The sequence below is a fragment of the Carnimonas bestiolae genome, assembly GCF_051251145.1.
Taxonomy (GTDB): domain Bacteria; phylum Pseudomonadota; class Gammaproteobacteria; order Pseudomonadales; family Halomonadaceae; genus Carnimonas; species Carnimonas bestiolae.
In genome coordinates, this window is sequence record NZ_JBPCZK010000005.1 from 1 (window position 1) to 57671 (window position 57671).

A 57671-nucleotide genomic window follows, 5' to 3' on the forward strand; every position below is an offset into this window, starting at 1 on the left:
ATCCCATGCCGAACTCAGAAGTGAAACCGTTTAGCGCCGATGGTAGTGTGGGGATTCCCCATGTGAGAGTAGGTCATCGTCAGGCATTTATTCCAAACCCTCGATTGGTTAGCACCGGTCGAGGGTTTTTCTTTGGCTGGAGGAAAAGCCGGAGAGCGTAGAAGCCGGCTGGCGAGCGGCCACCACCTGATCCCATGCCGAACTCAGAAGTGAAACCGCTTAGCGCCGATGGTAGTGTGGGGATTCCCCGTGTGAGAGTAGGTCATCGTCAGGCATTTATTCCAACCCCTCGATTGGTTAACACCGGTCGAGGGTTTTTCTTTGGTTGGAGGAAAGGCCGGAGAGCGCAGAAGCCGGCTGGCGAGCGGCCACCACCGACCGGGGCCATTGGCCATTTTTCCTCCATTAAAACGATAAGATCGCTACCAACTGGTAGATTAGCGCATCGGCTTGCTTAGGCGTGAAGGCGGGCTGAGTTTGGTACGTTAGCGCGTTGTTAAGGTAAAAACCGCGGAAGACATTGGCAGCGTAAGACGCTGTAATCCCCGTGCTCGAGTGTTCAGCACCAATGTCGTTGTCTTCCAATAAATGACGCCCGTCCTTGTTGAAGAACGAGCGCGATGCGCCCAGCGATGCCATGTCGTAAGGACGCGATGCAAATGGCCCGATGTAAAAGGTGGTGAGCTGAATATCACCGCCATAGATATTGCGATCCTGCGGGATATAGGTCGACTTTGCATCTACGTACCACCCCCTACGGCTGATGTGATCTGGCTGAGTAAGCTGCGCCGTATAGCCGGCGTAAATGCCGTAGTTATTGCTCGACTCGCCTCCTTTCCATTTGCGGTAATGGCTAGTGTTATAAATGCCACCAACACGAGCCCATAAGCCACGCTGATGAGGAGCGGAGGGGCGTTTGAAGCCAGCTTCATCGACGAACATTGCACGCGCACCGCTTACCTTTAGCTTGAAGCCGGTAGGGTTATCATCCAACCCCTGAATGTATCCCTTCGGACTGCCGCTACGCGCCATGGTGAATTCGTTGTACCAATGTTTACTGGGATCTCTTCCGGTAATTGTTACTGCTGGCACCGCTTCGAATTGCGTCAGGCCTACCTGGGTGGGAAGCGTTGCACTCGGGCCTTGCGCCGCAGTAGCACTATTGCCGCCCAGTACGCTGCCGTAATATTCGTTCAGCAACGTGTAGTAGCCGTACTGCAAGGAAAGCTGCCCATCGAAGAAACGTTGATTCACTGCGAAGGTGCTCATCGCGGCATAGTTAGGCCGCACTTCCTTGTATTGCCCGCCTTGCCACACTCCTCCCACAATAAATTGCGCATCTCCTCCCCAGCCCAAGCGCGTTAGGTCGTAGGTCAGGTTCCAGGCGGTGCGTGGCTTATAGGTGGGCGACTGCCCGTTATAGGTACGTGGGTGGCGATTGTGCCCGCGTATATCGTAGGAGTAGTCGCCTGATATAAGCCCCTCTATGCCCCAGCCGTGCTCTGCCAGCACTTGTCTAAAGCCCCCCATAGAGGGGAACAACGTTTGGCAAGGGCGTTGCATCATTGAATTGATACTATGACGCGGCGCCAGTTTATCCCATGCATGGCAGTTTTCGGCTGGCGTCTCTGCTTCTCCACTCTGTGATTGTGTCTTACCAGGTTGATTGTCGGTCTCGGCAACTGCCATCGAACTGCATGCGATTAAGGTGGTTCCCAGCAGCAGTCTTCCCCATAACGTCATAAGCGTTCCCATCTTTATACTGATAATTCGTGTTTTTTAATTTGATACTGTTGCAGAAATCGAATGTACTTTGCTTTTTATCAGTGCAACTTAGTCAATGGCTCGATGAGAGTGTAAGAATCGATCATGGGGTATTTATTACTTCACGTGTAATAACGATATTATTAGCTGCCGCGATGGAGACGTCGATAAGTGCTGCCGAAGGTAGAATCGTCGTAAAGGCACGACGGTATGCGCTCTCTCGCACCCGCAATCGACTGCTAAGTGTTGCGTCACGGCATCTCTCTGCTGGTCGCCGTATGCGAGAGCTGCTCCCGAATAGTCTGTGATAGCGCTTAATTTTCCACATCCGCACGATCGAGCCGCACTGGGGTACCGGTCTGGCACGCCATTTTCGTTAGCGTTATATCGAATACTTGTTTGTTATTTAATTTCGTTATTTATCGTTGGCGGAAATTTATAAGAGCGTATAAGTAAAGAATAGTGTTCACACCACCGCCATGGATTTATATCGCTCAAGGAGTTGCAGGTGTCACCTTCCCAAAACGCGTTAGATGATGTGATAGAGAACGAACAGAGCTGGCGATTGTCTGCTTCGCAGTTAGCGGTGCTGGTGAATAGCGGCAGGCTAAGTGCCTATTCGGTGGCTCGCCAGGCGCTGGCACGCTTAGAAGCGGTTAATCCCGCCATCAATGCAGTAGTGGACTATCGGAGCGATGATGTATTAGCGCAGGCGAAGCGTATCGATGAACGGTTAGCAGCGGGTGAAGAAGTAGGGCCATTGGCGGGGGTGCCCGTTACCATCAAGATCAACACGGATCAGAAAGGCTATGCCAATACCAACGGACTAATGTTGCAGAAGGATTTGATCGCAGACGCTAACAATCCTGTTGTGCAGCGCCTGATCGATGCTGGGGCCATTCTGCTTGGGCGTACGAACACGCCAGCCTTCAGCGCGCGTCTGTTCACCAACAATCGTCTGCATGGGCATACCTACAACCCACGAAACAAGGCGCTTACCCCGGGCGGCTCTTCGGGCGGAGCGGCTTCAGCACTCGCCAGCGGCATCGGTGCGCTTGCACATGGCACCGATATCGCGGGCTCTATTCGCTATCCCGCATTCGCTTGTGGTGTACATGGTTTACGCCCAACGCTTGGTCGCGTGGCCAATTTCAACCCAAGTGGCGCCGAGCGCAGTATTGGGCCTCAGTTGATGTCGGTAGCCGGCCCGCTTGCCCGCAGCGTTGCCGATCTTCGGCTAGCGCTTGGGGTGATGGCCCAACCCGATCCGCGCGATGTGTGGTACCAGCCTGCACCGCTACACGGCACACCAAAGCCGAAACGAGCGGCGGTGTGCTTGCGTCCCGAGGGGCTGGAGACTGCGCCGGAAATTCAGCATGAGCTTCACAAGGCCGCTGATGCGTTGCGCGCGAGTGGTTGGGTGGTGGATGAGGTAGAAGAGCTACCATCGCTAAAAGAACCTGCTTCCTTGCAGTTATCGTTGTGGCTGGCGGATGGTTTCGAGCAGTGGGCTGAAGTTGCGGAACAGGAAGGCGACGTTGCTATCCTGAAAATGATCGACAAAGCGCGTGGTTTTGTTGATCGGTTGCCCGCCGACGCGCTCTCATCGACCCTTACTAAACGTGCCACAGTGATTCGTCAGTGGAAGCGCTTCCTGGCCCAGTATTCGCTGGTATTGCTGCCTCCTGCCGCTGAGCTGGCGTTACCTGATCAACTCGATCTGACCGACCCGGAGCGCATGTCGCGGGGGCTGTTCCCAATGATGGCGATACCGGTGCTGGGGATACCCGCAATGACGCTTACCACCGCCCTAACCGACGACAACACGCCCGTGGGTATTCAGCTGCTTGGCGATTCGTTCCGGGAAGATATCTTGCTGGAGGCCGGAGGCGTTATCGAGGCGCGCGCAGCGCCCGTCACCATTGCTCAACCTGAGTTCTGATAGCGGGCGGCTCGAAGACATATATCAATGCCCACCGACGCAGGCCTTAAGTCACTTCGTAAAATTCGATGGGCGTGCCATCCGGATCTTTCACGAAGGTAAATCGCTTATCGGTGAGGGCGTCAACGCGCACCGGTTCTGCGGGCACGCCGTGTTCCCCCAGCCTTTCGATGATTGCCTCAATATCAGTGCAGCCGAAGGCGAGGTGACGAAGGCCGCACGCCTCTGGGCTATCTACGCGCGGCGGGGGAGAAGGAAACGAGAAAAGTTCCAACTGAGCGCCGCCGGGTAAACGCATATCCAGCTTATGGCTTTCGCGCTCAGCCCGCCAAGTTTCGCTGATCACCTGTGCGCCTAGGATATCAACGTAGAACCTGCGTGATGCAGCATAGTCAGAGGTAATCAGTGCAACATGATGAATACCGGTCAGCTCAGGTAATGCTTTACTCATGGCTGGAGTTGATCGATAGCGTCGATAAGTTGCTGCATTTCGTTATCGGTACCGATCGAGATGCGCAAGAAAGGCGCCAGTTTCTCCGCCGTAAAATGGCGTACCACGATGCCTTTGTCGCGCAAACCATCAAATAACGCAGCACCGCTTACCTTCGTCGGACGTGCAAAAACGAAATTGCTGTGCGAAGGCAGTACCTCGAAACCACGCGTTTCGAGCTCTTGGGTCGTCCAGGTACGGGTGGCGATCACGGCGTTAACGTTGCGCTCAAAGTACGCCTGGTCGGCGAGCGAGGCCACGGCGCAGGCGGACGCTAATCGATCGATGGGGTAGGAGTTGAAGGAGTTTTTAACTCGCTCAAGGCCCTCAATCAATTCACGGGATCCGATCGCGAAGCCAAGCCGAAGCCCCGCCAGGCTGCGCGACTTCGAGAAGGTGCCGCACACCAGCAGGTTGGGATAACGATCAATGAGCGGCACGCTGCTTTCGGCGCCGAAATCCACGTAGGCTTCGTCCACCAGTACCACCGAATGCTGCTGTCGTTCGAGCAGCTGCTGAATGGCTGATCTGGGGTGGGCGTGGCCGGTAGGAGCATTTGGATTGGCGAAAATGATACCGCCGTTGTGCTGGGGAAAAGCATCGAGATCGACGCGCCATTGTTCGTCGAGGGGCAGTGCTCGCCGCTCAATGCCGTACAGCTCGCAGTACACGGGATAGAAACTGTAGCTAATGTCGGGCATATACAAAGGCGCTTGCTGGCGGAAAAACGCCATAAAGGCGAGTGCTAGCACTTCATCGGAACCGTTGCCGACGAACACTTGCTCGGGCGCGACGTCGTACTGTTGCGCCAACGCGGCGCGCAGTTCGTCCGAGCTCGGATCGGGGTACAGCCGTAAACTCTCACTATCGAAATTGCGCAGCACGTCGGTAACAGCGGGCGCCGGAGGATAGGGATTTTCGTTGGTATTCAGTTTCACCAACCGCTGGCGTGGCTGTTCTCCGGGAACATAAGGGGTCAACTCGTGTACCGCTGGGCTCCAGAACGTGCTCATGGGAAAAGATAGGCTCCGCAAGTTCGCATCAAAACCCTCATATTCGCGCGTGGGGATAGTCCACGCAAGACATTCCCGGTGACAACTCGCTACACTCTGTTGATAGATGAGCGGTATGCTATGGTGACGTTATCGCCCGCTTAGGCGATGCCCAGTAAAAATGTGCTAACGGATGCATCGCATATAGCCACACGACCGGGAGCAAGGAGCACCTCATGAAGTTAAGGACCCTATCGGCAACGGCCGCTGCTGCATTGCTGTTGGCAGGCTGCGCAAGCCATCAGGAAGAAAGCGGTTCGGACCAGCAGGCAATTGAAAAAAGCGAGGCCAGCGCCCCGCAAACAGAAACCTTCAAAGGTACCTTTCCTTGCCGTAGCTGCACCGGCATCGACACTACCCTAACGATTGAAGGTGACAACAGCACCGCGTCTGCGGGCGATCATACCTTCACGCTGGATGCGAACTACAAGAACCATCCCAAGACCCCGGCCGCTGAGCACTATCAAGGCTCGTGGGGAGCGCTTTCGGGTACTCCCGATGACAAAAGCGCCAAGGTGATTCAGCTAACGCCGTCCGAGGGCAACGACAAGCGTGATTACTACTTCCTGCGCGTAGACGACAACACGCTGGAACTGATCAAGCCAGACCTTCACCGTTTCGAAAACGGCAACGCGCTGCGCCTGAAACGCCAGTAGCGGTGAGTCCTCAGTAAAAATTCCCCTTCACCGCGAAGCTATCAACGCCCCCTGCTCCCGCCCGCTGCAAAGGTTGGAGTGGGGCGGCGTTACGTCGGGTGTTTATCAAGAGAGTTGTTATGGCCAAACCCAAGTCCGCGTTCGTCTGCACTGAGTGTGGCGCTGAGTACTCCAAGTGGCAGGGGCAATGCAGTAGCTGCCGCGAATGGAACACGCTCAGCGAAGTGCGGCTCTCTTCGCCGTCACGCTCAGGCGGTGGGCAAGCGGTACGTCAGGGATACGCAGGCAGCGCGTCCAGCGACGTGGTCGATCTATCCAGTGTCGATTTGGCCGAGGTGCCGCGTTTCTCCTCGACCTTCAGCGAGTTTGACCGCGTATTGGGCGGCGGTCTGGTGCCGGGGTCGGCGGTATTGTTGGGTGGTAACCCTGGTGCCGGTAAATCGACGCTGCTTCTGCAAACTGCCTGCAAGCTCGCGCAGCAGAAGAAGGTGCTCTATGTGACGGGCGAAGAATCGCTGTCACAGGTGGCCATGCGTGCTCATCGCCTGCACCTGCCCACTCAAGGGCTGCATATGCTGGCGGAAACCAGCATTGAGACCATTCTGGCAACCTGCGAGCGCGAGCGCCCCGATATTCTGATTATCGACTCCATTCAGACCATGCACCTTGAAGACATCTCTTCAGCACCGGGCGGTGTAGCGCAAGTGCGTGAGTCTTCTGCGGCACTCACGCGTTTTGCCAAGCAAAGCAGCACCGTGCTGCTGCTGGTAGGGCACGTGACCAAGGATGGCACCCTTGCTGGGCCCAAGGTGCTCGAGCATATGATCGATGCTTCCTTGCTGCTGGAAGGCAGCGCTGACTCGCGTTTTCGCACCTTGCGGGGACAGAAGAACCGCTTTGGCGCTGTTAACGAACTTGGCGTATTCGCGATGCTTGAGCACGGTCTCAAGGAGGTCAAGAATCCCAGCGCGATCTTCCTTACCCGCGGTGAAGAACAGGCGGCAGGCAGCGTGGTGATGGTGGTATGGGAAGGCACCCGACCGTTGCTGGTCGAAGTGCAGGCGCTGCTGGACGAATCGCAGATGAGCAACCCACGGCGTGTTGCTGTGGGTATGGACGGTCAGCGACTAGCGATGCTGCTGGCGGTGCTGCACAAGCACGGTGGGTTGTTTAGCGGCGATCAGGACGTGTTTATCAACGTTGTAGGTGGCGTAAAAGTGCTGGAAACCAGTGCTGACCTGGCAGTGCTGCTCGCGATTGTATCGAGCTTGCGCAATCAGCCACTGCCGCGCGAACTGGTGGTGTTCGGCGAAGTTGGGCTGTCGGGTGAAATCCGTCCGGTGCCTAGCGGGCAAAGCCGTATTGTTGAAGCGGCCAAGCACGGCTTCACCAAGGCCATTGTGCCTAGCGCGAATGCGCCTAAGCAGGCTCCGGAAGGCATGCAGATTATCGGTGTCGACAAGCTAACGGATGCATTGGCTGCGCTCTAACGCGCCATAGACGTGCGGGGTGGTGCTTCAGCGAAAGAATTAGCGCTGGTTGTCGCCGCTTGGTACGCATCAATCGAGCACCACGGTCGTAAAAACGACCGTGGTGTTTTTTTATTGTGGCGGAAGGGGGGCTCACAGACGCAGCCATTGCAGCATGATGCGATCGAGAAGCGGGGCAAGCCGATCAAAGCGGCGATCTGACTCGACACAGGCATCCAGCGCCGCAGGATTCACGGCATCGTCGTCGGCACCCACGCAGGCCATGGTGCTTTCCGTGATCGCAAGGGCCGTAGTGGCGGTAACCTCGGTGTGAAACAACAGGCTGATAACGCGCTCGGAATCCCAGCAAAACCCTTGCAGCGGGGCAATGCGCGTACTGCCGATGGGCAATGCGCCTTGCGGTAGCCCAAAGATTTCCTGGTGCCAGTGAAAAACATCAAAGGTGTCAGGCACATTCAACGGGCAGTCGGGCGCCTTTCGAACGCTGCTCCAACCAAATTCCGGATAGCTGCCCGCAGACACCAGAGCGCCCATTTCCTGTGCAATCAGGCAACCGCCATAGCCGACGCCTAACAGAGGTTTAGCGCTGTTGAGCACGCGATGGATGAGCTTGCGCTCGCGTTTGATATGCAGATAAGGAGTGTCATCAAGCGCACTGTCGGGGCTATCCAGTACAATCAGTGCATCGAAATCGCTGGGTTTGGGCGGGATCTCATCCTCGTAAAGGTGGCAGGTATTGAAGCTGTGGCCCATTCCGGTCAGCCAGTCTGAAAAGCGCCCCGGGCCGTGGTCTGGATGATGCTGCAAGAAATAAACATGCATGGTGCGAACTCCCGCCGTAGCAATAGGTGGGGTATCCTTGTCGGACTCGCGTTGGATCAGCGCGACAAGGTGTGCTGGTCTTGCCCATACGGTGTTAAGGATAGCTGCCTTTTTGTTTTATCAAATGTTTTCGTGCAGCGATAGCGCCATTGCGTTAACAGAGAGCAAAAATTGTCTCCTGAACTGAAAGCACAGATCTATACCATTGTGGCGCGTGTGCCTGAAGGCCGAGTCACCAGCTACGGGCGTATCGCGGCAATGACAGAAGGTGCCACAGCACGCATGGTGGGTAGCGCGATGCGGCAACTGCCTAGCGGCCATGGCTTACCCTGGCACCGCGTTATTAACGCATCAGGCAAGCTGGCCGACCATGCGGGGGCTGTAGAACAACAGCGTTTGCTAAAGGCTGAAGGTATTAACCTCGAAGGAAAATCCCGGGTTCCCACTAGCTTCTTCTGGCCCTGAAAGCGGCTGTTTTCCTTGTTTACCGAACTTGCGCGGAAAATTTATGCACGAGAATCAATTCGATGCGCTGGAAGCAGCGTTCGAGTCCCTGGACGAACGCGGCAGTGTAGCCGCCGCAGCGACGCTGTGTGAGCGGATGCTGCATAACTACCGCCTATACTGCGAGATGAGCGGAGGCGGTCATCGGCGTCAGGCAGACAGCAGCATGGCGCTGGTGTGGGAGAAGCTGCTGGCTCCTGCGGCGAAAATAAATTTCGAGCTTCAGGCCGAAAAACTGCTTCCGCTGGAAACCGAGCTGGAGAAATCACTCGAAGACGGCGATAGCAGCTTTGGTGCGCAGATGGCGCGTGACGCCATTATGGCATTAGGCATTTGTTTGGAGGCCGCCGTAGGCAAACGTCCTGGGGCGGTGGTCGAACTGTCTCGGCTCTCACGTGGAGAAGTCGACCAGATGGCTGCGCTACGCGGGGAGCAGAGCGAGGACGCGGAAGCACTGCGGCAAGACGAGCAGGAATTCCAGAGCGAAATCATCGAGCTGCTAAGCGAGCAGGGGGCGGTGAAGCAGACAGTCCAAGCGCTCAAGCGTTTGGGCAATAACGACGGCGTAAGTAATCTCGGCCTCGCGCTGGAGGATTGAGCAATCGCAGGGGCGGGGCTTCTTCCTATCGCTTAGGCGCACAGGGATATGCTGTTATACCGAGCCCCGAGCCCGAAATAGCCTCTCACTGCTGGTGCGCTAGCGGCGTACTTCAATCCCCGCATCTGCTAAACGTTGCTTGGCCTGATCGATCGTATATTCACCGAAATGGAAGATGCTGGCGGCAAGCACCGCATCGGCATGCCCCTGCGTAATGCCATCGACAAGGTGGTCAAGATTGCCCACACCACCCGAGGCAATCACCGGTACATCGACGGCATCGCTGATGGCGCGCGTTACGCCGATATCGAAGCCTATCTTGGTGCCGTCACGATCCATGCTGGTGACCAGCAGTTCGCCCGCGCCTAGCTCAACCATTTTCTGCGCCCACTTCACCGCATCGAGTCCGGTAGGTTTGCGGCCGCCGTGGGTAAAGATTTCCCAACGCGGCGCTTCGCCTTCGCTCGACACGCGTTTGGCGTCGATTGCCACCACGATGCACTGATTGCCGAAGCGTTCAGCGGCTTCGCGCACAAATTCTGGATGAGTAACCGCGGCGGTATTGATCGATACCTTGTCGGCGCCGGCATTCAGCAGCGCACGAATGTCATCGCAGCTACGAATTCCACCGCCAACGGTCAGCGGAATAAACACTTCTCCCGCAATACGGCTGACCATCTCGAGCGTGGTGCCGCGCCCTTCATGACTGGCGGTAATATCGAGAAAGGTAATCTCATCGGCGTTTTGGTCGTTATAGCGCTTGGCGACTTCCACCGGATCGCCGGCATCGCGAATGCCAACGAAGTTAACGCCTTTGACAACGCGCCCTTGATCGACGTCAAGGCAAGGAATAATGCGTTTGGCAAGCGTCATGACGAAGCTCCTGAATCAGCGGGTAGGCGGTGCGATGGAATCGCTCAGACGCTGAGCGCTGGCAAGATCAAGGCTACCCTCGTAGATAGCGCGCCCGGTAATCGCTCCCAGAATGCCGCGCGGTGCTACTTCCGCCAGTGCCTTGATATCGTCTTCATTGGTGACGCCACCCGAGGCAATCACCGGTATGCCGGCATGCTCGGCGAGTTCGACGGTTGCTTCGACATTGACGCCCTGCATCATGCCGTCGCGGGCGATATCGGTGTACACGATGGCGCTAACGCCGTCGTTGGCAAAACGCTTGCCCAGCGTTAGCGCCTGGATTTCCGACACTTCGGCCCAGCCGTCAGTGGCCACCATACCGTCGCGTGCGTCGAGCCCGACGATGATATGGCCAGCGAATTCTTGGCACATCTCGGTAACGAAATCAGGCTCTTTCACCGCCAGCGTACCAATAATTACGTAAGAGACGCCGGCATCCAGATAGTGCTGGATGGTTTCGCGGGAGCGAATGCCGCCGCCAATCTGAATGGGTAGATCGGGGAAGGCCCGCGCAATGGCGGTCACAGCGCCCCCATTGACCGGTTTACCTTCGAAAGCACCATTAAGGTCCACCAGATGCAAACGGCGCGCGCCGGCATCTACCCAGCGGCTCGCCATCTCGACGGGATCAGAGCCATAGTTGGTGGCGTCTTCCATGCGGCCTTGTTTCAGGCGCACACAGTGCCCGTCTTTTAGATCAATGGCGGGAATTACCAGCATATCGGTTACCTTGTCGTTCTTGTTGGCTGCTCCAGCAGCACAATATCGAGCCAAGCGCCGCTGTCAGGGCGTCCAGCGAATGAAATTAGCGAGCAGCTTCAGCCCCATGGCGGCGCTTTTTTCCGGATGGAACTGCACCGCGAAGGTGGCATCGCGGCCAGTGGCGACATGCGCGGTGATATCACCGTAGTGCACGGTACCGAACACATCGGCGTCGTTGGCCGCCTTCACGTAATAGCTGTGCACGAAGTAGAAGCGCTCATTGTCAGGAATGCCTTCCCACAGCGCATGCGAATGGTGCTGGGCAACGTGGTTCCAGCCCATGTGCGGCACCTTCAGGCGCTCGCCATCTTCCTGCATATCGGAAGGGAAGCGTTTGACCTCACCGCCCAAATAGCTCAAACACTGGATGCCGCCGTTTTCTTCGCTGCTTTGTTGCAGCATTTGCTGGCCCACGCAAATGCCCAACAGCGGCTTGTCGGCGTCGTCGAGCATTTCCTGCACGACGCCGGTCAGTTCGGTACGCTCAAGCTCGCCCATGCAGTCGCGCATGGCGCCTTGGCCCGGCAGAATGACCCGAGAGGCAGTGCGGATATCGTCGGGGGCGCGGGTGATGATCACGGCTTCCTTGGTCAGGTGCTCGAGCGCTTTGGCAACCGAATGCAGGTTGCCCATACCGTAGTCAATGACAGCAATGGTCATGAAAACCTCACGTTGATAAGCGGGCAGTGTTACGTGGCAACGATGTGGTTACAGCGTGCCTTTGGTCGATGCAATACGGCCTGCCATGCGCTCGTCGTGGCTGACAGCCTGACGTACCGCGCGGCCAAATGCCTTGAAAATGGTCTCGACCTGATGGTGAGCGTTGTCGCCTTTCAGGTTATCGATATGCAAGGTAGCAGCGGCGTGGCCTACAAAACCGTTGAAGAATTCGCTGACCAGCTGTGTATCGAAACGGCCAACGGTGGCGCGGGTAAAATCAGCATTCATATACAGGCCGGAGCGTCCTGAAAAGTCGATTACGACGCGCGATAGCGCTTCATCAAGCGGCACATAGGCGTGTCCGTAGCGCTGAATGCCGCGCTTGTCGCCCAACGCCTCACGAAATGCCTGCCCCAACGCGATGCCAATATCTTCTACAGTATGGTGATCGTCGATCTCGATGTCGCCGTCGCATTGGATGGCGAGATCAAGCTGGCCGTGGCGTGCAACTTGATCGAGCATATGCTCAAAGAAGGGAACGCCGGTCTGAACGTCGAGCTTGCCAGTGCCATCGAGGTTGAGATCGATATGGATGCGAGTTTCAGCGGTGTCACGGGTGACGGTCGCGGTGCGAGCGTGGGTAGTGGCGTGGTCAGTCATTGCGTCCTGCTTTCAAGGTAGATGGCTGCCGATTGGGCTGGGGAAGTGGTGTGCCAGCCTTCACTTGGAAGAAGATGTAGCTGTGGATATTGCGTGCGAGTGAATCTGAACAAGGTGCATAACGCTGCCCAACTATGAGCAATACGCTGTTCACATGCTCGCTTGGCTGGGGTTAAAGGTACCACATGGGATACTATTCAGCACTGTTTAATCATGTGTTCCGGTAGCGCTGTTCGCGCACCGTTCACACTGCGATGGACAAGCGTCAGGGGGCGTTGAACGTGTTATGAAAAAGGCGATTTACGCACTGCTCGCGCTGGTGGGAGCGGCGATCATAGCGCTCGCGGGCGTGGCGATGTGCATCCAGCTTTTTTTCGATCCCGCCACCTATGCCGCTCGGTTTGAGCAGCGCATCGCACAGCACACTGGTCTTGTTGCTCGGGTTGACGGCAGCGCACACTGGAAGCTGTTTCCCCACCCCGCCATAGCGATAGACAACGTGCGTATTCAGCGTCAGGGCGCTTCACATAGCGAAGCGCCTTTGGCGCGTATCGACCGCGTTACCGTGGGCGTGTCGGTCGCTTCGCTTATCCATCGCAACGTAAAAATCGACTCGCTCTCGCTTTATCGCCCTCGCGTGGACCTGTTGCGCGATGCAGATGGCGGCCGCAATTGGCGTGCGCTAGCAAGCACTGATTCTTCATCGTCCGACTCCCATGACGCTGACTCTTCCACTAAGCCTGATGATGAAATCGATTCCACTGCCAACGCTTTGAATGTTTTGAGGCTCGACCTCGCCAAAGTCGAAGTGATCAGAGGGACCTTGCGTTACCGGGATCGCTCTCCAGCCGCGGCGGCTGCGATGTTGCCGGCCACCATGGTGGTCTCCAATATTAATGCCTCAGCGTCCAATCTCCATGAAGGCGATTTCTTCCCGGTCAACATTAACGCCGATATCGCGGCAGATAATGGCACCAGCAGTCATGTCCAGCTGAAAGGCAACGTCAATGCCGTCCCTTCAAAACGCCTCTATGCGTTGCAGAACGTTGATCTTACGGCCACCTCTAAAGTGCCGTGGTTATCGAAGGAGCGCTCGCAATATCTCAAAATGACCGTTGCGGGGATCGATAGTAGTCGCGGACGCGGAGACTACAACATTGATGATGTATCCATTGAGGCGGGGCTTTATCCGGATCTGCTCAATGGCTACGAGCTACCTTTGACGGCGCATTTTAACGTGTCGGGTAATAGCCGCTCGGGCGATGCTTCGATTCAGGATTTGTCAGTAAATAGCGACGATGGATGGCAGGCGACGGGTAACCTTACCGCTCGGGATTTCCCGTTGAGCCCCCGCTACAGTGGCAACGTCACCTTTCCCACAACGAACCTTCGCACTTGGTTAACGCGGCGCGGTATCGATCCTCAGCGAGCGGTGGCTGGCCCCAATGCGCTGTCGCGAGTGGCGCTGAGTGCGCAGGTAGAGGGCGATACGCAGTACATCAGCTTTCCCCATTTCTCCGCCAGTCTCGATAAGTACAACCTCAGCGGTGAGGCGAGCAAGGTATTTGCAGCCTCAGGGTTCTCGTTCGATGTGAAGAGCCCAATGCTGAATCTGGACCGTTATTTGCCGGGCAAGCGCAGCGATAACGCGCCCCAGGACGATGCCGAAGCAAACAAGGCTCATCAGCAAGCGCCGCGCAATGAGGCCAATCCGAGCCTGAATCGCGAGTTCCCGTGGCTTGGCGTTCTTCGGCAGGTTGATATGCAGGGCAAGCTGGCGCTGGGCGCACTGGTCCTGAAGGGGGCGCGCTTCCGACATGTGGAGGCAGACATCAATAATGTCGAGGGCTATCTGTCGATTTCCCATCTGTCGGCGGCCGTTTTTGGCGGAAAGCTGAGCGGCAGTGGTGCTTTGGATGCACGTCAGCGCGCGGTATCGGTGATGGTATCGCCTCATTTGGAACAATGGGATCTTGGTCAAGCGCTCAATGTGGTTAACCCGCAGTGGGGTGGTAAAATAGACGGCAAGCTCGATCTGTCCGCGCAACTGATGACCAGTGGCAGAAGTTTTGGCAAGTTGATCGATAATCTGGCCGGAAGCGGCAAAGTAACGTTAAGTGCAGGACGCATTCGCGGTATTGATGTAGGCAATGCGCTGTGTCGTGGTGCTTCTTCCGCACTACCGACAGGAGATGCTGTTGGCGAGGCGTCCCACATTGAGCGACTGAACGCCGACTTCACGCTCAACGACGGGGTGGTGTCGATGAATGATGCTTTCGCCGCCTTCCCGCAGTGGAGCGCTACTGGAAACGGCCAGGCGTCGTTCAACAATCGCACGTTTATTGCGAGAGTTCTGGCGCGCTCGGACGGTAAGGATGCGCCGCATTGCCTGACGACAAGCAGCAGTGACGTGCCAATGCGCTGTCATGGCGGTTTCGACGACGCTGCTGAGTCGTGGTGCGCCGCTGATCGCTATCGCATGCAATAGTCATCGCCCGAGCAGTAGCGCGCTTCTTGTCGAATCAATCGCACACAATGATAGACCGTACACCCGTTGGCTATTGCGCAGCGCAACGTATGTGCAAGGGGAGCCTTTCTTGACGCAACGTAAAATACATTGGGCTGAAAACGCGCTCGATCAGCGTCCAGCGCTCGAACCACAGCAGTTTTCCGCTCGTGTGCTGGCATGGTTTGACGATCACGGGCGCAAGCACCTGCCGTGGCAGCAGCAGCAAACCCCATACCGAGTGTGGGTGTCAGAAATCATGCTGCAGCAAACGCAGGTAGCTACGGTCATTGGTTACTTCGAACGCTTTATGCAGCGTTTTCCTACCGTGCAAGCGCTTGCCGAAGCGCCACTGGACGATGTGCTGCATCTATGGACCGGACTGGGCTACTACGCTCGGGCACGCAACCTGCACCGTGCCGCGCAGCAAGTCGTTAACGAATATGGTGGCGAGTTTCCGGTGGCAAGCGTTGCGGCGCTTTCTGAACTGCCCGGAATCGGGCGCTCGACCGCGGGCGCGATTATCAGCCTCTCTGGCAACGGACGCGCGGCCATTCTTGACGGTAACGTAAAGCGGGTGCTCACGCGTTTTCACGCAGTCGCCGGCTGGCCCGGCAAGCCAGCGGTGGAACGCGCGCTGTGGGAAATTGCTGAGCGCTACACGCCGACCGAGCGGGTGGGTGACTACACCCAGGCGATGATGGATATTGGCGCCACGCTGTGTACGCGCACCAAGCCTGCCTGTTTGCTCTGCCCGCTTGAGGATCGCTGCGAAGCCCACGCGCTTAGTGAAGAAACGCGTTTTCCGGAATCCAAGCCAAAGAAACAGGTGCCAACGCGGCACACCCGCATGCTAATGCTCACCACCAACGATGGTGACGTGCTGATGGAACGGCGCCCTGATAGCGGCATCTGGGGCGGCCTGTGGAGCCTGCCGGAGTTCGCTAGCGACGACGCCATCGATGATTGGCTTGACACCTACGCCCCGCGTGCCGAGCGCGATACAGCATGGTCGAGCTTCGTGCATGTGTTCAGTCATTTCCGGCTGGAAATTACCCCCGTGCCTGCCCGCGTAAACCTTCCCCCACACGGTATCGCCGATGACCGCCAGCGCTGGGTTCATCCCGCTGATATCGAGGGAATGGGGCTTGCTGCGCCGGTCAAAAAGCTGCTTCAGCAACTTACCCCCGCATAGCGCACCTTTCCGTGCCTTGCGTTGCCTTCCTGCCGCCCTCATGGTGGGATAAGCACTCAACGTGACGATGACCAAACGAGAGTATCGATAGTGGCTACTGTATTTTGTCGCAAGTATCAGCAAGAGCTGCCAGGGCTCGACTTTCCGCCGCTCCCCGGCGCGAACGGGCAGCGTATTCACGAAACCGTGTCCAAACAGGCCTGGGAAGAGTGGCAAGCGCTGCAAACCCGGCTGATCAATGAGAAGCACCTTAATCTGCTCGACCCTGAGACGCGCAAGTATCTGATGGAACAGCTCGAACGCTTCCTCAACAATGAGTCTACTGACGTAGCCGAAGGCTATGTACCGCCCAGCGAATGAAGCGGACTCAGGGGGCAAGCAGGGTGTTACAGCAGACGCTGGCTGAAACGCCTGCCACCAAGCAAAAAAAAGTCGCCAACTGCTTGACCAATCAGGAACTATCCGGTTAAATACGCATCCGTTGGCAAGGGGCCAGATAGCTCAGTTGGTAGAGCAGGGGATTGAAAATCCCCGTGTCGGCGGTTCGATTCCGTCTCTGGCCACCACCTATTTGATGGGGTATCGCCAAGTGGTAAGGCATCGGCTTTTGGTGCCGACATGCGCAGGTTCGAATCCTGCTACCCCAGCCAACCCTCGGGTTAGCGCTCACAGCGTGTGATTTAGCCGGCATAGCTCAGTTGGTAGAGCAACTGACTTGTAATCAGTAGGTCCGGGGTTCGACTCCTCGTGCCGGCACCAGAATTCAACCCCCGTAGCTCCCAGAGCTGCGGGGGTTTTTGTATTTGAAGGAAGTGTTGGCTTATAACCTGTGGGGAAATTCTTTTCCTTTTCAACCCTTTCAGGGGGCTTCACAAGGGGCACACTCAGGTCGTAAATATTTATCAATTTATTATTAATGGCTAATCTATCGCCATAATTAAATAATAAATTTTTTGTGTTTATTAGAAATTGCATTGATACTGTGTCGATGGCCGAAAGTCAATAATCTTTTTATCTATTATGTCGCTTTGTTTATCGATTAAATTTTTTCCCATAGAAGGATTATTCGGCACATACCGACTTCCATCATAATCAATTTTAACAATGCTCGTCTCGGACTCAGAATTGGTTTTAGCGTTCACAGCAAAACTTTGGTGCCCATTATGTTTTTCTTTTAATGAATATATAGGGGGCTTTACTACCGTCATTTTATTTATGATCTTGAAATTACCATCATTGTGTTTTCGCAAGACCAACATTGTACATCCGCCAGTCCCACAGTAAACATTTTCCGTTATATATATTAAAGCCGACTTCTCATCGTCAATTATGGATAGGACTGATTTTTTTTGAATTTCATCTTTTATCTTTTCGTTATACGACGAATTGCTTTCGATAAATTGAGTGAAAGTGGATGTTATTTCGTCTAGATACTTGCTATCAATATTGGTTTCGCTACATTTTTTGCCTAAAGGGGATGCTGGACTTTGAGCTTGATAAGTACTGCTACTGGAATCGTTTCTTTCACATGCATTTAGTGAAAAAATAGCAACAAAGGTAGACAGTAATAATATTATACGTTTGCCCATATTTCCATCTCCCCTGGTTCGAATTATCCTAAAATAACACCACCCAAATGATTGGTGTCAGCACTATTCATACCTGTAACTTCGATGTTAGCCTGATCCGGTGGCATAAAACCGTGCATAAGATGGACGACATTGGACTCATAGTTGTTATGAGCTGACTTTAGAGTGTTTTTTAATGCATTTTTATCATGATTTTTTATGTTTCTCCGGAAGTCATGCCAATGCATGAAACATCATCATCATTCCCAGCAATAGATACATACATTTTTGTGGCTTCCTCACTCTCGGCTATGAATGGTACTTCTATGGGCTCAGGTGGTAAGTCGATATCACGAATACCGCTTTCTAATACGCTCTTGTATTGCTTGAATATATATAAGAGCTGTTCCAGGGTTACCAGCACTCGTAACTCTTTGACATATTCACATGCTATTAATATTTTGTCCTCTTTCATCATTACCCAATGTGCGTTCCCCATACCAAAAAAACCATCAGGAGTTCGGCTTTCGGGTAGATTTGTCAATTCGCCGACCCAGTAATCTACTGATGATGGTGAAAATTGCACATCATCTGATAAAAATGCTGCAATCTCCATTAGACCATCACTTGGTTTTTGTTCACCTGATATCCATGTATCGCCCCCCACGAGCATGTAATAACCGGTATCATTCCAATAAAAAGAGATTTTTCCATCTATCATTAATTAATCCTTGCGAACAGGCCAGGCTGAGAGTTAAGCGCCAAAGCCGGAGTTCCCGGTCTCGACCTTGCTTGCTGATTGTGGTGTGGCTGTTCTCGGCTCTGGTAATCGACACGTCCTTGGCATTAATTTCGAGATACTTGCGCGCCACCACATCATTGCCGTGAATGTGATCTGATGGCCGCGCTTATGGTGACGTTATCGTCGCTGCTGCCGACCACGAGCTCACCTAGAAGTCCTGTGCGGCACCCCCCAGTCCGCCCAAACCGGATTTTTCTTCTATGAAAAGTACCTTTTCAGGCTTTTAGTAAAGCTTTGGAGTAATATAATTATAAGACTCTGGTATATCGTACCTTTCTGGAATTTTAGGTAGCTCTCCTCTTTTAGATACAATTAATTCATCCATATCATCAAATAGATCACGGAAAAAACTTGAAGTACTCAATAACGTTGGTTTCATTTGTATTAAGGCAAAATGGACAGTGATCAAATCGTTTCTTTGATAAGCGTCCTTTAAAAGCTTTAGTTCTATCTGCAACCTGGCTAAATCATGAGCGAGTTTATCCTCTAAGTTGGATGTGAAGTCACTATGCCAACCTTCAGTATTACCGGACAAGCCAATCAGCACATCTTTTATATTATCTACACAAATTATGTTAGCTTTTTCCTGTTTCCGAATCTATTTTAGTCCTGTTAATTGGGCTATCTAAGCTTCGCACTGCTTTGGATCTTTTATGCTTATGGAATACTTTTAGATTATTTTTATACAATCCATCCAGATAAAACTGATCACCTATTCCAAATATAAATTCCACTTTCTCCACCCATGAAAAGTACTGGTTAGGACTTAACAAGACTTTGGAATAATGTATCTATAAGATTCTGGTACGTCGTATCCTTCCGGAATTTCAGGTAGCTCTCCTTTTTTGATAGAAGTAACTCTTCTGTATCATCTGCTAAATCATGGAAAAAATTTGAAATACTCAACAACATTGACCTCGTCGTCGATAAAGCACACTGAGCAGTAACCAAATCATTTTTTTGATAAGAGTTCTTCAAAAGTTTTAGTTCTATCTGCAGTCTCACAAAATCATGAGCGAGTTTATCATCTAAGTTGGATGCGAAGTCACTATTCCAGTCTTCAGCATTACTGGACAAGCCAATTAGTACATCTTTTATATTATCTATACCAATCATTTCAGGCTCCTTCCTGTTCCTGCAGTTGTTTTAGGCTTATTAGTTGAACCATCTAGGTTTTGCACTTGTTTGAAGTCTCCATTTTATCAAATACTTTCAAATGATCTTTATGCAGACCATCCAGATAAAACTGATCACCTTTTTAAATAGAATCCCCTATATCCTTGGTTGCCGTATAAATAGTTTGACCTTGATACTGACGATTCGTCTTCCTGGAATTATTTTTATAGTGGTTCCAAAACCAGGCTGGCTTAGGAGTTCGCCCATATTACTAACAGAATCCTTGTTTGGTTTATAGCTGCCAGAAAGATAGACATTATCACCTTTATCCTGATCCGTTATCGGGTTGGAATACGTATTCCCGCCTGTATCTGGCGTACCGCTGCTATCCCCGGTATGGCTGGTCCATTCTGATCACTCTGGTCCGGTGTAACCAGCGTTGTTCCCTTGTGCTGATCCTGAGCTGGATTAACCAGCTTGCCGCCTGTTAAATCGTTATCCGCTTGTGGGAGTGTAGTAATTAACCCCTTCTGTCACTGCTGCTCGATAGTGTAATCATAGGCAGTCCGCTGCGCAGGTGTGAGCTGCTCTACGTCGACTCTTCCACGTAAAGCTAAACCTACTCTAAGTTGATCTTCTATGGATAACTGATTCATCGGGTTGCTTGTGTCATGGAGAGCAATACCCAGCAAAAATCCTAATCCAGCATTAACGATGGCGTTTGCACAAGCAGGAACTCGAGCACAACCGGCAATGGTTGCTTCTCCGCCTGCAATAATAAGCGCTAAATTGTTATTCTCCACCGTACGTTTGCCAGAACCCGCTGCCCGTACGGCATCGCTGGCGTTGTCGCCGGTAGCGGCGCCGACGAGTCCGGCGGCGATGTCGCTTAACTGCGTGCCGAGGTCGCTAACCTGTTACACACGATCGAGGCGGCGCTGTTCCTTCTCCTTGTCGAAAATCGGGCTGAGCGCATTCCCAGTGTGTTCCGGGTCGCGGCTTAAATTAGTCAGGTCTTGATGCTGATTGTCGCCATCTCTGATCGTAAACTGGCCTGGGTCGACGGCGGCATGGGTGGTGGGGTTGTCGTGGCTGGAGAGAAGTCGCGCCGGTGCCATTAAGATCGCCCTTGTTCACCCGTGCATAGAGCTTCGGCATGCAGACCATCTGGGGGCTATCATCGCGTAGTTTGACCGGCTTGTTGACCATGATCACTATGTCATTGGCAATCAGCGCTATTTACTCGGGGCTTAAATCCACCCTGGATGCAATGCCGTAGTGTTCGGTGAAGGTCTTGCCGTTGTGCAATGAGACTGCTGAGGCTGTCCTCACTCCTCGTCAGTTCTCCATTCTCTATTCTGAAAATTCAACAAAATCTTCGAACTCCCATTCAAACACTCTTGATAATTTTTCTCCAATTATACTCCAATTTTCACCTTCACAAGAATCTATATATTCGTTAATGGTTTTCAATATTTTTTTAGTATCATATCTGCGAACCAATAAAACATGTCGCATTAGTAAAGGTAGCCACTGGTTTTTACATAACCATTCTGGTGTGCAAATAAAAATTCTGAAATTGTCTATTCCTTGGCTTTCGGGGGGCCCTATGTATAGATCGAACCATATTCCGAAACATGTATCTTCTTCAGGGATAAATTCTTCCGCTGTAACTTCGGTTGAACTCATTTCAAAATCTTTTAATATTGCTTTCACTGCATTACTCCCATGTGGCCATTGCTGATCACTTTGCCATCTTTCATAATTTCAAAGTTTGCTTGAATACCTGTTGGATTAAACTCTTTGGGAGTGTTTCCCTTATATGCTGGCTTCCTATATTTGCGCGTGCCATCTGCACTAACCCAGCCTTTCCCCCCCTTCATAGGTTTTGCCCCATCTCCTACCCATATTTTTCCTAAACGATCAGCGTCGCCGGCTGTTCCCGTGCCTATAGAAAAATTAGGGTTAGCATTACCACTACCGTTTATGGCCTTTGCAAGTCTTGGATCTTGTTTAGCTATATTATCCAGATTTTGCCGTACCAAGTCAGTTTTAAGTTTAGGATATGTGGCAATGTTTTCCGCACCGCCTACAGGCTCAACTCTCTTCGGTGGCTTGGGCGTTCCAATGACTTTGCCGTTGGGTGCTATATTGACGAGTAGTTCTTCGCCAGTTTTGGCAGATTTCAGCGCTAGTATTCCGCTGCCTCCCGCCATGGTGACTGAATAGGCGAGTTCTGAGTACTCGGCAGGAACACCGAGTTTCTCGAGTAATTGAGCGCCTATGGTAGTTGTTGGCTTGCCTGATACTGTGGTTTGGATGCCAGAGCTGGCGCTATCCGTTCCATAGGCACCCATTAACAAGCCGGCGGCACAGCCTAAGCCGGAAGATCCAGCGCACAAGGTAGCCCCGCCTGCTATGTCTACAACACCACCTGCGGCTTGTAATGCGCCCAGCCCTCGTGTGCTCAGCTGATACTTGCCATTGGTATAGGTGGCACCGTCCAGTATCTGGTCAAGTTTGTCGTATTGGAACCCCTTGTCAGTGATAGAGGGCGTACGGCCTCCCAAAGTGACACTTGAGGGAATATCGATCTGGATATCTTCATTGGCCAGTCTTTCCCGGAGTGCGGCGTATTCAGGCGAACTGCCAGTCTCCTCCAGTTGCTTGTAGTAGGTATATTCCGCTGAGCCTTCCACGAACTGAGCCGAACACTTGGTCAGCGCGCAGGCAGCCGCCGTTAGGTCTTCTTTGGAAGCGACGCCTTGAGCGGCGAGCTTGGTGATGACCTGTTCTTCCTGAATAGTGGCCAGGCGATTATTCTCCACCGCACTTTTGCCAGAACCCGCTGCCCGTACGGCATCGCTGGCGTTGTCGCCGGTGGCGGCGCCGACGAGTCCTGCGGCGAGTGAGGTGAGGGAGCTTAGGTTGGCCTTTTCGTCGTCGGTCAGTTCGGCGACAGATTTGTGGTAGTAGCGTTTGCTGATTTCAGTGGCGAGGGCCTCGGCGCTGGTGGCGCCGGCAGCGCCGCTTAATGCGCCGTTGTCGTTCACCTCTGCGATTACGGCACCGAGCATTGCGTGCAGGGCGAGGTTGCCTTGTTCACCGAGTTTGTACTGATCGGTGGCCTGGTGGATCAGGCGGTTTAGCTCGGGCTCGGAGGCGTTGGCGAGGCCTTTGCCGATATCGCCGCTGACCAGCCCCTGCATCACTGCGGTGGCGGATTGGATCAGGCGCTGTGCGTCGCTACCCACACCGCGGGTGGGTACGCGGGCATCGACCATGTTGTCGACTGTATTGGCGTAGGCCGTGCGCTGGGCATCGCTGGCGTCGTCGCCGGGCGGGGTGATGCCGCGCTGTTCAAGCTCGTCCTGCACCTTGTGGCGCTCGTTGATGCGCGCGATCTGGTTGTCGGTGGCGACGATGTCGCTGAGTTGCGTGCCGAGGTCGCTAACCTGTTGCACGCGGTCGAGGCGGCGCTGTTCCTTCTCCTTGTCGAAGATTGGGCTGAGCGCATTCCCGGCGTGTTCCGGGTCGCGGCTGAGCGTGCTGACGTCCTGCGTCTGCTTGTCACCCTCCCTAATGCTCAACTGGCCCGGGCTGACGGCGGCATGGGTTGTGCTGCTGTCGTGGCCGGAGTGGTTGGTGGTGTTGAGGTTGGTCGACTGCAGGTTGCTGACAAACTGGGTGACCGCGCCACCGCCGGTGCTGTAGCCCATGCCGGAGTGGCTGACCTTGTAATCGGCATTGTTGTCGATATCGCTAAAGCCGAGCGTGCCGGTGCTTAAGTGGTTGTTGCTGGCATCGCCGGTGGAGGCGATCACGCCGCCATTAAGCTGTGTGTGCTGGCCCACATTGACGTCGAAACCACCTTTGCCCGCGTACAGGCCAGATTGATTGGTGACGCTGTGGTAGTCACTGTGCATGTCGTCGTGGCCGGCATTCACACCACCGCCGAGTATGCCGGGGCCTGCGCTGGCGTTGATGCCGCTGCTCTTTTGCTTGCTATCGAAGCGTTCGCGGTCCTGATCGCTGGTGATGGTCAGGTTGCGCCCGACATCGGCGGTAATCTTCTCACCACTCACCTGAGCGCCCGCGAGTGTGGCATCGCGACCGCTGGTAAGGCTGACATTGCGGCCACTGTCGATGGTGGTCTGCTGATGGGAGAGGGCGTCGGTATTTTCATGCCCTTTACCCTTGTAGCCAGAAGCCTGTACGCCGTAGCCTATGCCGCCGCTGCCGACACCAGCGGTCATGCCGATGCTGCTGCCGCTGGCATGATTGCTGCTGGTTTCCGTGTGACGGTTGTCGGCGCTTTCCAGCACGATATCGCGCGAGGCGGCAAGGTCGGTATCGCGGCCAGCCTTTAAGGTGGCGCCTTTGGCATGAATATCGCCATCGCTGGCATGAATGTGTAGATCACGCCCGGCACTCAGGGTACTGCCGGAAGCGGTCGTATCCTGCACGCGCTGTTCACTGGAGGACTTGGAATGGCTGAAGCCGGCGTTCACGCCAATGGTGTTGGTGTTGCCGGGATCGTTGCTGCCACGCGCCTGATCCAGTTGTAGCGCTTGGCCGGCCTGTACCCCAGACAGAGTCGCCTTGGTCGCCATCAGTGCGCTTAGCTGGTTATCCTGCTGGTGTTGGGCCTGATGCAGCGTTTGCAGCGAAGTATTCAGTGCGCCACCGGCGGCCCCGCCGAGTGACACGCCGAAGCCGGAGCTTTCGCTCTCGACCTTGCTGATGGCGGTGTGACTGTTCTCGGCGGCGGTAATCGCGACATCCTTGGCGTTAATGTCGAGATCCTTGCCGGCCACCACATCACTGCCGTGAATAGTGACCTGATGGCCTGCGCTCATGCTGACGTTGCCATCACTGCTGCCGACCACGCTGCCTTGCTTGATGTTGCTTTCGTCACTTTGCGTGGTCTTCTGCTTCGACGTGCCCACTGAGAAGCCCAGTGCGCCACCGCCCAGCCCACCCAAACCGGATTTTTTCTTCTTCTCGATATCGAGCTGATGATCCGCCTCATCGGCAGTATCCAGTCGAATATCATGGCCAGCCGCCAAATCGGCATCGTGAGTGGCGGCGATGTTGCTGCCATGCAGGCTCAGATCATGCCCAGCGGTCGCCGTGACGGTATCGCCCGAGACCGTGCTGCTCAGCGCGTGGGTCTGGTCGTTCTGTTGGTAGATATCGTGGGTAGTGCTCGACATGAAACCGTGGTTCTTCCAGTGCGCACGGTTTTGCTGATGAAACTCCTCCTGGCCGCTGTCCAGATTGATGTCATGACCGGCCTGCATCTCGACGCCGTCGCTGGCGGCCACATTGGCTGCACGCAGGTTCATGTCATGCCCAGCGCTCAGTTGAATATCGCCGTTGGCATTAATGGTGCTGCCGACCTCGCTGGATTGCTGGCTGCGATCAAAATCCTTGCTGCCGCGGGTATAGTCGGTGGAGTGCCGGGTGGCGGCAGTATTCAATACCAGATCGTTGCCCGCGCTTAACGTGGTGTGGCTGTCGTTACCGGCATTGTTGAGGGTCGTGGCGGTCAGCGTCAGGTTGTTGCCCGCACTCAAACTGAGTTCGCCCTTGTCATTGCTGACATAGAGGCTTGCAGGGCGTTCCAGCCAGGCCTCTGAGCCTCGCTCATCGCTGGCGGTCAGGCTGGTTAAGTCATGGCCTGCCTGTAGCGCCAACTGATCTTCGCCCTTCAGCTGGCCGCCTGTATTCACCAGATCGTGGCTTGCCAGCAGTTGGGTGCTTTGGCCGCTGATATCGCCGGTATTGACCAAGTCATGCCCGGACAGGCGGGTAAGCCCACGGCTGCCGATGGCGCCGCTGTTCAAGATATCGTTGGCGGTAGAGACCTGCACATCGTGGCCGGAGAGCAGCGCGCCGGTGCCGTTAAGATCGCCCTTGTGTACGCGGGCGTAGAGTTTCGGCACGCTGACTGTCTGAGTGGTGCCATTGGGCAGTGTCACCGGCTGGCTGACCATGATCACCATGTCAGTGGTCATCAGCGCCATCTGCTCGGGGCTTAGGTCGACCCCAGGCGCAATGCCATATTGCTCGGTGAATGCCTTGCCGTTATTCAACAGCGCACGGTACTGCTCTTCGTCGTTGTTGTAGCCGTCTAAAAAGCGCTGACCAGTAGCGTGCGTCACTTGATCGCGCACCAGTGACTGCTCGTAGTAGCCATCGCCCAGACGTTTTTGCAGCTGGTCCTGGCCGTATACATCGAGGCTGCTGACGCTGCCTTGGCCGCGCGTGAAGCGGGGGTCGGTTTCCACCAAGTAGTGGCTATCGCTGCCCGGGTGCAGCTGATACAGGCTGGCATCGGGCAGCGTCACAGGCCCATCGACGCTGCGCACTACCCAGTCGTTGGTCGCGGCGCTGCCGTGCAGGGTAGGGGAGTCGCCATCCGTGGTGGTCCCGCGACCGTCACTGGGTGTGTGCTCCAACTGATCAGTGCCGGTTAAGTTGCCGTCGTGAGCCTCCAGTGTCGGCAGGTCCACTTCGGTCAGGCTGATCGGGCTGCTGCCCTGGTTCAGCGCTGGAGCGCTGCCCACATCACTGGCGCTGCCTTGCTGGCCGGTCGGGGTTTGGCGTGCATCCACTGCCACGCCTGCGCCGGCACCCTGGTGCTCCTTCTGTGTCGCCAAGTGCAGCGGTACTTGCTGTTCTTTGGTTTCCGGCTGGTACTTATCCAACCCTTCGAAGTGGGTGTGCTTGTGCTTCTTGCGGCGGCCGCCGCGCATGCGCACGCCATCTTCGCTGATCTGCTGCTTGACCTCGGTGTCGTCGTTATGGACCGCACCCTCGATATCCAGCGTCTGGCCGGCCACGATCTGGCTGTCCTGATTGTGCAGGTCGCCTTTGACCAGCAGGTTGCCGCCGCTGCGCATCACCGCGCTATCCTGCTGAGTGACCTGCTGCTCTTTCACCGTGCGCGTATAGCTGAACACATCCATGCGCTTGCCGGCGTCATTGATACCGGGCAGGTGATAGTAAAGGACGTCGTCGTCGTTGGGGTACTTGTAGATATAGGCGTAGTCGTCCTGGCCGGCGCTATTGGTCATCTTGACCCGATTTCCCTGCTCATCCAGCAGGTAGCTGCGGCCTTGCGCGTCGTAGTTGAAGTCGACCCAGTAGGTCTGGTGCTCGACCTTGTGCCAACTGCCATCAATGCGGTAGCGCTCGCCGTTGGTGCGCCCGCAGGCATCCACCCAGCGCTTGCCGGAGCACAGCTCCACATCGAGTATCTGCTCAGGCTCGGACACCGCGATAAGCTCATCGCTGACCTTCAGGTGGCTATCGCGGTTAGTGATCTGGGTGGCGGCCAGTTGCAGGTTGCCCATTGCCTCAATGGTGGCGCTGTCGTTGGTCAGGCTGGCGGCGTTGCCGCTTAAACTGCCGGCTTCATCCAACTGGCCACCCACACCCATATCACCGGCGCTGTAAATCAGGCCATGCTCACGGTTGGTCAGGCTATCGCCGGCCAGCAACAGCTGCTCGCGTGCGGCAATGGTGGCGGCCTCGCCATCCTCACTGTCGTTGGTCAATGTGCGCGCATCAATCGCCAGTTGATCGCCATAAATGCGCCCGGTGCCGGTGTTGTGCAGGCGATCGGTGGTCAGCCTGACGTTGCCGCCATCGATAATGCCGCGGTTGTCGATCGAGCTAGCTTCAAGCCGCGTCGTGCCCGCATTGATATCGCCGCTGGCCTGGTTATCCAGTGCGCCGCTACGGACGGTCAAGGTGTCACCGGCGTTGATGGTACCGCTGTTGGTGAGTGCGTTGCCGTGGCTATCCAACGTCAGATCGTGATTGGCCGCCAGCGTGCCGCGTTGATCGAGTGCTGAATCCAGCGACACCGCGAGGTTACCTCCGCTGGTGATGCGCCCGCTGTTGGTCAACTGGGCCAGATCTAGCGTGGCATCGCCATTGGCCACGACATCGCCAGCGCTGTTATCCAACTGCAGCGTATGGTCTGGCTGGCCCAGTTGCAGGTCGCGCTGCGATGAGATCAGTCCGGCCTGGTTATTGATGCTGTCAGTGGCTTGCGTTTGCAGGCTATCCACTGCACGCAGCGCGCCGTTTTGGTTGTCGAGTTGACGCGTATTCAATAACAGCGTGCCGGCCTCGATGCCGTGGCCGTCGCTGCGGGTGGCCTGGTTGTTCAGGGTCGGGGTGGTTAGCGTCAGCCTGTGATCGGCTTTGAGTAGACCCTCACGGTTATCGATCTGCTGGCGGGCGCTCACGTTGCCATTATCGCTGGCGTATAGCTGGCCCTGGCGGTTGTCCAACTGGTCAAGCTGAACATCCATGTCGGTGCCCGATAGCAGCCGGCCGTGCTGGTTATTAAGCGCATCGCCCTTAAGCGTCAGCCCTTGGCTGCCCTGGGTGACCCCGTCGGCGCTGTTGTCCAACGTGCCCGTGGTCACCTTCAACGGACCATCGGCGAGTAGCTGGCCACCCTGGTTGTTAATGGCGCTACCCTGGTTATCCAGCGTAAGTGCGCCGCCGGCTTGTAGTTGACCGTGACTATTATCGAGGCCGTGAGTGGTGAGGTGAGCATCCTGCGCGCTTGAAATCACGCCGTGCTGGTTAGCCAGCTGCTGGCTTGAAAGCATCAGGCTGTTGGCAGCCAGCAGGCCATTACCGTTGTCCAGATCACCGCTTGCCAGACTTAACTGGCCGCCGCTGCGCAGGCCGGTAGTGGGGGAGTTGGTGTCACGGTTATCGAGCGCCTGGCCGTGGGTATCCAGGCTCAGCTGTGAACTGCCCTGCACCAGCCCGGCCTGGTTATTCAGCGCGCCGCTGTCCACGTTAACCTGATCGCCCACCACGCGGCCCTGCTGGTTCGTCAGAGAACCAGCCTGCAGCTCAAGCACCTGTTGCGCACTCAGGGTGCCGTGAGCATTATCAAGCGCATCATCGACGTGAACGTTAAGGTTGGCCTGCGCCGAATTCAGCGTGCCGTGCTGATTGTTCAGGCTGGCTGCGGTGGCCTTCACCGTCTGGTTGCTTTGCGCCACACCCTCACTGTTGTCGATATTGCCCGTGGCGCTAAGCGTTAACGGGCCCTGGAAAGCGGTGATCTGGCCGCTCTGGTTATTAAGATGGGCACCGCTCAGGGTGACCTGTTTGCTTGCTTCCAGCTGGCCCTGCCGGTTGTTGATATCCGCTTGAGTGATGGCGCTAATGCCACCCTCGGTGGTCACTAGCGTGCCCTGACGGTTATTGAGCTCACGTGCCTTCAGCGTTTGATCGCTTAAGCTTTCGATGCGCCCGCCCTGGTTCGTCAGGCTGCCTTTGGTGGTCGCGCTCAGGCTCCCTTGCTGGCTACTGATCAGGCCGTTTTTATTGTTCAGGTTGTCGGCGGTCAGCTGTAGCGCACGGGTGCCAATCAAACTGCCGTCGCTGTTATTGATATCGCCACTGCTTTCAAGCATCAGCGGGCCGTCCGCAGCCAGCAGCTTGCCGTGCTGGTTATTCAGCCCAGCGCTCTTGAGCGAAAGCTGTTTGGCCGCTTGTAGGGTGCCGTTTTCATTATGCAGTTGGCCGCTGAAGTCAAACTGCGCATCGCCCTCACCGGCGCTAATCAACCCGTGCTGATTATCCAGCGTGTCGCCGCTTAAACTGACGTGCTGATCACCGCCCAGGTAGCCTTCGCGGTTGTTAATCGCTTGCGCATCCAGCGCGAGGGTGCGGGCGCTCAAGCTGCCGGTGGCGTTATCGATGCGGTCGGCATGCAGAGCGATATCACCACCGCTCAGAATGCCCAGTCCATCAGCGTTAGTGTGGGCGTTATCAAGTTCACCGCTGGCCACCTTCAATGCGATCGGGCCATTGCTGGCGATGCGGCCTCGTTCATTATTCAGACTATTGGCGGCCAGTGTCATGCCCTGGTCGGCCTCGATGCGGCCCTGTTGGTTGTTTAGGCTATCAGCGGCCACTTCCAGACGCTGGCCAGCCGCGATGCGGCCTTTGCGGTTATCCGCATCGTCCTTTAACGAAAGGTCAGCCTTACCCCGGCTGGCGCTGACCACGCCATGCTGGTTATCCAGCCGGCCGGCGTTGAGCACCACATCTCGGCCCGCCTGCAATTGACCATGCTGGTTATTGATGGCTTGGGCGAGGCTGGCGTTGAGGCTGCCAGCTACCGCGGTAAGTTGGCCATTCTGGTTGTTTAGTCCCGCGCCCTTGAGCGCGACGTCGCGCGCGCTTTCGATAGTGCCGTGTTCATTGGTGATCTGGCCCTGCTGATTCAGCGCCACATTGCCGCCACTGGCCGAGATCAAACCGCCGCTGTTATCAAGCTGGCCGCCATCAAGCGTCAGGCTACCGCGGCTGACCAGTTTGGCGTCGCGGTTATCAAGGCTATCGCGGGCGCTGATACGCGCTTCGCCGCTGCCGGTTTGCAGCAGTTGGCCGCGCTGCTGGGAGAGCTGCTCGGCCTGCACCTTGATGCTGTCGCCCTGGCTGATGCCATCGTCAAGGTTGAGCGAGTGGCCGCTTACGTTAAGCGCCTGGCCGGCAATCAGTTTGCCGTGCGCACCCGCCAGCTGATCACTGTCGATGCTGAGGTCGCCGCGGTCGGTGCCAATCTGGCCGGCCTGGTTATTCAGTGTTTGGCTATGTAACGTGAGATCGCCGCCGCTTGACAGCGTACCGCCATGGTTGTCGATATGCTGGCTAGTCAGCGTGAGGCCCTGCTGGGCGCGCTGTTCAATCAACCCCTGCTGGTTATCGATCGCGTTGGTAGCATTGATGGCGAGCTGCTCGGCGCTTAACGAACCGCCTCGGTTGGAGAGCTTGCCTTGGCTGTTGAGTTGGGCGCTGGTGGCATTGAGCACTGCGCCATCGGTGCTAATGTCGCCCTGTGTCGCGGTAAGACTGATGTGCTGAGCATTGTTACGGCTGTTGCTGATATCCAACGCACTGGCGCTGACGTTCAGCGCATCGTGGCTTAACTGGGTGGCGTGGCTGGATAACTGGCCGCTGGCCGTCAGACTTAAATCGCCCGTGCGCGTGGCGTGCCCCGTGTCATCGATGCCGGCACCAAAGGCACTGCCGCTGTCGGCGTTAATAGCCGCCGCCTCCACCTGGGTATTAGCGCCCGCGGTAATGGCGCTGCCACTGGTGCTGTGCAACTGACCATCGGCGCTCAAGTGCAACGTATCACCAGCGTGCAGGTTGCCGTGGTTGTCCACATCGCCGTGGCTGGCTACGTTCAGCGCCTGCGCCGCGTTAATCGCGCCGCTGTTGGAAAGGCCCTGGCTTTGAATGTTGGCCGCTTGGCTGGCATACAGCGTGCCGCTGTTGCTGAGTTTGCCGTTAGCGTCTAACTGAAGGTCTCCGGCCAGTGCGCCGATTTCGCCAGCATTGCGTACCCCGACGCCCTGTTCGGTGCCCACCAGCGTAATGCTATTGGCGTACATGCCGCCGAGGGCTGCACTGTCCAGCGCAAACTGCGGGCGTCCAGCGGCATCATCGGCGAACACCTGAGTCACGTTGCCTTCGGCATCGGTCTGGTTGTGGCCCAGCGTTAGTTTTAGCTGATTGGCCTGCAAGCGGGCATTCAGGCTGACTGCACGCCCAATCAGGGTGGTGTAGTCGGCGCCAGTGGCATTCATGCCGTTGCCATCAAGGCTGAGATTACCGCGTTCCACCCGATAGCCGGCGATCCGGCCGTTTTCAATCTGCGCCTGGCCGGCTGCTAGGGTGGCACGGTTGACATTGATAAAGCCGCAGCCGTTGCAGTGGATGCCAGAGGGGCTGGCGATAATCACGTTGGCCTTGTGCCCGGCCACTTCGATGAAGCCGTTCAACTGGGCGGCGCGCGAGTTGTTGACCTCATTTAAAATGGTCGAGGCCTCGCGCTTGCCGAGCCACGGGTTGCCATTGATCTTGCCGGCCAGTTGGGTATTGGCGCCGTGCCGGCTGTTGTTCAGAATGACGCCCTTTTGATCGACATCAAACTGCTGATAGGTATTGTGCGACAGGCCCTGGGCGTTGGGCGTGCGAATATCGACCTGCGGCGTGCCGTTGCCGGTGCGGTTGATGGTGGGTTGCTGATTTTTCGGGGCCTGATGGTCTGCGGCAATGTTGGCCGCCAGCAGTAGTGGGCTGGCCGTAAGCGTCAGACCCAGTAACAGCGTCTGAGTCGCCAGCGCAAATGGCGGGCGTGCGCCCACGCTACCGCCCCGCCGACGCGATGACGTTGATTTGTCGGAAGCTGAGCTTTGTTCGGATACCGCCACCAGCATGTGCCTTGTACGGTTGAACACAAGGCGGAAACACTGTTTGTTCATGGTGTTGTTCCCGGGCGGAGTGTCGCCCTGCTATCTGATTACGACCTTAACCGTGTTGGCTGAATAGCGTTACATACCCGCTGGGTGACATAACGTGGCCTGGCGCGATCGTAAAAAAGCCCTTAGTACTGCCAATTGGCACTGAAGTTGAAAGTCACTGAATCGGTTTTGAAACCCTTGGGCTTCATCAGCGGCGTACCCAGCGCGGCGTCATAACTGATATTGACCACCGGCAAAGCGCCGCGCATGCCGATAACGGCGCCGGCCAGTTGGTGTCCCAGTTGGGTTGAACCATCGCTGTGGCCCCCCACGCGGCCGTAATCGGCGCCCGCGTAAAGCTCTTGGTTGGGCAGCGGGGTGGCCCACGCCAGCGTGTTTTGCCAGTAAAAGCCGCGGCTGGCACTTAAACTGCGTTCGCCATCGAAACCGCGTACCGTCCAGCGGTTGCCGATCGCCAACTGATCCGGCGGTGTCAGGGGGCGCTTGCTGTGCTGATAAATCAGATTGGTCTGGTAGCTAAAGGTCTGTTCGCCAAGCTCAAACGGTAGGGTAAACGCGCTGTTGAAGGTCAGCGTGCGGGTTTTGTCGGTGGCCCTGAAGCCCGGAACATCATCGGATTCATACGCGGGCAGTGCGCCGAACCAGCGCACCCCATGCTGGTAATCAAGGCCCGTGTCCAGCGTGGCGCTGCCTAGGTAGTGACGGTGGTTAATGCCGAATTGAAGCGCCGTGGTTCGCCGCTTTTGTACATCCACTTCGCTGTGATCGATGTAGTTTTTGATTTGCTTGAAGTTGATACCGCCGCTCAGCGTGGTTTTGCCGCGCGCACTGCGCTGCACCACGCGGCTCAGGCCGGTATACAGATTCTGTGTGGTACCGGAATAGCGAATGTCATCGGCGTAACCGGCAATGGTTTGCACGTAGTGATAACGGCTGGCGGTGGTGTCCCACTGCCAGTAGCCGACCGGCACCGAGTAGTGCAGGGTGACGTTACGGGTGTCCTTGCCATGCTGGAAGGCCAGGTCGTTGCTGGCCGAGATATAAAAAAGGTCGCTTAGGCGCAGCGGATTATCCAGCGCCAGCATGGCACCGCCCTGAGTGCGCCCGGTGCTGCGAGTGCCGGTATTGTCGACCCAGCTGGACAGGCGCCAGAAGCGGGTCTGGTGGCGCTCGATGACGACGTCGCTTTCACCGGGTTTATCTCCCGGCACGATTTGCATGTTGGCCTTGACCGTGGGCAGCCCCTGCAGGTTCTCAAGGCCCTGCTCAATCGCACGCAAGTCAAGCAACTCACCCGAATGGTTGGGAATGGCGGTCGACAGCAGCGCGTAGGTGTCGCTGCCGTTGGCATAGCGCAAGTGGCGCAGAATGCCCGGCACCAACTCGAGCTTCAACGTCCCCTGCACCAGGTCCTGCGGTGGCGCCAGCACGCGTGACGTTATCCAGCCATGCTCGGTCATGCGGTTTTGCAGCCGCCGCATCAACTGATTAATACCTTGTGCCCCCAGGCACTGGCCCTTGGCCTGATCCACAATCTGCTGCGGTGAAAACCAGAACGGGAAGTCCTGCTGGCCGCTTAATTCCACCTTGCGAATAATGAAACAGGGCGATTCGTGCGGGAAGGGCGCATCGGCATCCTGCGGGGCCGTCTGCGTGTCACGAATATCCGGGGCGCTGGGCGTCAGCTGTTGTTGGAGGGCGCGCTGCTGCGACTGAATGTGCTGCTGTTGCTGATTGATGGGTAGCGGTTCGGCTGCCGTTGCTGGCGCATCGTGAAAAACGGCAGCAATCATGAACAAGTTAACTAATGGGGCCAGCAACACCAAACGAGAGGAAGCGCTCATGTAAGTAATGAAAAAATCAAGTCAGTAGTTAAGCTGCGAAACGTCCAGTGAGTAGCGCGGACGCACAAGATTTTATTGCAATAATCCCCTGAACCGCGGTCAGCAGAATGGTAATAAAGGGCCGCTTTCACGATTATCCTGCGTTAGCGGGATACTGCGAGCCACCTCCTGGCCGAAACTGCTGAGGGCTTCGGTGAACGGTTAGAGTGAGGATACCGCTGACACTGGGCTACCGTCTTTTCTGCTAAACGTGCACCGAAGGCGCAGCTGTCCTAGCGTGGGGTTTGAGGAGTGTAGCACTGTTATTTGATATTTTAGCGATTAATTTTTTCTGGCGAGTGGAACTAGCCGATAATCGTCGCAATAGGCTGATTTATCTATATGTATTACGTTTAGTCACGTAGCGAGACATGCTATTGCGATGCATCAAAATGCAATGCGGAAAACGAGCAGATAGCTCACTGGCTACTAAAATCGACCGACAACAACCGTAGCTGGGGGTTGATGGCCTGACGCCACACCAGCGGCTGAGCACAGTCGCATAAGTTTTACTTTTCAACCTCGTTAAAAACGCGAGGATTATCATCCATCAGTATGCTGGTTTTCTGATTCTCCATGGAATAAAGCGCTAACTCGCAAAGCCGCCCCACAGCTTTCGCTGAAGGGCGGCGAGTAGAGTAGGGCAGTGTCTATTTATGGCTTGTTAGAATCAGTTTCAAAAGCAGCCCGAACCTCTTCGTGGGGCAACGCATAGCTGTAGTGTCCATCGCGCCCGCTCATGTCTTCTGCCGCTACCAACGCATTGACCACAGCTTCTTCCACGGCTTCCACCACGGCTGCATAGAAGGGATCAATACCCCCCCAGGCCAGAAATTCAATGGTCTCCGTTGTCCCTACAGGCGTGCCCATTTTGGAACCGAGCGCACCCGCGTTCGCGGTAGAGAAGGCCAGGAACAGGTCGCCGGAAAAATGGCTGCCAGTGGTGCCGGTACGCGCGAGTCCAAGGGGGACACGTCGTGCGAGGGCACGGCATTGTTCGGGCAATAGTGGGGCATCTGTCCCAATATAGACAATAACGCTTCCTGCACCGGGGGATGCGTGGTGTTCTTCGCTGGTTTCCTGCTCCAGCCAACGATCTGTTTCGATGGGACATGGCTTGGAGGAGCTACGCCCCAATGGCTTCCCTTGTATACGCAACTCGTGGCGCGACCCGAAATTGGCCTGCATCAGTACGCCGACCGTCCATGTTTTCGATTCAGTTTTAACGAGACGCGATGCCGTACCGGTCCCGCCCTTGAAACCGTAGCAGTTCATGCCGGTGCCTCCCCCGACATTACCCTCTGCGACAGGGCCGCTACTGGCCTGGTCCAGGGCCGTTATGACATGCTCAGGCGTCACCAGATCCGCATTAATCGAGTTCAGGTATCCATCCCAGGTTTCACCCACAACCGGCAACATCCACTGTGCCGCCGCCTTGGGGTGGTGTTGGGCCATCCAGCGGTCAATACCCCGGTGCACCGGGCCGACCGAGTGTGAATTGGTGATGGCAAGCGGCGTCTGCAGTTGCCCTGATTCTTCAATCCATGCACGTCCGGTTAGCTCGCCATTGCCGTTTAACACCGCAATGCCGGCAGCGCATGGCACGTCGGCCTCTTTGCGTCCACGAGGCAATATGGCGGTCACCCCTGTGCGTGCCACAACAGGCCCGTCGTCTTTGATGGTAACGAATCCGACTTCGACCCCGGGAACATCAGTGATTGCATTATTGGGGCCCGGTACACCGTCAAACTGAATCCCGAGATCACGGGCACGTGGTTTTTGTTTGGACATGTGCAGCTTCCTCGTCATCAAAACAGAACAGATCACAACCCAACGCTAGTGAGGCAAAACTCAAGGTATTGTGCAGATAATGATCACGTTTATGATTATCACGATCCATCAGATACAAGTCATAGCCGTCCTCCAGCGCCAGGATGTTGTCAGCGATAACATCAGCAGCCAAACGAAGATGAAAGTGTCCGGAGGCCACACCTTTATCGATAACCTGACGGTACAAGCTGACCTGTTGCGCCAGGTAAAGTCGCAATAAAGCACAGTATCGAGGCTTAGCCTTCATCAGAGGGGATATCTCATAAATAACACGCAGGTTTTCACTGATATGGGCAGGAATACCATGTTGAATCAGCAGCCATAAGCATTTTTGCGGATCGGGCTCTCTTTCGATAAGCACTTGACGGCGCCTGATAAATTCATCCATGGCACCTTCAATGGCCGTGTCAATCAGATCGTCAAAGCCATCGAAATAGTACAGAACACTGCCCACACTGACCTTTGCCTCTTCCGCCACAACACGTACATTGGTGCTTGAAAGACCGCGTTCGCCCATTATCTTGCGTGCTATCGACAACAGCGCTTCACGACGTTGCTCGTATCGCTGTTTTTGTGTGTTGACCATGAAATATCCTTAGCCGTCGAGTGCCAGTTCGTGCATGGGGCGCGTCAATTCTGAATAGTGTTTGGGATGATAGCGTTTTAATAACAACCCTACGATGATGCCCAAAATGAATACGATCGGGACAACAGAAATCATCACCCAATTCCATCCGCCCTCAGTGCCCGATACCAGATCAAAGTGGAAAATGATGACCAAGAACGCGCTGATCAGTCCTATGGCACCCAAAATAGGAGCAACTAGCACGCGGCAGACGCTGTAACCACGGCGGTCTTTCCAGAAAAATCCGATGACTGATACAGCGGCTACTCCCTGCGCAAAAATCAGTCCAACCACGCCGATCGCGTAACTGCAGAGTCCAAGGCCCAGCAAGGGATCCGCTTTGTCGAGTACGCCCGAGATAATGGAAATTAGGGATACCATGGAAAGCGCAATACTGGCGATATGAGGTGACAGCATTTTCGGGTGTGTTTTCGCAAAGACGCGTGGGAGTAATCCCTCTCGGCCCAGCGAGAACAGGTAGCGGGAACACGCATTGTGTATAGCCAATACACAGGCGAAATAGCTGGTGATGATCAGAATTTCCACTACAACGCTTGCCCAGTTACCCAGCGCATTGTTGCCGGCAATGAAGATCATCTGGTCGTAGTCATCTCCCCTGGCCAGTGCCATTACGCCGTCGGGACCAAAGGCGACCGTCAGGGCCCAAAAGGTAAAGGCATAAAAACAGGCCAGGAAGGCAATGGCGATATACGTGGCCCGAGGCACTGTGGTTTGCGGTTTTTTGGCCTCTTCTGCGTAGATAACGGTGCCTTCGAATCCAAGGAATGCGCCGAAACCAAACACGAACAGGGCACTTGTTCCCTTGTCCATGAAAATATTGCGCGGATCGAAAGAAACGGCGGTTGCGATAGCAACACGATGGCCATGCTCGATAATTTCAGTGACTGAAATCAATAACAGAATACCGACTTCAGCGGTAAGCAATACAGCCAGCACTTTGGCGCCGACATCAATCCTCCAATAACTCAATACAGATACCAGCACCACTGCAGAAATGGCCCATACACTCCAATGCCCCTCTATGCCGATCAGGTGTTCAAAGGAAAGGTTGGTGTAAAAACCTAATAAAGCGTAAAAACAAATACAGAGTAAGGCATACGCCACAATGGTAACGAATGCCACTCCGATACCTATTGGTTTACTCAGCCCGGCAGCAGCATACGCGTAAAACGCACCTGCGTTGCGTACGTAGCGCGACATGGCGGTAAACCCCACTGCAAACAGAATCAACACCATACCGCTGGTGAGCATAGCGCCCGGTGCGCCAAGGCCACCGAAGCGAAATGAAAAGGGGGCAGCAGAGACAGCAACTGTGAGGGGAGCAGCGGCAGATACCACAAAGAATACGATATCAAACGTAGTGAGCTTACCGATGGCGAGATGCTTTGTACCATTCACATTATTATTTTCTACAGACATAACAGCTCCCAGTGGTGTATGGGCACCCACTAAATGGAAATTGTTTATTATTGATCGCTGAATTCGTCTGACATTGACCATACACCATATTTGAACGCATGTTCAATTTTTTTTGTGTGGGGGGCACTTCCGCTCGCGCCAGGCTGAGAGTGAGTGAAGGATTGGATGTCATAACTTCCCCCCTTAACAAACAAGGACACCGTTTGTCGGAATGTCAAAGTGGGTTTTGTCCGGCGAGTTGTGGCCTTTTTATTCAAATAAATATTGACCGCTCGCCAATCCCAATGATCATTAATTCGTATATATTGCGCAGAATAAGTGACGACGTGGATTAGATTTTTTTCTTCGAGGATACCGTGCCCACGCAAGGCAGTACCGGTTGCGAGTGCTTTTGTAAGTCAGCGAAAAGCTAATTCTGCGGCCCGGTTGCAGAGCAAGATAGCCAGCCGCCTATCAGCAAAGCTGTTACCACAAGAGCGATTACCGGCGTTCCTCCCATTTTTAGCGAGATGGAAAAGTAGAGCTTACGCGGCTGTTCTCAGCCGCTGGTGTGGCGTCAGGCCATCAAGCCCTAGGTGAGGTTGCTCGCTGTAGATGGCCTTGGTCTTCTCATCAACGTACATCATGCGTAGGCGGGCGTTCTTTGCCTCCAGTTTCTTACCGAAGGCATTTTATTCAGAGTCTGTGACGCCAGTGTCATACTGAGACCGCCTCAGTACTCTGCATCACCAAGGAGAGATGGGCGAAATCTTCTTAGCCATTGCCGAGCAAAATTAGCATAGTCAGTTTGGTCAGTGCATTTGAGATTTTCAAATACACCCAGTTGATCTTGCACCGAGCGATGCTGGCCTAGTTTCAGCTTCCCTTTTATTTGTGTTACATCAATAGTCACGCCCGTTATTCCCGCCATCAGTTTTTGCCTAAAGTTGTCAGGTAAGGAAAGCTTGTCATCCATTAGTTTAGGCTGGAACTTTTTGAGCATTGTATCAAGTGAGCTTTCCAGCTCTGCTATCGTCATTAAACGGCTTCTCCCTCTGATATCTACCGAAGCGTAATTCCAGGTGGGGACGGCGGGTTTAGAGACGTAAGAGTCGGTGGATATGAAGGCATGCGGGCCGAGTACCGTTAAGAGGCACTCACGATCATCCAAAGACTTTAGTTGGGGATTGTTGATGGCGAGGTGGGTCTCAACCAGGCTATCGTGACTTAGAACAAAAGGGATATTGCTAACTTGTAGATCGTCGCTGATTAAAGAGCCAAATGGATAGTTGCGGAGGAAAAAATAGCATTCTTCGGGACTCATCTCAGTATGTTTAGGATGTGTCATTTTAGAGTCTCCAGTACGCTCCAATCAGGCAGAATTTGCCCAGCTTGTTGTAATTAGGGCTCGTCGTCCTACGGGAAGGGGCGCCCGCCCGTCCATGGTGGAAGCGCTACTTCGCTCGAGCGGGGTGCGCTAGTACTTTGATAGCTATTTTGGGATAGATAGTGAGCTTCTGGCTCATCCTTCATCAAGTGCTAAAATGCCGCTTCCAACAGGTCTGCAAAAGTGAGGAGAGCAAGCTTTCATCCAGATGATGCATGTTCGTGGTAAATCTGAACGTCAACCGTACACGGTGGGCCTTTGGTAAAGCCGCAAGATATTTATTAGTGTCGGCTTCTCGAGCTATTACCAGCGCTAATCAAGCTCTTCACCAGTATTTGGGCGATCCCTGTAGAAATATAATTAGCCAGTCAAGACATCTATTGGAATGTTAGGCTTGCCTTTGATTCCATGCAAAGACTTCCCAATTCGCATCCCCCGAGCCCCGCTCAACCCACCAGCCCCCGCACACCTCCCTTCAACACCCCCTCCAGCCGCGTTGCTCCTGCCAAAACGATATGGTATAGCTTTTAAGGAAGGTGATTGCCTTGATGAGATAAAAAATGCTGCGGAAGGGGCCTCGCGACGCGCGGGGGCGCTTTATCGCTTCTCAAACGTCATCAGCGTGTCACTTGGATGGGGTGAAATGGTGCTGTTCCGGCACGCTTTTTCTGTCAGCAGTTCCTTTCGGGTAGTTCCGCCTGCATCAATGTCGCTCTTATAGCAGCGCTTTCCCTTGATCAGTCAGAGGCGCTTGCCTAATTCTCCTGCTCCCAGCGCTCACTCCCACCAGAACTTTCGGTAAGACGCCATCGTCTTCTTAACGCTTTATGATGCTGTCATGCTCCAGGATGGCTCTCACCACTCGTCTTGCCAGCGTGGCTGAATTCGTTGGTAACAGCGAGTTCGTCAGCGCCAAATGCTGCTGAGTGAATGGACAACCACTGAGTCGATAGTGGCGTTGCCCGATTCCGCGCGAAGTAAGGCAGATCGTTGCCCCTCGACCGGGAATACGAAGGAGGTGATCGATGCGTGGCCGTTGTTGATAAATACTTCGACTGAGCTGGTATCGATCAGAATGCGTAGCTCAAGCTTTCCCTCGCTGGCGCAGGGGGCGGCTCGGTAACCGCGGTCGCCGAGCTGCGCACTGCCGCGATCGACGACGACTCTTTGAGTTTGGTCGTCGTAAGCAATCAATACTCCATCACTGCCATTAGGCTGGCCGATCCACAATCCAATACGTTCAGCACTGCTGTGATCAAGGTCGATGGTGAGCGCGATTTCACAGGGCTGGCACTCTTCGACAATCACGCGCGTTTGATTCGCCTCCAGGATTAGCGCGCCCAGATCCAGCGTACGGGTGCGCAGTTGGCTGAACCCCGCGATCGGGAGGTTATAAAGGTGGAGATCACTGCCAAGCCGAAGCTCGCGCGGCACGGTCAACTGGCCACACCAGCCATCTTCGGCCTGCGGTGGGAGGGCCATGTTAAACGCGCCCATCCAGCCGAACATGGCACGACGGCCATCAGGGGTTTCGAAGGTTTGCGGGGCATAAAACTGGTGGCCCCAGTCGAGCGGGCGGAATGATGTAAGCGGCGTGAAGGCCTGCCCTGGGGCCCAATCCCCCACCACGTAGCCTGCATTGTGGCCGTTGCGTCCCTCAAAGCCCGTCTTGGCTAGCCCCATCGGGCAATAGAGCAGCACCCATTTATCACCGAGGGGAAACATGTCGGGGCATTCCAGCATGAACACGCTGGGCTCGGGCGCCTGAAAGAGCACGCGCTCAAATCGCCATTCGGTCAAATTGCTGGAGGCATAGAGCCACACTTCACCACGCTGCTCGCGTGAGCTAACGCCTACCACCATCCACCAGCGCCCCTCCTGATACCACACCTTGGGATCGCGGAAGTGCGAGATGCCCTCGGGGCAGTCAATAACGGTGCCGCGCTTTTCAAACGAGCAGCCATCTTGCGATACGGCCAAACACTGCACCTGTAGGTTGCCGTCATCTTCGTTGTGGCCATTGCGCCAGCGGTGACCGGTGTAGAACGCATACAGCAGCCCGTCGGGGCCGGCCACTGCAGATCCGGAGAATACGCCATCGCGATCTGCCTCGATGCTTGGGGCTAACGCAATAGGGTGGCGCTGCCAATGCACCATGTCCGTGCTCGACACATGCCCCCAATGCATAGGGCCCCATTGGCTGCCGTAGGGATGGTGCTGGAAGTAGGCCTGATAGCGTCCATTGAAGAACGATAGCCCGTTGGGATCGTTGATCCAGCCAGCCGTGGCAGCGATATGAACGTGCGGGTACCAGCGCGCCTTGCGCGTTTCTGCTAGCGCATCGTTGGCCTTTTGAGCCCGCTCAAGCTGGGTGTGATGGGTGTGTTGGTCGTTGGCTGACATGGGCAACCTCTTTAGCGTCGATGAATTCGGAACAATCTGAGTCAAGCGGAAAGCGCTGTGTGATTAGCAGGGGGCGTTGTGCGTTGCTTGTCCCCTTTCAAGAAGCACAGACCGTAAACGCCGGCCAGCAGCACAATGCCGGCAATCAGACAGAAAGTTGGCTGATAGCCAATGCTATCGCGCAGTGCGCCAAGCACGGGAGAGAGCAGAATATTGCCGACCTGCGATGAAAGCTGAAATCCCACCATGTAGAAGGTGACCGACAGCGCAGGATTAAAGTGCAGCGTGAAGTAGCGGAAGATAGGGAGCACGCATAGCGCAACTTCAGGGGCGTGCAGGAGTTTTACCAGCGATATCAGCAGCGGGTCAGTAAAGTAAGCGCAGCCGGCAATACGTAAAAACATCACCGTTATACCCAGCATCAGCGCCGGTTTGACACCGATCTTATGCATGAGCAGTGGAACCAGCCCAAGCATGACGGCTTCCAGACATACCTGAATGGCATTCAGCAGTGCGTACATGCGCTGGCCGCGGGCAGGAGAGTCAAACAGGTGGGTGTAAAAGTCGGGAAACATCTGTTGATCAAAGACCGTATAAAAGGTCCATGACAGCAGCACGAAGACGACCATGGTGAACATCGGGCGGCAGCACAATCCGCGGGCAATCTCCTTGATGTTTGGGCTTGCCTGGGCCGTGCCATGCATACTGGCTGGCGTTACCGGACTTTTCCACAGTACGTTCGCAAGCAGGCAGCACACGCCGAACAGCGAGCCGCACCAGAAGTTCAGCGCTGGGTTATGGGTAAACAGTACGCCGGCCAATAGCGCGGCAAGTGCGTATCCCACCGACCCCCACATGCGTACTTGGCCGTATTCATCCCCGTGGGCACGTGCAAGCCGCTCGGAGAAGGCCTCGAAGAGCCCGGCGGCGGCAATAAACCCTGCCGCTAGCACCCATGCCCCGATGCCCACGCCAAGCATGAAAGAGGCGCCGCCAGCTGCCAGCAGAGGGTGGTAAACCCAAATAACGAATGGCGCCAGCAGGCTCATTAACAGGCTGGCAAAGGTGATCAGATGGCGTTTTAGCTGCAGTTTGTCTTGCAGCACGCCATACAGCAGCATAATGACCAGCGTTGCGGCAGCATTGGCAGAATAGATAATTCCCACTTGGTGGCCGTTAAGTGCTAGGCCTGAATTCGACGATGTGAGCCAAATCTGAAAGAAAGACCACCAAACCCCCCATGATGCGAAAAACAGCAGTAGCGTTGCGGAATTATGCAGGTAGGCAGGGCGTTTCAAGCAAGTGAGAAAGGTGGAAGACATAGCGGTTCCAAAGGGTCGAGCCAAGACGTGCATTTGTCGTCGAAAACGTAGAGGTAAATCGATTTACTAGCGAGGTTATCAGGAGTTCTGCGTGCTGTAGTTAGCTATTTGGTCGTAATAGCAATAGCATCTGGACGCTCGGTAAATCTCGATAAACAGAGGCGCGAGAACACGTATGTTGAGTCAGTCCAACATGACGAGTACTTAAAACGGAGTCAGCCAATGAAAGGAAAAGCGAGTCAGGCAGATGTTGCGCGCTTGGCAGGAGTGTCGGTGACCACCGTTAATCTAGTACTGAATAAACGTGGCTCGGCGCGAATTAGTACTGCCACGGCCGAACGAGTCGTCGCCGCTGCTCAGCAATTGGGGTATTCCACTGATGCCATTGGTCGGATGCTGCGCACCGGCGAAAGCCGCTCGCTTGGCTTTATTTCCAACAGTGTGGCGACCACACGCTATGCCTCGGCCATGATTAGTGGTGTTCTCGAGGCCGCTGAGCGGCAGGGGTATATGGTGTTGATCGCCGAAGCCGAGAGCCATCAACTACAGCGTACGGTTGACTCGCTGCTGGAGCGCCGCGTCGATGGCTTGCTATTTGGTTTCATGCAGGCACGTCGGGTGGATATCCCCGATCTTAAACAGCAGCGTGCCGTGCTGATTAATGGTGTCAGCGATGGCTTGCCCAGTCTGCTGCCCGACGAATACGCAGCAGGGGTGAGCGCAATCGAGTGCCTGTTGGCCCATCGCCACCAGCGTATCGGCGTGATTGGCCGCAGTAACAAGGCGAGTGATCCCTACTATTCGGTCACCATCGAGAGTCGTTTTGCGGGTATTGATGATGCACTGCGCGATGCAGGGTTGTGCGCAGCAGGGGAGGTTCATGGCGACGAGTGGGAGCCTTCGTTGGGCTATCAAGGTACGCTTGAACTGCTCGATAGCGCTGGCGATATCACTGCATTGGTGGTGGCTAACGATAGAATTGCGTTCGGTGCTTATCGGGCCCTTTTCGAACGAGGTCTGAGAGTACCCGATGATATCAGCGTGGTGTCGTTCGACGATGAGCCGCTGGCTGAGTACTTGTACCCTGCCTTAACTACCCTGCAATTGCCCTATCATCAAATGGGCAAGCTGGCCGTCGACAAATTATTGGACGCGGGTTGCTCTCTTGGCAACGCGGCCTGCGAGCGCGTGGCGATGCCGCTGGTTCAACGACAATCGGTAAGGCAGGTGTGAACATCCAATGGTTTCATTGTACTTCTTGATACCCCTATTACTGTCGCAGGGCCATCAGTTCAGTAGCCTGTGACAAACAGAGATGTCTGAACAGGCCGTGGTAGGTGCGGCATAGTCCTGCGTCTGCGAGGGGCGGATATCGGATATCGCAAGCCAGCATGTTGTCTCTTGTGAGGTAGATTTCTAATTCTGCAATTAAGCGCGATCGCGTGTTTCTGGCGGTGCCAGAGATGGGCGCCTGGTGGCTTACGCCTGCCGTTCTTGCGTAGTCCTGTTCCTCTAATCCCCCCCTGATTTTCCCCAATTCCCCCTGGTTCCCCGCTTAATCCACGTTCTGCCTGGGCATTAATGTCTACTGGTAACAGTGATCCAGCGCATTTCCCTCGATAGCTGATGGAGCTGGCGCTTTGCCATGGTGCCGAAGGGGGGATGGAGGCGTGTTCTTCCATCATTCGCGGCCCCTTTCTGGTTGTTTTTTGAGCAATCGAACGCTTGATCAAACACATGTAAAGGTCTCGATGCGCAAATATCCGATCGATTGTTAACCAAAAATTATAAGACTTTAGTCGTATTTTTTGATGTTAGGCTTGAAAAATGATCGAGTAAATCCAGTGCTCTCCAGGTGATTACAATCGATTTCACCGCCATCCAAAAAATCCTAATTTAGCCGGCAAAATTAGGATAATTCAGGCTAAAAGCACCGTTTTTGCCGTAAATTTCATTTTTCATATTTTTTTCTCTATGACGGGTGATGCATTTTTTTTGACGATTTACCCCCACTTCTCGTGGGGACTTGTTCTTTGAAATCAAAAAATTTACATTTGATTCCGCAACGCAGTGGTTAACATTAAATTTCACCAAGAGAAACTTGAGTGAGGAGAGGTTAATGCTCTCGCTGGAAGGGGCTCGAGAGGGAGTTGAATGCACGCGTTGACAATTGATCTGCAAAATTTTTGAGAGGTTTTTCAAGTGCGTGAATTAACCGTTTTGGAAGCAGCGGACGTCAAAGGTGCTGCGCTGTCCCTTTCTAAAGGACTGGCCGACTCCGTGGGTGGGGCGATTGTAGGTGCAATGCTCACTATGGACTGGGGAGCCACTATTGGTGGCGCTAACGGCGGTAACGGCGGCGGCATGCTGGGCATTGGCTCCATCGGCGCTGGTGTAGGCATGGTAGCGGGTGGTCTTTACGGCTTGGCAGTGGGTGGCGCTATTGGCGCGGTTACCGGACTGTCTGGTATCGATGATGGCTATTTCGCTGCGCTGAAAGCGCTCTCTAACGGCTCGTTGCTGCCAGATCACAAATTCTTCGAGTAACCGTCAACTAGCTATTACATATCCAGTGTGGATACAGCATTAAAAATAGGAAAAAAGATGCGTGAATTAAATATCGCCGAAGTCGACGCAGTGGTGGGCGGCCTGCACTTTGCGGAAAGTCTTAAAGATTCTGTTGCGGGATCTATTCTGTGCGCCGCTGGCGGCACTGCTTGGGGCGCAACCCTCGGTGGTTCAGCAGGCGGTAACGGTGGTGGTGTTCTGGGGATTGGTGCTATCGCTCAGGGCGTTGGCATGCTGGCAGGTGGCGCATATGGCCTGGTGAGTGGTGCGGTGGTTGGAGCGGTACTCGGCTTCGATCAAATTAACACCAACGGCTCTATTGATTATTTTATGGACGCCATGACCGGTGGGGCCATTTCAAAATAAGAATGACCTAATTAAACGTTAGGTTATATAACAGGCGCAATAGCGAACGAGCTATGTTGGATGCGTTGAGTGGTGTGCACGATGTTCCACAAAGGTCATTTAATATGGTTTTCGCTGTTGCGCCTGTTTGGGTAGTAAATAACGAGTATCACGATGTGGCTATTTTGAATAAATTGCGACTCACGTGCATTGGGTAGATGGCGTATGTTCCTCAAAAGCTGTGCCAGTCATCATTATACTCATTGGTTAGATATAGGTTGTCTGTGGCGACTGCAGTTAAATATCTTTAATGCATTAGGAAAATCAAATCATGGCTGACAATAAATACGCAGATTGGGACTACGTCAACGACGAATACCAAAAAGCTTACGAAAAGCTTCAGGATCATTCCGATTGGAATGTAGCCAATGGCGTCAGCAGGGGCTTGTCTAATCAGATGAATAAGGCTCGGTTGGCATATAAGGATGCGAATCGCGTCGAGGGGACCAATGCACCGCTCGGTTACGACCGCGCTATTGATGAGTTTATTAAATATTCTAAAACCGTTGTTGAGGACATGGGCTCCCCGGGAACCCAATTTGGTAATTGGAACGATGCCGATCGTCACTATGTCGGAGAAGTATTTAAACCGCTCGTTGAGTATATGAAAACTGAAGCGGCGAAAAACGATGATCTCGGCGGCGAACATTATAAAGATCTGATGGATATAGGTGATGCCTTCGACGCCTATTCAGAGCTGCCCTGTTTTACCGCAGGCACGCTTATTAGTACGCCGAAAGGTGAAGTACTGGTAGAACATTTGCGGGTAGGTGACGAGGTGAACACCTTGTCAGGCCCGCGTGCGCTTAAGTGGATTGGTCACCGCCGTCTCAATGATTTGGCAAGTCTTCCCGAAGGCGCACTGAAAGATAAAAGCGCTCCGATCATGATCCGCGCGGGCGCGTTGGAAGATGGCATGCCGTCTCGCGATATGCGCGTCTCCCCGTGGCACCATATGTATGTGCAGGGTGTATTGGCGCGTGCCATGGATCTGGTAAACGGTCAGACCATCTACTCCGATACGTCGGTCAATGCTGTAACCTATTACCATCTGGAACTTGAAGGTGCGTTCGACGTTATCGAGGCGTGCGGTACTTATTCCGAGTCGTTTGCTGACAACGGTAAAAACCGCCGCGGTTTCTTCGCCAGTGAAGGCGTGGTTGAACTGCGTCCGGCTGACGCGCCGGTGGGCGGCATGTCACCCCGTCCTGGCTTTACGGTGGTGCGCCCGAATAAAAACGGCGATGTGTTGAAAGCGCTGCAGCAGCGTTACGCTGCCAGGGCAGAGCAGCTCGATAGCGTTAACGAGCAGGTAGCCACTGCTTAGTAACATCTTGCATCGGTGTTGCCATTCAATCGAAACCGCACCCTCGTCAAGTGCGGTTTTTTGGCATCAAAAGATGGCACTGAGCAGCCACGTGGGTAGTGGCATAACGCTCCGTGGCGATAGGTCTATATCGCTGATCGGGGGCGCTCGTCGATGCCCGCATGAAGGCCGCGATCGGTGTAGATGCCGATACACTGATAGCTAACGCTGGGCCTGCGGAGTGCCTGACTACGACACTTCTCTGATCATGTTTTTGGCAATCACCAATTGCTGAATCTGGGTCGTACCTTCGTAAATGCGGAACAGCCGCACGTCGCGATAAAAGCGCTCGATATCGTAGTCGCTGACGTACCCTGCGCCACCGTATATCTGCACACAGCGATCGGCGATGCGCCCGCACGCTTCGGTGGAAAACATTTTCGCGCAGGAGGCCTCGGTGCTGATGCGCTGACCTTCGTCGCGTTTGCGGGCGGCGTCCAGCACCATGCTTTTAGCCGCATACAGCTCGGCCTTGCTGTCAGCCAGCATGCCTTGAATCAACTCGAAGCTGGCGATCGGGCGGCCAAACTGTTTACGCTCGATGGCGTACAGCAAAGTATCTTCCAGCATGCGATCACTGACGCCAGCCGCAAAAGCGGCCATGTGCAGACGGCCCTTATCAAGCACCTTCATGGCGGTTTTAAAGCCCACGTTTTCTACGCCGCCAATCAATTGTTTAGCAGGCACCCGAACCTTGTCGAAGATCACGTCGGCGGTCAGGCTGCCTTTCTGGCCCATTTTATGACCGGGCTTGCCGATGGTGACGCCGTCGGATTTTCTTTCGACAATAAAAGCGCTGATTCCTTTCGCCCCTGGCGCATCGCGGTCGGTTCTGGCCATTACGGTGAAGATATCGGCATAGGGAGCATTGGTGATAAAGCGTTTGGTACCTGAAATGAGGTAGTCGTCGCCATCGCGCTCGGCAATGGTTTTCAGCGATCCGGCATCTGATCCGGCATCCGGTTCGGTCAGGCAGAATGAGCTAAGGTACTCGCCGGTGGCGAGCTTCGGCAGGTAGAAGCTTTTCTGCTCTTCGGTGCCATCGATCAGGATACCTTGAGAACCGATGCCGTTATTGGTGCCTATTAGCGAGCGGAAGGCGGGGGAGGTGCGGCCAAGCTCGAAGCACACCTCAGCTTCTTCTTCCATGGTCAGCCCAAGACCACCGTATTCTTCTGGGATGGTGAGCCCAAACAGGCCAAGGTCGCGCATTTGCGCCACTACACTTTCCGGAACCTCGTTGTTTTCCTCGACTTCCTTCTCGTGTGGTCGCAGCACGTCCCTGACAAATGCACGCACGGTAGACAGCAGCAATTGGTGAGTTTCGTTATCCCGAATCATGTCGAGGCTCCTTGGGTGACACCCGCGTGGTGCAGGTGGGTTAGCTCCCCCGGTTGTTACGTGGCAATCCTTTTAATGTTGGCCACCATTTCGAGCAATCGAGGTCCTATATCGTCTTCCAGAAAGCGTCTGGAAAGTTGGAAACTTGGCCCCCCGCAGTTGAAGACGAGCAGGCCGTACTGTGGGTGCTGCAATGGCACTGCCACCGAGTTCACGTTGCGATCCCATTCGCTGATCGACAGGCAATAGCCGTAATCCTCATAGTCGCGGAAGGCGCGCTCCAGCCCCTTTCGCATCTGGGGCCATTGCTCTTTCTCGCGGCGCTCCAGATGCTCCAGCAAAAACGCACGCTCGCTCTCATCCAGCGCTGCCAGGCAAGCACGTCCCGCAGAGCTAGTGGCGATCGGCAAATAGCTGCCGATCTGGCGACGCATGGTGAGGTTGCTTTTGCCCTGCACCACGTCGAGATAAACCATTTGCAGACGGTCGCGTGTTGCCATGGCAACCGGCGCGCCGCTGAAGGAAGCCAGCTCCTCCATGTAGGGATGTGCCGCGGTACGAATGGCCAGATTCGTTAACATCGCGTAGCCGAAGCCAAGCACACCGGCATCCAACTGGTACTTCCCCGAGTACTGCTCGCGCTTCAAGCAGCCCATGTAGATCAGCGTGTTCGCCAAGCGGTGCACCGTTGGTTTCGGCAGACCTGTCAAATTAGCCAGCTCCTGATTGCCTAACACACTGCGATCGGGACTAAAACAGCGCAATAACTCAAGCCCTCGTACTAGCGCCGTCACTATCTGGCGATCGCCTTTTCCCAGCGCTCTGCCGGTGGTGGAGGGCTCGGTAAGTTCTCTTCCCCAATCACCCAGTTCGCCGTCGGCTGGCCCGTTATCGGGTTGGTTGCTGCCGTCGTTGGACATCATTCTAGAACTCCTTTTTTAGAGATCGCAATAACAATAAAACAAAGTTTCGCTATGTGGAATTATATTCGAGTTATACATCGCATTTTGTCTTGCGTCTAATACTAAAGTTAATTGATTGATATATATGGATTTTATTAGCTTCCATTTTTCTTCCCTTTACATGTTCTTAATCGGGGATTATTGGTTGATTAGTGATTTTAAAACACAGTTCCGTATAGCGAAACAAATTAAATAGTGACCAATAGCGAGAAGGTGTCTCATGGCTAACCCCACTGCCGCCGTCGAGTCAGAAGTAAATAGCGATGGCACGGCCTGTATCCGAATTCATCGTCCGGAAGCTAAAAATGCGCTCAATCAGCAGGTGCGAGAGGCATTGGCTGAGCGGTTTGACGCATTTGCCCACGATCCCGATGTGCGCGCTGTGGTGCTGACGGGCGGCGACGAATTTTTCGTAGCGGGGGCGGACATCAAGGAGTTCGCCACTGCCAGCGCAATGGAGATGTACTCGCGTCACGCTGAATACCTGTGGCGCGCTATTGCCGCTTTTCCCAAACCGGTGATTGCCGCCGTTAATGGCTTTGCACTGGGCGGCGGCTGCGAGCTGGCGATGCATGCCGACATCATCATTGCCGGTGAGTCGGCGCGTTTCGGGCAGCCCGAAGTGAGGCTCGGACTGATGCCGGGAGCGGGAGGTACGCAGCGCTTGGTACGTGCCGTCGGCAAGTTCAATGCCATGCGTATGCTGCTGACCGGCAGCCCCATCAGTGCCGCGGACGCGTTACGCATGGGCCTGGCCAGTGAGGTGGTGGCCGACAGCGATACCCTTTCGCGCGCCCAGGCCCTGGCTAGCAAGCTTGCGGCACTGCCGCCGGTGGCCGTCGCGCAAATCAAGGAAGTGGTGCTAGCCGGTGCCGACTTGCCGCTGGACAGCGCGCTAACGCTGGAGCGCAAGGCCTTCCAACTGCTGTTCGACACTCAGGATCAGAAAGAAGGCGCCAATGCCTTCTTTGAAAAGCGTTCACCCGTCTTTGAGGGGAAATAAAAATGCCGTACAAGATCGAACGGCTAGGCGTTGTTGGTACTGGCGTGATGGGCGCGGGTATCGCTCAAGTGGCCGCCCAGCATGGGCTTGCCGTGAAACTCTACGATGCGCGTCCGGGCGCGGCTCAAGCAGCGTTCACCGGGCTTGAGAACATCCTCAATAAGCTCGCCAGCAAGGGCAAGTTTAGCCAGGCCGAGGCCGACGCCGCAGTGAGCAATCTTGAGGTTGTCGATGATATTGCCGAGTTGGCCGACGCCCAGTTGGTGATCGAAGCCATTATCGAAGAGCTGGATGCGAAACGCGCAGTGTTCGAGCAGCTGGAAACCGTGGTTGACGAACAGTGCATTCTTGCCAGCAACACTTCGTCGCTGTCGGTAACGGCGATTGCCCGAGGCTGCAAGCATCCCGGGCGCATTGCGGGACTGCATTTCTTCAATCCCGTGCCGCTGATGAAAGTGGTCGAGGTGATCGGCGGGCTGGAAACCGAGGCCGCCGTGTTTGATGCCCTGGTAACACTGACCGAAGGCTTCAGCTACCGCGCGCTGGCGGCCAAGGATAGCCCAGGCTTTATCATCAACCATGCGGGGCGCGCGCTCACCACCGAGGGCTTCCAGATACTCGGTGAGCAGGTCGCGACGTTTGCCGATGTCGATCGCGTGCTGCGTGAGGGCATGGGCTTCCGCATGGGGCCGTTCGAGCTGGCCGATCTGACCGGGTTGGACGTTTCCCAGCACGTGATGGAGTCGGTGTTCGAGCAGTTCTATTACGATCCCCGCTATCGGCCTTCGCCGATCGGCAAGCTGCGGGTTGAAGGAGGCTACTTCGGACGCAAGAACGGTCGCTCCTTCTATGCCTATCAAGAGGGCAAACCGGTGCGTCATCAGCAACTGGTGCCCAAGGCGTCGACACCGAGCGTCTGGATCAAAGCCGATCAAGAGGACGATCAGCAGGCCATTACCGCGCTGGTAACTGCCCTGGGAGCCACGGTCGAGGAAGGCGATTCGCCTTCTGCCGACGCGCTGTGTCTGCTCGCGCCCTATGGCGTAGATGCCACCACTGCTGCACTCGAAGCAAACACTAATCCTGCCCACACGCTTTGCATCGATCCGCTGATTGATCTTGAGCGCCATCGCTGCCTGATCCAGACCCCCGCCACCGAAGCTGACTACCGCGACGCGGCGCACGCGCTGCTGGCGAGTGACGGGACTGGCGTCACGCTGATTAACGACAGCGTCGGCTTCATTGCGCAGCGCACGTTGGCCACCATCGTCAATACCGGCTGCGACATCGTGCAGCGCGCTATTACCAGCCCGGCCGATCTCGACGACGGCGTGCGGCTTGGTCTCGGCTATCCCTTCGGTCCGCTGGCGTGGGGCGATCAGCTAGGCCCACAGCGCTTGCTCAGCATTCTCGAACGGATGACCGCCATTACCCAGGACCCGCGCTATCGGCCAAGTCCTTGGCTAAGGCGGCGAGCGGCACTGGGTCTGTCATTGGTAACGCCTGAACCTTCTCTCTCGCAGCAGAATCACACGGAGGCCGATTCCCATGAATGATGCCTATATCTACAGCGGCATCCGTACGCCTTTTGGTCGCTACGGTGGCAGCCTGTCGTCGGTGCGTCCGGATGATCTGATGGCGCAGCTCATCGCCGAGCTTGTGCAGCGTCATCATCTTGATGGCAGCGAGATCGAAGACGTGTTGCTTGGCAATGCCAACCAGGCGGGTGAAGACAGCCGTAATATCGCGCGTCATGCGGCGCTGTTATCAGGCTTGCCCGACAGCGTGCCGGGGATGACCGTCAACCGCCTGTGCGCCAGTGGTTTAGCGGCGGTGATTGACGCTGGGCGCGCGATCAAGAGTAATGAAGGCGAGCTGTTTATCGCCGGCGGCGTTGAGAGCATGTCGCGTGCGCCATGGGTAATGCCCAAGGCCGACACTGCCTTCAGCCGCCACAATACCCTTTACGACTCCACCATTGGCGCGCGCTTTCCCAATCCGCGCATTACCGCTGATTACGGCGACGACACCATGCCGAAAACGGCGGATAACGTGGCGAGCGATTTTGACATTGGCCGAGAGGATACCGATCGCTACGCCTATGCCTCGCAGCAGCGCTATGCCAAAGCCCTCGCCGCGGGCTTTTTCAACGATGAAATTCATCCGGTCACGATACCGGCCAAGCGCAAAACGCCTGCCTATCAGGTTAGCGACGATGAGCACCCGCGTCCTGATACCAGTCTGGAGGCGCTCGCCAAGTTGAGAACCGTGTTCGATGGCGGTGTGGTCACGGCAGGCAATGCCTCTGGCGTTAATGACGGCGCAGCGGCGCTGCTGGTCGGGTCAGTCGGCGTGCAAGAGCGGCTGGAAAGGCGCCCGATAGCGCGCATTGTCGCCGCCGCCGCGGCCGGTGTGCCGCCGCGCATCATGGGCATTGGCCCGGTGCCGGCCATTCAGAAAGCACTGCAGCGTGCCAACCTGACCCTCAACGATATGGATGTGATCGAAATCAACGAGGCCTTCTCGGCTCAGGTATTGGGCTGTCTGAAAGAGCTCGGGCTGGCGTTCGATGATCCACGCGTGAACCCGAACGGTGGTGCTATTGCCATCGGTCATCCGCTGGGGGCTTCCGGTGCTCGGCTGGCGCTGACCGGCGCGCGTCAGCTGCACGCGATCAAGGGCCGCTATGCAGTGATCAGCCTGTGTATTGGCGTCGGCCAAGGGCTGGCGATGGTTATCGAGCGTGAGGAGTAGGGTATGGGGGCTTTAACGGGATACAAGGTGCTTGATCTTAGCCGCGTGCTGGCAGGCCCCACCTGCGCCCAAATATTGGGCGATCTAGGTGCGGATGTGATCAAGGTGGAGCGCCCCAGAATGGGTGACGACACTCGCCACTGGGGGCCTCCCTACATGCAGCGGCCGGAAGGAGGTGACAGCGACGAAGCGTGCTACTTCCAGGCCGCCAACCGCAACAAACGCTCAGTGGCCATTGATATGGCAACGCCAGAAGGTGCTGATCTTGTGCGTGAGCTTGCTAAAGAGTGCGATGTGCTGGTGGAAAACTTCAAAACCGGCTCGTTGGAGAAGCTGGGGCTCGGCTACGACACCTTGTCGGCCATCAATCCACGGCTGGTGCACTGCTCCATCACCGGTTATGGACACACCGGACCGCGCGCTCATGAGCCCGGCTACGATTTTGTGGTCGAGGGCATCGGCGGTTTCATGAGCGTAACCGGCGAGCGTGACGATCGCCCCGGCGGCGGCCCGCAAAAGGCAGGTGTTGCCATCGCCGACTTGATGACGGGCGTTTATGCAGTGGCCGCTATCGAAGCAGCGCTGCTGGCCAGAGAGAAAACCGGGCGTGGTCAGCACTGCGATATGGCGCTGCTGGATGTGCAAATCGCCATGATCGCTAATTTGGGCCAAGGCTATCTGGCGACCGGCGATATTCCCCAGCGAATGGGCAACGATCACCTCAATATCGTGCCGTATCAGGTGTTTAGCGCCAAGGATAAGCAGTTTGTGCTGGCGTGCGGCAACGATAGCCAGTTTGCCGCGCTGAGCAAGGCGATTGGCATGCCCGAGTTGGCTGCCGATCCAAACTACGCCACTAACCCCATGCGGATTCGTCATCGCGACAGCTTGCTGCAGATTCTGGCGGATCGCTTTCGCGAGGAAACTGCTGAGCATTGGAGTGCTCTGCTGGTGAAGTCGAAGATCCCCGTCGGGCCCATCAACAACTTCGCTGAAGCGCTGGACGATGCTCAGGTTAAGGCGCGCGGCATGGTGGTGGATCGACTTGCGCATCCGATCAATCCTGATTTCCGCTTTATCGCCGACCCCATCAACCTCTCGGACACTGCCGTGGAGTACCGGCGTCCGCCGCCGCTGCTGGGGCAAGATACCGCCTCGGTGCTGAGCGAATACCTGAATATTGATGCTGAACGATTGGCGCAGCTGCACGGTGCCGGCGTTATTCAATAGCCGCCCGCGCTGACATGCGTCGCGTCACTCTATTTCCCGTGCCTTATATAAGGAGGGCTTTTCATGAAAGTACTTGTCGCCGTTAAACGCGTGATTGATTACAACGTCAAGATACGCGTCAAACCTGATCATACCGGCGTTGATCTCAGCAACGTCAAAATGGCGCTGAATCCCTTCTGCGAAATTGCGGTTGAAGAAGCCGTGCAATTGAAGGAACGCGGCGTTGCCGATGAAACCGTGGCGGTTTCAGTGGGCACTGACGCCTCCCAGGAGCAGTTGCGCACTGCGCTAGCGCTGGGCATTGATCGCGCCGTGTTAGTAAAAACCGACACCGAGACGGGCCCGCTGGGCGTCGCGCGGCTGCTGCAGGCCGTTGTCGAGAAGGAGCAGCCTGATCTGATTATTCTCGGTAAGCAGGCCATCGATGGGGATAGCAACCAGGTGGGGCAAATGCTGGCAGCGCTGCTTGAGCGTCCGCAGGGCACGTTCGCTTCCAAACTGGAGATAGAAGGGGATCACGCGCTGGTTACCCGTGAAATAGATGGCGGTCTGCGTACCGAGCGGCTTGCGCTTCCCGCGGTCATTACCACTGATCTGCGCCTCAACGAGCCGCGCTTCGCGTCGCTGCCGAATGTGATGAAAGCCAAGCGCAAACCGCTGGACGTACTTCAGGCAGCAGAGTTGGGCGTCGACACCGCCTCGAGTCTGGAGGTGGTAGCAGTTGAGCCGCCGCCCGAGCGTGAGGCGGGCATCCTGGTCGATTCAGTGGCTGAACTGGTCGAAAAACTCAAACAGGAAGCGAAGGTGATCTAATGGCTATTCTGGTGTTTGTTGAGCGTGAAGGAAGCGCGCTAAGTGCGGCGTCTCTTAGTACCATTACGGCGGCCCAGCAGCTCGGTGGCGATGTGCACTTGCTGCTGGCAGGACAAGATCTTGGCGAGGTTAGCGCTGCTGCTGCCCAGGTAGACGGCGTGGCGGAAGTGCTAGTGGCCGACCATACGGCGTATCAGCAAAGTTTGGCCGAGAGCCTTGCGCCGCTGTTGGCGAAGACGGGCGCTAACTATTCGCATATCCTTGCGCCAGCGTCGTCGGTAGGCAAGGATGTGTTGCCGCGTGCCGCCGCATTGCTGGGCGTCGATCAGATCTCCGATGTGATCGAGGTGGTCGACGAGGCGACCTTCAAGCATCCGATCTATGCCGGTAATGCCATCGAAACGGTACGCTCATCGGCGCCGCTGAAGCTGTTAACGGTACGCGCAACGGCCTTCGATGTGGCGGCTTCAGGGCAAGGCTCGGCCACTGTTACTGCGCTGCAGGAGAGCGCTGACAACGATGTGTCCGAGTTCGTTGAGGACCAGCTTGCGGTGTCCGATCGCCCCGAACTAACGACGGCCAAGATTGTGGTGTCGGGGGGACGTGCGTTGGGCAGCAAAGAGAATTTTGACATCATCTACTCGCTGGCGGACAAATTGGGCGCCGCGGTGGGTGCTTCGCGCGCGGCGGTCGATGCAGGCTTCGTACCCAACGATCTGCAGGTAGGCCAAACCGGCAAGGTTGTGGCGCCTGATCTGTATATCGCGATAGGAATATCCGGTGCCATCCAGCATTTGGCGGGCATGAAAGGGTCCAAAGTCATTGTTGCGATCAACAAGGACGAAGACGCGCCTATTTTCCAAGTAGCGGATTATGGCCTGGTGGGCGACTTGTTCGATGTGGTGCCAGCGCTGGAGCAAGCGCTTTAAGCAGTACCGCTCTCTATCGGAAGATGCAGGGCGGCAGTGGCTCGCCCGGAAATTGGCTATGGCGAGCCGATTAAAATTGATCTTCCGTCAGGGCAGCGGTGCTGAGGCAGCCACCATAATAACGACGCCCTGCCGTATACAGGGGGGCGCGCACCGGAATTAGGATGAGGGCATATGACGGACGCAATTGAACGCGAGTCAATGGAGTTTGACGTAGTCATCGTCGGCGCTGGTCCGAGCGGCTTGGCGGCTGCTTGCCAGTTGATGCAAAAGGCCAATAGCGCCGGTCAGGAACTGTCGGTATGCGTGTTGGAAAAAGGGGCGGAAGTCGGCGCGCATATTTTCTCGGGCGCTTTGCTTGATCCACGCGCGCTGATCGAGCTGTTTCCCGATTGGCAGGAGCGCGGTGCGCCGCTGCATACGCCGGTGGTGCGCGATGAGGTCTATCTGCTCAAGAACGGCGAGAAAGCGCGCAAGATCCCTAACGCGCTGGTGCCTGGCACCATGCACAATACCGGTGGCAGTACGCCGAACTATGTGATCAGCGCGGGTAATCTTTGCCGCTGGCTGGGCGAGCAGGCCGAGGCGCTCGGCGTCGAGATTTTCCCGGGCTTTGCCGCGCAGCACGCCATCGTTGAAGAGGGCGTCGTTAAAGGCGTGATTACCGGTGATATGGGGGTGGCTGCCGATGGCAGTGAAACCGCCAATTACATGCCGGGCATGGAGCTACGCGCCAAATACACGCTGTTTAGCGAAGGTTCGAGAGGCCACATCGGCAAGCGTTTGATCAGCGACTTCGCGCTTGATGAAGGGCGCGATCCGCAGCATTACGCGATTGGCTTCAAGGAGCTGTGGGACGTGCCTGCCGAGCTGCATGAGCCGGGTCTGGTGCTGCATGGTTCCGGTTGGCCGCTGGCAGGCAATGCTGACGGTGGCTGGTTTCTTTACCACGGTGATCAGCAGCAGGTGATGGTCGGGCTGATTATCGATCTTGCGTACCGCAACCCTTATTTGTCGCCGTTCGATGAATTCCAGCGCATGAAGCATCATCCGCTGCTTAAACGCTACCTTGAGAAAGGCAAGCGTGTTTCCTATGGCGCACGAGCGATTACCAAGGGCGGCATGAATTGCTTGCCCAAAATGACGATGCCTGGCGCGTTGCTGCTGGGATGCGATGCCGGCACGCTGAACTTCGCCAAGATCAAAGGCATTCACACCGCGATGAAGTCTGGGCTGGTGGCTGCCGACAGCATTGTCGAGGCGCTTCGAGCCGGCGATCAGGGCGGCGCCGAGCTGACCTCATTCACGCGTCAGTGGGAAGCAAGCTGGGCGTGGCAGGAGCTATACGAGCAGCGTAACTTCGGCCCGGCCATTCATAAATACGGAACGCTAGGTGGCGGCGCTTATAACCGGCTCAATCAGCTGTTGGGCAACAAGCTGCCGACCGTTCACGATACTCAGCGCGATGAAACCCTGACCCACGCGCAGGATGCTGAAAAGGTGGAATACGCCAAGCCTGACGGCAAGATTTCGTTCGATAAGCTGTCGTCGGTGTTTCTGTCGAGCACTAACCACGACGAAAATCAGCCCTGCCATCTGAAGCTAACCG

General features: G+C 55.6%; 44 protein-coding genes, 3 tRNA genes and 2 rRNA genes (1 of these 49 running past the window's edge). 24 read left to right on the forward strand and 25 right to left on the reverse strand.

Annotation, left to right across the window (positions count from 1 at the left end; genetic code table 11):
- Positions 1 to 85, forward strand: a 5S ribosomal RNA gene (gene rrf / locus R84865_RS07445); the annotation flags it as partial.
- Positions 86 to 164: 79 nt separating this feature from the next.
- Positions 165 to 274, forward strand: a 5S ribosomal RNA gene (gene rrf, locus R84865_RS07450).
- 131 nt (positions 275 to 405) lie between these two features.
- Here the strand turns inward: rrf (R84865_RS07450) and R84865_RS07455 are convergent.
- Entirely contained in the window at positions 406 to 1566 is a 1161-nt protein-coding gene (locus tag R84865_RS07455) for a carbohydrate porin (protein WP_435639282.1), read from the reverse strand.
- A 706-nt stretch (positions 1567 to 2272) separates the two neighbouring features.
- On the opposite strand from R84865_RS07455, the gene R84865_RS07460 reads away from it, so the two are divergent.
- A complete protein-coding gene (locus tag R84865_RS07460; protein WP_435639283.1) occupies positions 2273 to 3706 on the forward strand; it encodes an amidase family protein in 1434 nt (477 codons plus the stop codon).
- A gap of 46 nt (positions 3707 to 3752) precedes the next feature.
- On the opposite strand, the gene gloA2 is transcribed toward R84865_RS07460, so the two are convergent.
- Positions 3753 to 4157 (reverse strand): SMU1112c/YaeR family gloxylase I-like metalloprotein, encoded by a 405-nt coding sequence (gene gloA2 / locus R84865_RS07465; RefSeq protein WP_435639284.1) that lies wholly within the window; start codon positions 4155 to 4157, stop codon positions 3753 to 3755.
- On the reverse strand, positions 4154 to 5209 hold the full coding sequence (gene hisC / locus R84865_RS07470) for a histidinol-phosphate transaminase (RefSeq protein WP_435639285.1): 1056 nt from the start codon (positions 5207 to 5209) through the stop codon (positions 4154 to 4156). The genes gloA2 and hisC overlap by 4 nt, the downstream gene beginning before the upstream one ends.
- A gap of 215 nt (positions 5210 to 5424) precedes the next feature.
- On the opposite strand from hisC, the gene R84865_RS07475 reads away from it, so the two are divergent.
- Complete coding sequence (locus R84865_RS07475) at positions 5425 to 5904, forward strand: copper resistance protein NlpE N-terminal domain-containing protein (RefSeq protein WP_435639286.1); 480 nt, start codon at positions 5425 to 5427, stop codon at positions 5902 to 5904.
- A gap of 119 nt (positions 5905 to 6023) precedes the next feature.
- A complete protein-coding gene (gene radA / locus R84865_RS07480; protein ID WP_435633460.1) occupies positions 6024 to 7394 on the forward strand; it encodes a DNA repair protein RadA in 1371 nt (456 codons plus the stop codon).
- A 132-nt stretch (positions 7395 to 7526) separates the two neighbouring features.
- On the opposite strand, the gene R84865_RS07485 is transcribed toward radA, so the two are convergent.
- Positions 7527 to 8216 carry a type 1 glutamine amidotransferase gene (locus tag R84865_RS07485; RefSeq protein ID WP_435633461.1) on the reverse strand — a complete coding sequence of 230 codons (690 nt, stop codon included), beginning with the start codon at positions 8214 to 8216 and terminating at the stop codon, positions 7527 to 7529.
- Positions 8217 to 8387: 171 nt separating this feature from the next.
- On the opposite strand from R84865_RS07485, the gene R84865_RS07490 reads away from it, so the two are divergent.
- Positions 8388 to 8681, forward strand: coding sequence for an MGMT family protein (locus R84865_RS07490; RefSeq protein WP_435639287.1), 294 nt, complete (start codon positions 8388 to 8390; stop codon positions 8679 to 8681).
- A gap of 43 nt (positions 8682 to 8724) precedes the next feature.
- Entirely contained in the window at positions 8725 to 9318 is a 594-nt protein-coding gene (locus R84865_RS07495) for a DUF416 family protein (RefSeq protein ID WP_435633463.1), read from the forward strand.
- A 99-nt stretch (positions 9319 to 9417) separates the two neighbouring features.
- Here the strand turns inward: R84865_RS07495 and hisF are convergent, their stop codons facing one another.
- The 4 genes from hisF to hisB form a co-directional block, all read right to left on the reverse strand.
- Positions 9418 to 10191, reverse strand: a complete 774-nt coding sequence (hisF, locus tag R84865_RS07500; protein ID WP_435633464.1) for an imidazole glycerol phosphate synthase subunit HisF — start codon at positions 10189 to 10191, stop codon at positions 9418 to 9420.
- 15 nt (positions 10192 to 10206) lie between these two features.
- Positions 10207 to 10953: a 1-(5-phosphoribosyl)-5-[(5-phosphoribosylamino)methylideneamino]imidazole-4-carboxamide isomerase gene (hisA, locus tag R84865_RS07505; RefSeq protein WP_435639288.1), complete on the reverse strand. Its 747-nt coding sequence runs from the start codon at positions 10951 to 10953 to the stop codon at positions 10207 to 10209.
- A gap of 63 nt (positions 10954 to 11016) precedes the next feature.
- Complete coding sequence (hisH, locus tag R84865_RS07510; RefSeq protein WP_435639289.1) at positions 11017 to 11655, reverse strand: imidazole glycerol phosphate synthase subunit HisH; 639 nt, start codon at positions 11653 to 11655, stop codon at positions 11017 to 11019.
- Positions 11656 to 11703: 48 nt separating this feature from the next.
- Positions 11704 to 12315, reverse strand: a complete 612-nt coding sequence (gene hisB / locus R84865_RS07515; protein ID WP_435633467.1) for an imidazoleglycerol-phosphate dehydratase HisB — start codon at positions 12313 to 12315, stop codon at positions 11704 to 11706.
- A 286-nt stretch (positions 12316 to 12601) separates the two neighbouring features.
- Between hisB and R84865_RS07520 the strand changes: the two genes are divergently transcribed.
- From R84865_RS07520 to R84865_RS07545, 6 genes are all read left to right on the forward strand, one after another.
- Positions 12602 to 14803, forward strand: coding sequence for an AsmA family protein (locus R84865_RS07520; RefSeq protein ID WP_435639290.1), 2202 nt, complete (start codon positions 12602 to 12604; stop codon positions 14801 to 14803).
- 109 nt (positions 14804 to 14912) lie between these two features.
- Positions 14913 to 16016 (forward strand): A/G-specific adenine glycosylase, encoded by a 1104-nt coding sequence (gene mutY, locus R84865_RS07525; protein ID WP_435639291.1) that lies wholly within the window; start codon positions 14913 to 14915, stop codon positions 16014 to 16016.
- Between the two features lie 87 nt (positions 16017 to 16103).
- Positions 16104 to 16376 (forward strand): oxidative damage protection protein, encoded by a 273-nt coding sequence (locus R84865_RS07530; protein WP_435638325.1) that lies wholly within the window; start codon positions 16104 to 16106, stop codon positions 16374 to 16376.
- 130 nt (positions 16377 to 16506) lie between these two features.
- Positions 16507 to 16582, forward strand: a tRNA-Phe gene (locus R84865_RS07535).
- Positions 16583 to 16591: 9 nt separating this feature from the next.
- Positions 16592 to 16666 (forward strand) — tRNA-Gln (locus R84865_RS07540).
- 33 nt (positions 16667 to 16699) lie between these two features.
- A tRNA-Thr gene (locus R84865_RS07545) sits at positions 16700 to 16775 on the forward strand.
- A 203-nt stretch (positions 16776 to 16978) separates the two neighbouring features.
- Here R84865_RS07545 and R84865_RS07550 read toward each other — a convergent pair.
- The 15 genes from R84865_RS07550 to R84865_RS07620 form a co-directional block, all read right to left on the reverse strand.
- Positions 16979 to 17605 carry a COG3650 family protein gene (locus tag R84865_RS07550; protein ID WP_435639292.1) on the reverse strand — a complete coding sequence of 209 codons (627 nt, stop codon included), beginning with the start codon at positions 17603 to 17605 and terminating at the stop codon, positions 16979 to 16981.
- A 196-nt stretch (positions 17606 to 17801) separates the two neighbouring features.
- Positions 17802 to 18305: a hypothetical protein gene (locus tag R84865_RS07555; RefSeq protein WP_435639293.1), complete on the reverse strand. Its 504-nt coding sequence runs from the start codon at positions 18303 to 18305 to the stop codon at positions 17802 to 17804.
- A gap of 304 nt (positions 18306 to 18609) precedes the next feature.
- Complete coding sequence (locus R84865_RS07560) at positions 18610 to 18933, reverse strand: hypothetical protein (RefSeq protein ID WP_435639294.1); 324 nt, start codon at positions 18931 to 18933, stop codon at positions 18610 to 18612.
- 212 nt (positions 18934 to 19145) lie between these two features.
- Positions 19146 to 19502, reverse strand: a complete 357-nt coding sequence (locus R84865_RS07565) for a hypothetical protein (protein WP_435639295.1) — start codon at positions 19500 to 19502, stop codon at positions 19146 to 19148.
- 533 nt (positions 19503 to 20035) lie between these two features.
- Entirely contained in the window at positions 20036 to 20386 is a 351-nt protein-coding gene (locus R84865_RS07570) for a VENN motif pre-toxin domain-containing protein (RefSeq protein WP_435639374.1), read from the reverse strand.
- Between the two features lie 33 nt (positions 20387 to 20419).
- Positions 20420 to 20620, reverse strand: a complete 201-nt coding sequence (locus R84865_RS07575) for a hypothetical protein (protein WP_435639296.1) — start codon at positions 20618 to 20620, stop codon at positions 20420 to 20422.
- A gap of 235 nt (positions 20621 to 20855) precedes the next feature.
- A complete protein-coding gene (locus R84865_RS07580; protein WP_435639297.1) occupies positions 20856 to 21218 on the reverse strand; it encodes an immunity 8 family protein in 363 nt (120 codons plus the stop codon).
- The gene (locus R84865_RS07585; protein ID WP_435639298.1) at positions 21215 to 31822 is read right to left on the reverse strand and encodes a hemagglutinin repeat-containing protein; all 10608 of its coding nucleotides are present in this window, start codon (positions 31820 to 31822) and stop codon (positions 21215 to 21217) included. Before R84865_RS07585 ends, R84865_RS07580 begins: the two co-directional genes overlap by 4 nt.
- Positions 31823 to 31944: 122 nt before the next feature.
- A complete protein-coding gene (locus R84865_RS07590) occupies positions 31945 to 33666 on the reverse strand; it encodes a ShlB/FhaC/HecB family hemolysin secretion/activation protein (protein WP_435639299.1) in 1722 nt (573 codons plus the stop codon).
- 693 nt (positions 33667 to 34359) lie between these two features.
- Positions 34360 to 35496: a DmpA family aminopeptidase gene (locus R84865_RS07595; RefSeq protein WP_435639300.1), complete on the reverse strand. Its 1137-nt coding sequence runs from the start codon at positions 35494 to 35496 to the stop codon at positions 34360 to 34362.
- On the reverse strand, positions 35468 to 36121 hold the full coding sequence (locus R84865_RS07600) for a TetR/AcrR family transcriptional regulator (RefSeq protein WP_435637239.1): 654 nt from the start codon (positions 36119 to 36121) through the stop codon (positions 35468 to 35470). Before R84865_RS07600 ends, R84865_RS07595 begins: the two co-directional genes overlap by 29 nt.
- Before the next feature lie 9 nt (positions 36122 to 36130).
- Positions 36131 to 37600, reverse strand: a complete 1470-nt coding sequence (locus tag R84865_RS07605; protein WP_435639301.1) for an APC family permease — start codon at positions 37598 to 37600, stop codon at positions 36131 to 36133.
- 712 nt (positions 37601 to 38312) lie between these two features.
- Positions 38313 to 38927, reverse strand: coding sequence for an FMN-binding negative transcriptional regulator (locus R84865_RS07610; RefSeq protein ID WP_435639302.1), 615 nt, complete (start codon positions 38925 to 38927; stop codon positions 38313 to 38315).
- Between the two features lie 945 nt (positions 38928 to 39872).
- Positions 39873 to 41369, reverse strand: coding sequence for a glycoside hydrolase family 32 protein (locus R84865_RS07615; protein ID WP_435639303.1), 1497 nt, complete (start codon positions 41367 to 41369; stop codon positions 39873 to 39875).
- Positions 41370 to 41410: 41 nt separating this feature from the next.
- Positions 41411 to 42724, reverse strand: coding sequence for an oligosaccharide MFS transporter (locus R84865_RS07620; RefSeq protein WP_435639304.1), 1314 nt, complete (start codon positions 42722 to 42724; stop codon positions 41411 to 41413).
- Between the two features lie 189 nt (positions 42725 to 42913).
- Here R84865_RS07620 and R84865_RS07625 point away from each other — a divergent pair, with 189 nt between their 5' ends.
- The 4 genes from R84865_RS07625 to R84865_RS07640 all read left to right on the forward strand — a co-directional run bounded on the left by R84865_RS07625 (position 42914) and on the right by R84865_RS07640 (position 46991).
- The gene (locus R84865_RS07625; RefSeq protein WP_435632531.1) at positions 42914 to 43924 is read left to right on the forward strand and encodes a LacI family DNA-binding transcriptional regulator; all 1011 of its coding nucleotides are present in this window, start codon (positions 42914 to 42916) and stop codon (positions 43922 to 43924) included.
- 969 nt (positions 43925 to 44893) lie between these two features.
- Positions 44894 to 45238 (forward strand): hypothetical protein, encoded by a 345-nt coding sequence (locus tag R84865_RS07630; RefSeq protein ID WP_435632530.1) that lies wholly within the window; start codon positions 44894 to 44896, stop codon positions 45236 to 45238.
- Between the two features lie 57 nt (positions 45239 to 45295).
- Positions 45296 to 45625, forward strand: coding sequence for a hypothetical protein (locus tag R84865_RS07635; RefSeq protein WP_435632529.1), 330 nt, complete (start codon positions 45296 to 45298; stop codon positions 45623 to 45625).
- 310 nt (positions 45626 to 45935) lie between these two features.
- Positions 45936 to 46991, forward strand: a complete 1056-nt coding sequence (locus R84865_RS07640) for a Hint domain-containing protein (protein ID WP_435639305.1) — start codon at positions 45936 to 45938, stop codon at positions 46989 to 46991.
- A gap of 228 nt (positions 46992 to 47219) precedes the next feature.
- Here the strand turns inward: R84865_RS07640 and R84865_RS07645 are convergent, their stop codons facing one another.
- Together R84865_RS07645 and R84865_RS07650 are read right to left on the reverse strand one after the other, a co-directional pair.
- Entirely contained in the window at positions 47220 to 48371 is a 1152-nt protein-coding gene (locus tag R84865_RS07645) for an acyl-CoA dehydrogenase family protein (protein ID WP_435639306.1), read from the reverse strand.
- Between the two features lie 56 nt (positions 48372 to 48427).
- The gene (locus tag R84865_RS07650; RefSeq protein WP_435632526.1) at positions 48428 to 49294 is read right to left on the reverse strand and encodes an IclR family transcriptional regulator; all 867 of its coding nucleotides are present in this window, start codon (positions 49292 to 49294) and stop codon (positions 48428 to 48430) included.
- Positions 49295 to 49553: 259 nt separating this feature from the next.
- Here R84865_RS07650 and R84865_RS07655 point away from each other — a divergent pair, with 259 nt between their 5' ends.
- The 7 genes from R84865_RS07655 to R84865_RS07685 all read left to right on the forward strand — a co-directional run.
- On the forward strand, positions 49554 to 50336 hold the full coding sequence (locus R84865_RS07655; RefSeq protein ID WP_435639307.1) for an enoyl-CoA hydratase: 783 nt from the start codon (positions 49554 to 49556) through the stop codon (positions 50334 to 50336).
- Positions 50337 to 50338: 2 nt separating this feature from the next.
- The gene (locus R84865_RS07660) at positions 50339 to 51892 is read left to right on the forward strand and encodes a 3-hydroxyacyl-CoA dehydrogenase (protein WP_435639308.1); all 1554 of its coding nucleotides are present in this window, start codon (positions 50339 to 50341) and stop codon (positions 51890 to 51892) included.
- Entirely contained in the window at positions 51885 to 53090 is a 1206-nt protein-coding gene (locus R84865_RS07665; RefSeq protein WP_435632523.1) for a 3-oxoadipyl-CoA thiolase, read from the forward strand. The genes R84865_RS07660 and R84865_RS07665 overlap by 8 nt, the downstream gene beginning before the upstream one ends.
- A 3-nt stretch (positions 53091 to 53093) precedes the next feature.
- On the forward strand, positions 53094 to 54320 hold the full coding sequence (locus R84865_RS07670) for a CaiB/BaiF CoA transferase family protein (RefSeq protein ID WP_435639309.1): 1227 nt from the start codon (positions 53094 to 53096) through the stop codon (positions 54318 to 54320).
- A gap of 63 nt (positions 54321 to 54383) precedes the next feature.
- The gene (locus R84865_RS07675; RefSeq protein WP_435639310.1) at positions 54384 to 55133 is read left to right on the forward strand and encodes an electron transfer flavoprotein subunit beta/FixA family protein; all 750 of its coding nucleotides are present in this window, start codon (positions 54384 to 54386) and stop codon (positions 55131 to 55133) included.
- Complete coding sequence (locus R84865_RS07680; RefSeq protein WP_435639311.1) at positions 55133 to 56062, forward strand: electron transfer flavoprotein subunit alpha/FixB family protein; 930 nt, start codon at positions 55133 to 55135, stop codon at positions 56060 to 56062. The genes R84865_RS07675 and R84865_RS07680 overlap by 1 nt, the downstream gene beginning before the upstream one ends.
- Before the next feature lie 174 nt (positions 56063 to 56236).
- Positions 56237 to 57671 carry the 5' portion of an electron transfer flavoprotein-ubiquinone oxidoreductase gene (locus R84865_RS07685; RefSeq protein WP_435639312.1) on the forward strand. Its footprint extends 227 nt past the window's final position, so only the first 1435 of its 1662 coding nucleotides appear in the window; it begins with the start codon at positions 56237 to 56239; its stop codon lies off the right edge, out of view.

Excerpts from the sequence above, each read along its gene's own strand:
- R84865_RS07455 (WP_435639282.1), bottom strand. The coding sequence starts at position 1,566 with ATGATGCAACGCCCTTGCCAAACGTTGTTCCCCTCTATGGGGGGCTTT.
- gloA2 (WP_435639284.1), bottom strand. The coding sequence starts at position 4,157 with ATGAGTAAAGCATTACCTGAGCTGACCGGTATTCATCATGTTGCACTG.
- hisC (WP_435639285.1), bottom strand. The coding sequence starts at position 5,209 with ATGAGCACGTTCTGGAGCCCAGCGGTACACGAGTTGACCCCTTATGTT.
- R84865_RS07475 (WP_435639286.1), top strand. The coding sequence starts at position 5,425 with ATGAAGTTAAGGACCCTATCGGCAACGGCCGCTGCTGCATTGCTGTTG.
- radA (WP_435633460.1), top strand. The coding sequence starts at position 6,024 with ATGGCCAAACCCAAGTCCGCGTTCGTCTGCACTGAGTGTGGCGCTGAG.
- R84865_RS07485 (WP_435633461.1), bottom strand. The coding sequence starts at position 8,216 with ATGCATGTTTATTTCTTGCAGCATCATCCAGACCACGGCCCGGGGCGC.
- R84865_RS07495 (WP_435633463.1), top strand. The coding sequence starts at position 8,725 with ATGCACGAGAATCAATTCGATGCGCTGGAAGCAGCGTTCGAGTCCCTG.
- hisF (WP_435633464.1), bottom strand. The coding sequence starts at position 10,191 with ATGACGCTTGCCAAACGCATTATTCCTTGCCTTGACGTCGATCAAGGG.
- hisA (WP_435639288.1), bottom strand. The coding sequence starts at position 10,953 with ATGCTGGTAATTCCCGCCATTGATCTAAAAGACGGGCACTGTGTGCGC.
- hisH (WP_435639289.1), bottom strand. The coding sequence starts at position 11,655 with ATGACCATTGCTGTCATTGACTACGGTATGGGCAACCTGCATTCGGTT.
- hisB (WP_435633467.1), bottom strand. The coding sequence starts at position 12,315 with ATGACTGACCACGCCACTACCCACGCTCGCACCGCGACCGTCACCCGT.
- R84865_RS07520 (WP_435639290.1), top strand. The coding sequence starts at position 12,602 with ATGAAAAAGGCGATTTACGCACTGCTCGCGCTGGTGGGAGCGGCGATC.
- R84865_RS07550 (WP_435639292.1), bottom strand. The coding sequence starts at position 17,605 with ATGGGCAAACGTATAATATTATTACTGTCTACCTTTGTTGCTATTTTT.
- R84865_RS07555 (WP_435639293.1), bottom strand. The coding sequence starts at position 18,305 with ATGATAGATGGAAAAATCTCTTTTTATTGGAATGATACCGGTTATTAC.
- R84865_RS07565 (WP_435639295.1), bottom strand. The coding sequence starts at position 19,502 with ATGATTGGTATAGATAATATAAAAGATGTACTAATTGGCTTGTCCAGT.
- R84865_RS07575 (WP_435639296.1), bottom strand. The coding sequence starts at position 20,620 with ATGGCACCGGCGCGACTTCTCTCCAGCCACGACAACCCCACCACCCAT.
- R84865_RS07585 (WP_435639298.1), bottom strand. The coding sequence starts at position 31,822 with ATGAACAAACAGTGTTTCCGCCTTGTGTTCAACCGTACAAGGCACATG.
- R84865_RS07590 (WP_435639299.1), bottom strand. The coding sequence starts at position 33,666 with ATGAGCGCTTCCTCTCGTTTGGTGTTGCTGGCCCCATTAGTTAACTTG.
- R84865_RS07595 (WP_435639300.1), bottom strand. The coding sequence starts at position 35,496 with ATGTCCAAACAAAAACCACGTGCCCGTGATCTCGGGATTCAGTTTGAC.
- R84865_RS07600 (WP_435637239.1), bottom strand. The coding sequence starts at position 36,121 with ATGGTCAACACACAAAAACAGCGATACGAGCAACGTCGTGAAGCGCTG.
- R84865_RS07605 (WP_435639301.1), bottom strand. The coding sequence starts at position 37,600 with ATGTCTGTAGAAAATAATAATGTGAATGGTACAAAGCATCTCGCCATC.
- R84865_RS07610 (WP_435639302.1), bottom strand. The coding sequence starts at position 38,927 with ATGACACATCCTAAACATACTGAGATGAGTCCCGAAGAATGCTATTTT.
- R84865_RS07615 (WP_435639303.1), bottom strand. The coding sequence starts at position 41,369 with ATGTCAGCCAACGACCAACACACCCATCACACCCAGCTTGAGCGGGCT.
- R84865_RS07620 (WP_435639304.1), bottom strand. The coding sequence starts at position 42,724 with ATGCACGTCTTGGCTCGACCCTTTGGAACCGCTATGTCTTCCACCTTT.
- R84865_RS07625 (WP_435632531.1), top strand. The coding sequence starts at position 42,914 with ATGAAAGGAAAAGCGAGTCAGGCAGATGTTGCGCGCTTGGCAGGAGTG.
- R84865_RS07635 (WP_435632529.1), top strand. The coding sequence starts at position 45,296 with ATGCGTGAATTAAATATCGCCGAAGTCGACGCAGTGGTGGGCGGCCTG.
- R84865_RS07640 (WP_435639305.1), top strand. The coding sequence starts at position 45,936 with ATGGCTGACAATAAATACGCAGATTGGGACTACGTCAACGACGAATAC.
- R84865_RS07645 (WP_435639306.1), bottom strand. The coding sequence starts at position 48,371 with ATGATTCGGGATAACGAAACTCACCAATTGCTGCTGTCTACCGTGCGT.
- R84865_RS07650 (WP_435632526.1), bottom strand. The coding sequence starts at position 49,294 with ATGATGTCCAACGACGGCAGCAACCAACCCGATAACGGGCCAGCCGAC.
- R84865_RS07655 (WP_435639307.1), top strand. The coding sequence starts at position 49,554 with ATGGCTAACCCCACTGCCGCCGTCGAGTCAGAAGTAAATAGCGATGGC.
- R84865_RS07660 (WP_435639308.1), top strand. The coding sequence starts at position 50,339 with ATGCCGTACAAGATCGAACGGCTAGGCGTTGTTGGTACTGGCGTGATG.
- R84865_RS07665 (WP_435632523.1), top strand. The coding sequence starts at position 51,885 with ATGAATGATGCCTATATCTACAGCGGCATCCGTACGCCTTTTGGTCGC.
- R84865_RS07670 (WP_435639309.1), top strand. The coding sequence starts at position 53,094 with ATGGGGGCTTTAACGGGATACAAGGTGCTTGATCTTAGCCGCGTGCTG.
- R84865_RS07675 (WP_435639310.1), top strand. The coding sequence starts at position 54,384 with ATGAAAGTACTTGTCGCCGTTAAACGCGTGATTGATTACAACGTCAAG.
- R84865_RS07680 (WP_435639311.1), top strand. The coding sequence starts at position 55,133 with ATGGCTATTCTGGTGTTTGTTGAGCGTGAAGGAAGCGCGCTAAGTGCG.